Origin of the sequence: uncultured Nisaea sp., assembly GCF_963974195.1 — a bacterium.
GTDB lineage: Bacteria > Pseudomonadota > Alphaproteobacteria > Thalassobaculales > Thalassobaculaceae > Nisaea.
In genome coordinates this window covers 1-45,205 of record NZ_CAXBDC010000028.1, presented here as the reverse complement: position 1 = coordinate 45,205, position 45,205 = coordinate 1, and the positions used below count along the sequence as shown (strand labels likewise).

36 protein-coding genes and 1 tRNA gene are annotated in these 45,205 nt (G+C 62.1%); 25 read left to right on the top strand and 12 right to left on the bottom strand.

All coding sequences use genetic code 11. The features are described 5' to 3' along the window. Positions 1-78: 78 nt before the first annotated feature. The 12 genes from AAC126_RS08490 (at position 79) to AAC126_RS08435 (ending at position 12,903) form a co-directional block, all read left to right on the top strand. Positions 79-155: transfer RNA gene (locus tag AAC126_RS08490), tRNA-Met, on the top strand. Between the two features lie 343 nt (positions 156-498). Continuing rightward, entirely contained in the window at positions 499-1,365 is an 867-nt protein-coding gene (locus AAC126_RS08485) for an ABC transporter permease (protein ID WP_339852157.1), read from the top strand. Then, on the top strand, positions 1,355-2,749 hold the full coding sequence (locus AAC126_RS08480) for an ABC transporter ATP-binding protein (RefSeq protein WP_339852155.1): 1,395 nt from the start codon (positions 1,355-1,357) through the stop codon (positions 2,747-2,749). The genes AAC126_RS08485 and AAC126_RS08480 overlap by 11 nt, the downstream gene beginning before the upstream one ends. After that, on the top strand, positions 2,746-3,642 hold the full coding sequence (locus tag AAC126_RS08475; protein WP_339852154.1) for a sulfotransferase: 897 nt from the start codon (positions 2,746-2,748) through the stop codon (positions 3,640-3,642). The genes AAC126_RS08480 and AAC126_RS08475 overlap by 4 nt, the downstream gene beginning before the upstream one ends. 116 nt (positions 3,643-3,758) lie before the next feature. Continuing rightward, entirely contained in the window at positions 3,759-4,487 is a 729-nt protein-coding gene (locus tag AAC126_RS08470; protein WP_339852152.1) for a hypothetical protein, read from the top strand. A gap of 140 nt (positions 4,488-4,627) precedes the next feature. Then, on the top strand, positions 4,628-5,851 hold the full coding sequence (locus AAC126_RS08465) for a glycosyltransferase family A protein (protein WP_339852150.1): 1,224 nt from the start codon (positions 4,628-4,630) through the stop codon (positions 5,849-5,851). A 15-nt stretch (positions 5,852-5,866) separates the two neighbouring features. Next, the gene (locus tag AAC126_RS08460) at positions 5,867-6,682 is read left to right on the top strand and encodes a glycosyltransferase (RefSeq protein ID WP_339852148.1); all 816 of its coding nucleotides are present in this window, start codon (positions 5,867-5,869) and stop codon (positions 6,680-6,682) included. Between the two features lie 2 nt (positions 6,683-6,684). Further along, positions 6,685-7,641 (top strand): NAD-dependent epimerase/dehydratase family protein, encoded by a 957-nt coding sequence (locus AAC126_RS08455; protein WP_339852145.1) that lies wholly within the window; start codon positions 6,685-6,687, stop codon positions 7,639-7,641. Between the two features lie 109 nt (positions 7,642-7,750). Then, the gene (locus AAC126_RS08450; RefSeq protein ID WP_339852143.1) at positions 7,751-8,485 is read left to right on the top strand and encodes a hypothetical protein; all 735 of its coding nucleotides are present in this window, start codon (positions 7,751-7,753) and stop codon (positions 8,483-8,485) included. A 131-nt stretch (positions 8,486-8,616) separates the two neighbouring features. Continuing rightward, positions 8,617-10,059, top strand: coding sequence for a hypothetical protein (locus AAC126_RS08445; RefSeq protein ID WP_339852140.1), 1,443 nt, complete (start codon positions 8,617-8,619; stop codon positions 10,057-10,059). Continuing rightward, positions 10,049-11,146 carry a hypothetical protein gene (locus tag AAC126_RS08440; RefSeq protein ID WP_339852137.1) on the top strand — a complete coding sequence of 366 codons (1,098 nt, stop codon included), beginning with the start codon at positions 10,049-10,051 and terminating at the stop codon, positions 11,144-11,146. Before AAC126_RS08445 ends, AAC126_RS08440 begins: the two co-directional genes overlap by 11 nt. Positions 11,147-11,160: 14 nt before the next feature. Continuing rightward, a complete protein-coding gene (locus AAC126_RS08435) occupies positions 11,161-12,903 on the top strand; it encodes a glycosyltransferase family 4 protein (protein ID WP_339852135.1) in 1,743 nt (580 codons plus the stop codon). 12 nt (positions 12,904-12,915) lie between these two features. Here AAC126_RS08435 and AAC126_RS08430 read toward each other — a convergent pair whose 3' ends face one another. From AAC126_RS08430 to AAC126_RS08380, 11 genes are all read right to left on the bottom strand, one after another. Then, a complete protein-coding gene (locus tag AAC126_RS08430) occupies positions 12,916-14,625 on the bottom strand; it encodes a glycosyltransferase family 4 protein (protein ID WP_339852132.1) in 1,710 nt (569 codons plus the stop codon). Between the two features lie 127 nt (positions 14,626-14,752). Further along, positions 14,753-16,738 (bottom strand): Fe(3+)-hydroxamate ABC transporter permease FhuB, encoded by a 1,986-nt coding sequence (gene fhuB / locus AAC126_RS08425; protein WP_339852130.1) that lies wholly within the window; start codon positions 16,736-16,738, stop codon positions 14,753-14,755. Further along, positions 16,731-17,618, bottom strand: coding sequence for an ABC transporter substrate-binding protein (locus AAC126_RS08420; RefSeq protein ID WP_339852127.1), 888 nt, complete (start codon positions 17,616-17,618; stop codon positions 16,731-16,733). Before AAC126_RS08420 ends, fhuB begins: the two co-directional genes overlap by 8 nt. Continuing rightward, positions 17,608-18,390: an ABC transporter ATP-binding protein gene (locus tag AAC126_RS08415; protein ID WP_339852125.1), complete on the bottom strand. Its 783-nt coding sequence runs from the start codon at positions 18,388-18,390 to the stop codon at positions 17,608-17,610. Before AAC126_RS08415 ends, AAC126_RS08420 begins: the two co-directional genes overlap by 11 nt. Then, the gene (locus tag AAC126_RS08410; protein WP_339852122.1) at positions 18,387-19,205 is read right to left on the bottom strand and encodes an alpha/beta fold hydrolase; all 819 of its coding nucleotides are present in this window, start codon (positions 19,203-19,205) and stop codon (positions 18,387-18,389) included. Before AAC126_RS08410 ends, AAC126_RS08415 begins: the two co-directional genes overlap by 4 nt. A 104-nt stretch (positions 19,206-19,309) precedes the next feature. Further along, positions 19,310-21,781 carry a TonB-dependent siderophore receptor gene (locus AAC126_RS08405; RefSeq protein WP_339852119.1) on the bottom strand — a complete coding sequence of 824 codons (2,472 nt, stop codon included), beginning with the start codon at positions 21,779-21,781 and terminating at the stop codon, positions 19,310-19,312. A gap of 149 nt (positions 21,782-21,930) precedes the next feature. Further along, positions 21,931-23,019 carry a FecR domain-containing protein gene (locus AAC126_RS08400; protein ID WP_339852116.1) on the bottom strand — a complete coding sequence of 363 codons (1,089 nt, stop codon included), beginning with the start codon at positions 23,017-23,019 and terminating at the stop codon, positions 21,931-21,933. 15 nt (positions 23,020-23,034) lie between these two features. Beyond that, positions 23,035-23,619, bottom strand: coding sequence for a sigma-70 family RNA polymerase sigma factor (locus tag AAC126_RS08395; RefSeq protein WP_339852113.1), 585 nt, complete (start codon positions 23,617-23,619; stop codon positions 23,035-23,037). Positions 23,620-23,794: 175 nt separating this feature from the next. Continuing rightward, complete coding sequence (cynS, locus tag AAC126_RS08390; RefSeq protein ID WP_339852110.1) at positions 23,795-24,244, bottom strand: cyanase; 450 nt, start codon at positions 24,242-24,244, stop codon at positions 23,795-23,797. Positions 24,245-24,271: 27 nt separating this feature from the next. Beyond that, positions 24,272-26,011: a protein kinase gene (locus AAC126_RS08385; RefSeq protein WP_339852107.1), complete on the bottom strand. Its 1,740-nt coding sequence runs from the start codon at positions 26,009-26,011 to the stop codon at positions 24,272-24,274. A gap of 60 nt (positions 26,012-26,071) precedes the next feature. Further along, positions 26,072-26,920, bottom strand: a complete 849-nt coding sequence (locus AAC126_RS08380) for a formate/nitrite transporter family protein (RefSeq protein ID WP_339852104.1) — start codon at positions 26,918-26,920, stop codon at positions 26,072-26,074. A gap of 644 nt (positions 26,921-27,564) precedes the next feature. Here AAC126_RS08380 and AAC126_RS08375 point away from each other — a divergent pair. The 9 genes from AAC126_RS08375 (at position 27,565) to cysG (ending at position 40,884) form a co-directional block, all read left to right on the top strand. After that, on the top strand, positions 27,565-28,140 hold the full coding sequence (locus tag AAC126_RS08375; RefSeq protein WP_339852102.1) for an ANTAR domain-containing protein: 576 nt from the start codon (positions 27,565-27,567) through the stop codon (positions 28,138-28,140). Beyond that, positions 28,137-29,303 (top strand): CmpA/NrtA family ABC transporter substrate-binding protein, encoded by a 1,167-nt coding sequence (locus AAC126_RS08370; RefSeq protein ID WP_339852099.1) that lies wholly within the window; start codon positions 28,137-28,139, stop codon positions 29,301-29,303. The genes AAC126_RS08375 and AAC126_RS08370 overlap by 4 nt, the downstream gene beginning before the upstream one ends. Positions 29,304-29,607: 304 nt before the next feature. Beyond that, positions 29,608-30,990: a CmpA/NrtA family ABC transporter substrate-binding protein gene (locus AAC126_RS08365; protein WP_339852096.1), complete on the top strand. Its 1,383-nt coding sequence runs from the start codon at positions 29,608-29,610 to the stop codon at positions 30,988-30,990. Positions 30,991-31,068: 78 nt separating this feature from the next. After that, on the top strand, positions 31,069-32,163 hold the full coding sequence (locus tag AAC126_RS08360) for an ABC transporter permease (RefSeq protein ID WP_339852093.1): 1,095 nt from the start codon (positions 31,069-31,071) through the stop codon (positions 32,161-32,163). Between the two features lie 11 nt (positions 32,164-32,174). Further along, a complete protein-coding gene (locus AAC126_RS08355; RefSeq protein WP_339852090.1) occupies positions 32,175-33,917 on the top strand; it encodes an ABC transporter ATP-binding protein in 1,743 nt (580 codons plus the stop codon). A gap of 20 nt (positions 33,918-33,937) precedes the next feature. Continuing rightward, positions 33,938-36,388, top strand: a complete 2,451-nt coding sequence (gene nirB, locus AAC126_RS08350; RefSeq protein ID WP_339852087.1) for a nitrite reductase large subunit NirB — start codon at positions 33,938-33,940, stop codon at positions 36,386-36,388. Beyond that, positions 36,385-36,744 carry a nitrite reductase small subunit NirD gene (gene nirD / locus AAC126_RS08345; protein WP_339852085.1) on the top strand — a complete coding sequence of 120 codons (360 nt, stop codon included), beginning with the start codon at positions 36,385-36,387 and terminating at the stop codon, positions 36,742-36,744. The genes nirB and nirD overlap by 4 nt, the downstream gene beginning before the upstream one ends. After that, complete coding sequence (locus tag AAC126_RS08340; RefSeq protein ID WP_339852082.1) at positions 36,741-39,410, top strand: molybdopterin-dependent oxidoreductase; 2,670 nt, start codon at positions 36,741-36,743, stop codon at positions 39,408-39,410. The genes nirD and AAC126_RS08340 overlap by 4 nt, the downstream gene beginning before the upstream one ends. Continuing rightward, entirely contained in the window at positions 39,385-40,884 is a 1,500-nt protein-coding gene (cysG, locus tag AAC126_RS08335) for a siroheme synthase CysG (protein WP_339852080.1), read from the top strand. Before AAC126_RS08340 ends, cysG begins: the two co-directional genes overlap by 26 nt. On the opposite strand, the gene AAC126_RS08330 is transcribed toward cysG, so the two are convergent. Beyond that, entirely contained in the window at positions 40,868-41,470 is a 603-nt protein-coding gene (locus tag AAC126_RS08330) for a PAS domain-containing protein (protein ID WP_339852079.1), read from the bottom strand. The two genes, cysG and AAC126_RS08330, sit on opposite strands and share 17 nt — an antisense overlap. Positions 41,471-41,749: 279 nt before the next feature. Here AAC126_RS08330 and AAC126_RS08325 point away from each other — a divergent pair, with 279 nt between their 5' ends. Genes AAC126_RS08325 through AAC126_RS08310 form a run of 4 tightly spaced genes read left to right on the top strand, consistent with a single transcriptional unit; the run spans position 41,750 to position 45,083 of the window. After that, entirely contained in the window at positions 41,750-42,397 is a 648-nt protein-coding gene (locus AAC126_RS08325) for a TetR/AcrR family transcriptional regulator (RefSeq protein ID WP_339852076.1), read from the top strand. Between the two features lie 13 nt (positions 42,398-42,410). Further along, positions 42,411-43,403 (top strand): MDR family oxidoreductase, encoded by a 993-nt coding sequence (locus tag AAC126_RS08320; RefSeq protein WP_339852075.1) that lies wholly within the window; start codon positions 42,411-42,413, stop codon positions 43,401-43,403. Between the two features lie 17 nt (positions 43,404-43,420). Then, positions 43,421-44,137 (top strand): dimethylsulfonioproprionate lyase family protein, encoded by a 717-nt coding sequence (locus AAC126_RS08315; protein ID WP_339852072.1) that lies wholly within the window; start codon positions 43,421-43,423, stop codon positions 44,135-44,137. A gap of 16 nt (positions 44,138-44,153) precedes the next feature. Further along, positions 44,154-45,083 carry an alpha/beta hydrolase gene (locus AAC126_RS08310; protein ID WP_339852069.1) on the top strand — a complete coding sequence of 310 codons (930 nt, stop codon included), beginning with the start codon at positions 44,154-44,156 and terminating at the stop codon, positions 45,081-45,083. Positions 45,084-45,205: the final 122 nt, after the last annotated feature.

Sequence of the window (45,205 nt, the reverse complement as noted above, 5' to 3'; positions counted from 1 at the left end):
CCGCCAGGTCATCTACGAACAAGGCAAAACGTCGAAAAACAGCTTAACCTCCACAATGCAAAACAATCACACCCATGGCGCGGGGTGGAGCAGCCCGGTAGCTCGTCAGGCTCATAACCTGAAGGTCGCAGGTTCAAATCCTGCCCCCGCAACCAAATCAACCACGCAATATCAACGGCTTACGCATATCCAGCGTGAGCCGTTTTTGATTCCGGAATGCCTTTTTAGAACAAAAAACGTGCGCGCAGATCAGTGCTCAAACTCGCATGCTTCATGGGTAAAGGATATCTGCTGGGGGCGGGAATTTTACCCGGATCTTCACACGCATTGTCGAGGTTGACCGCTCGGGGCGAGTTCCCTATTTTTCGCGCGCGTCGTTCAGTCGGTACAGCAGCTAGATTGTAATCAGCGGGGTCCGAGGTTCGAGTGCTTTCGCGCTCAGCACGCAGTCCCAATCCCGGCTCGCCTTTTCATGAGCTAACTGCTAGATCCATGAACATGCCAGTATCTTCCGTCACAGTGAATGCCGCCGCAGTCAAGGCTCCGTCTTTTATCGGCTCTGCGCTTGGACCCTATATCGTGGTCTGGCGCAATCCGTTGCTGCTGATTCGCATGGTTGGCCGCGAGGTGGCGTCGAAATATACCGGCTCGTTCGCCGGGTTGTTCTGGGCGGTATTGACGCCCTTGCTGATGCTCGCGGTTTTCACGTTTCTGTTCGGGACGATGTTCTCGCCGAAGGCGGCAAGGATTGATGCGACGACGGACCTTACGACCTTCGCGAAGTTTCTGTTCGCTGGTCTGGTCCTGCACGGTTTTCTGGCCGAAGTGATCACCCGGGCGCCGAACGTGGTGCTGGGCAATCCCAATCTCATCAAAAAATTCGTTTTGGCGACAGAACTGCTGCCTTTGGCGTCGGTGATCAGCGCCGCGACGACGGCATCGATCGGCCTTCTGGTTATGCTCGTCGTCCATGTGGCGACATCGGGGACCCTGCCCCTGACCGCGCTGTTGGCGCCTCTGGTCCTGCTGCCCTTCGTGATCATGATGGCCGGGGTTGCATGGTTTCTTTCGGCTGTTGGCGTGTTCCTGCGTGACATCGGGCATGTGACCGGATTGATGGCAACTGTGCTGTTGTTCCTCGGGCCGGTTTTTTACAAGATCGAAACCTTACCGGAGGTGATGCGTGACGTGGTTTATCTCAATCCTTTGACCGTTCCGATTTTGGGGTTACGGCGCGTTCTGCTGGACGGAATGCCCCCGGAGTGGCTGGGTTTGACGATTTATAGTGGTGCCGCATTCATTGTTGCCTGGATCGGTTTTTACGTCTTCGTCCGGTGCAAGAGGACTTTCGCGGATGTCATCTGACGGGGCTCTTTTGCCCGACGACGTGGTGATCCGGGTCGAGGATCTCGACAAGGTTTACCGTACCTTCACGACCCCGATTGACCGGCTCAAGCAATGGGCGCTGGGCGGCAAGCGCCAGTATTATCAGGAATCATGGGCTCTCAAGGATATCTCCTTCGATATCCGGCGCGGAGAAGCCGTGGGGCTGGTGGGACGGAACGGAGCGGGAAAGTCCACGCTTCTGCAGGTTCTGGCCGGTACGTTGCGCCCCAGCAGGGGCCAGGCGCTGGTACGCGGGCGGGTTTCCGCCCTGCTGGAACTCGGCGCCGGGTTCAATGGCGACTTCAGCGGCCGTGATAATCTTTATATGAACGCCGCTATTCTCGGCCTCTCTCGCGATGAGATTGATGAGCGTATGGATGCGGTCATCGATTTTGCCGATATTGGCGATTATATCGATATGCCCGTCCGGACCTATTCAAGCGGGATGTATGTTCGCCTGGCCTTCTCTCTCGCCATCAGCGTTCAGCCTGACATCCTCATTGTGGATGAGGCACTGTCGGTCGGGGACGAGGGTTTTCAGAACAAGTGTTTCGCGCGGATACGGGACTTCCAGGAAGCCGGCGGCACCTTGTTCTTCGTCTCGCACAGCCCGCAGGCGGTGATTCAGTTTTGCCGGCGTGCGCTCCTGATTGATGACGGCGGAGTGCTGCTTGATGGCGAGCCGAAATCGGTGATCGACCAGTTTCATCGCCTGGTCTTCGCACCGGCGGAAAGCCGCCGCGAAATCATTCGCGATATCCGCTCGGGCGGCGCCTCCAGTGGCGCCATTGAAGATGATACCGGCACTGGATCAGGAATGGCGCCTGAGACCGCAGTCGGCGAAAGCCATGATGTCAATCTGACGGCCAAGGGCCGGACGGAGTTGCCGGAGAATGGTGCCCGGATCCTGAATCCCCGGATCGAAACTCTGGAAGGGGTGCCGGTCAATACCCTGATCCGGGGAAATCAGTACCGGTTTTGCTTCGATGTCGAGTTTCTCGCCGACGCCTGGCAGGTGCTGTTTCAGATGATGATCCGGACCCATGCCGGATATCCGCTGGGCGGCAGCCGGTCTGCGCGGCCGTCGGAGCTGACGCTGAGCGTGACCGAAGGGGAGCGCGCGACGGCATCCTTCACTTTTACGTGCCGTCTGTTTTCCGCATCCCACTATACGATCAGTTGTGGGGTGATGGGACGCGCGAACAGCGAATTCGGGTTCCTGCACCGCATCATCGATTCCGTCATGTTCCGCGTGCAGGCCGATCCGGACCTGATGCCCCAGGGACTGGTCGATTTTGAACTCGACCCGGATATATCCTTCTCTACAAACCGTGACGATAACCTGAGCACGAGCGAACCATGACCCGACCTAGCGCGACATTACTGCCGACCGGGATTGGCCAGACGCTTGCCTGCATGCTTGGGCGGGGCGTTATGGCGGAGCCCGTGATCATCTGTGCGACCGGGGGATCTGGAACCCGGGCAATGCGGGTTATTCTGGAACGGGCCGGAGTCTTCATGGGCGATGGTGACGCCGTCAACAATGTTGGCGACGCGATGCCTTTCGAACAGTGTCTCGATGATTACATCAACGCGGTGATGACGGAGACACGCAGTCTGGATTACCGGCTGGACTCGCTGTCTGACGGACTGCGTAAGCGGGTTGTCGGAGATTTCAGCAGCTGTGTGCGTCACTGGCTTGCCGGGCGACCGAGGGCTGCGGCGCGATGGGGCTGGAAGAACCCGCGCGCCATGTATGTGCTGCCTGTCATCCGCGCCATATTCCCAAAAATGCGCGTCATTCACATGGTGCGTGACGGCCGTGACATGGCCGTGTCCACCAACCAGTGGCAATTCATCAAGCATTACGAGGCGGTGCTTGGCAGGGAGAGGGTTGGCGACGACGACCCGATTGAATCATGCCGGCTCTGGAGCAAGGCGAACCTGGACGCCGCGCGCTGGGCGGAGCGCGAGCTTCCCGGCCGGTATCTGCGGGTACGTCTGGAAGATCTGGCGCAGCGGCCCTGGGATGTGGGCCGCGAGGTTCTGGCCTTTCTGGATCTTGACCAGAGACAGCTGGACCATGCCATCGGCGAGATCGCCGAGCCTCCGAGCCTTTTCCGCTGGCGGCGGATCATCCCCGAAGACGTGCTTGAAACCATCCAGAACGAGAACCACGCAGCGCTTGAGGCATTTGGGTATTTGGCGGATGGGATGAGCGAGCGCGCGCCCTCCAGAGTACCAGCCGCCCCATGACGGACGGAACGGCGCCGGCCCGCCGAGCCTTGATCGTGCTGGGTATGCATCGCAGTGGAACTTCCGCGCTGAGTGGGACCCTCTGGCGTCTGGGGCTGGATCTCGGATCCAATTTGATGCCGCCTGAGGAAGGCTCCAATTCACTCGGTTTCTACGAGCACAACAGTATCGTGCCGATCCATGAAATCCTGTTGCGCGCCATGGGCTCGCACTGGAGCAGCACAGATCCGTTTCCGGAAAACTGGTTGGAGAGTGCCGCGGCGGATGAGGCGCGGGCTTCTATTCGTGCTGTGCTGGACCACGACTTTCCGCGCGGAACGTCCAGCGATTGGGGGCTTAAGGACCCGCGGCTATGCCGGTTTGTTCGACTCTGGCGTCCGCTTCTGGATGACGTTGAACCCTGTTTCATTCTGGTGCGCCGGGATCCGGCTGAGGTTGCCGCGTCCCTGAACACGCGTGACGGTATGGCTCTGGAAGACGCGGCATGGCTCTGGTGGCGTTATATGTCGGAAGCGGAACGCGACACGCGTGGGGCGCATCGCATCTTCGTGGATTATGACCAGCTGCTGAGCGATTGGCGGGGGCTGATTGAACGGATAGGCGCGGCATTCATGCTGCCGGGTATGTCAGCTCTGGCTCTTGATCAGAACGGACCGGGGGCACAGGAGGTCGACCGGTATCTGGATCCGGCGGAACGGCATCACCGTGCCCGTACCATGCGCGACCACACCGGACTGCCGGAGAAGGTCGCATCCTTTGACGCGATTTTCCGGGCGGCGGTCCAGGGGAATGCCGGGGAGATGGACGAAGCCTTCGCTGAGTTGGATCACGACGCTAAAGCATAGTGACGAGCGGCCCCGTTAGCGCTGTCACTGCCCGCGAAGTGTGAGAAGGATAGGAGGTGGGGGTTGGTTGACAAAATTTTATCGTTCTGTCACTACCCGGCGGCTAACCTTCTTTTTTTATTACTTTCGTGGACCCGAGCGTGGCCCTTTCAGTAGTGATCCCGACCTATAACCCGCGTCGGTCGCTGGCCGACCTGCTCGATAAATGCATGGAGCACGCGGGAGGGATCGAGCTGGAATTCGTCGTGGTAAACGACGGCTCGACGAACGATGCCGCCGATCAGCTTGAAAAATGCGCCGAGCGTTTCGACAACCTGGTCTGGACAACGATCGAAAACAGCGGTGCCGGCGTGGCCCGGAATGTCGGTGCCGACATGGCGCGGCACGATGTTTTGTTGTTCCTGGGCGATGATATCACGCCGGTCAATGACGATTTCTTCCGCGCTCACGCCGAGTTGCACGAGCGGATGCCGGGCGACAATGTCGCGGTTCTCGGCAAGGTCGTCTGGCCGTCGCCAGATGACTTCGACGTGTCTTTCGTGATGAGCCATATCCAGGGCGGCGGCGGCGAGCAATTCGGGTATGCGCATATCCCACCCTATACCGAACTCGACTGGCGGTTTTTCTATACCGCGAACATCTCGGTCAAGAAGTCGGTCGCGAAGAGCTGGGCGAAAGACGGTTTCAGCGCTTCTTTCCAGACTTATGGGTATGAGGATATCGAGTTCGCGTACCGGCTGTTCAACCGGTCACAGGGCCTTACGATCATCTACGCGCCGCTTTCGGTGGGCACGCATCATCACAAATATGACGTCGCAGGGTTCCTGCGCCGCCAGGTCAGCGCCGGTAACGCGGCGCGGGAATTCGTGCGCATTCACCCTGACGTGGCGGCCATGGTGGCGCCCGAGCGGGTTTCACAGGCTCTGAGTGAACCGATCCTGCCGGAAGAAGATCTCAAGATCCCCGATCAACTGTTGTTGATCGAAGGGCTGAAGGCCTGGATTCGTTTGCTTGAGGGAAGCGGCCGGATGGGCAGCGAGCATTGGCATGCGGCGGCATTGTCGGCCATGTTCCGGTTGGCCTATGCGCAAGGCTATATCCTGGCCGAGACCGATCCTGAGGCCAATCTAGGCGCCGCTTATGACGTGGCGCTTACCCGGTTCCGCGATGACATGAACCGGACCGCCTTCATCGAATTCACCGGCTCACTCATTCCGCCCGGTCAGCTTTATCCGGACGGGAACTCCGGACTGCCGCAGTTGATGGGAAGAGGGCGCCTCATGTCGTCACTGCGCCTCTGGGCAACGCGCCGCCCCTTCGTGGTTTCAGTCTACCGTATGCTTCGGCGCGCGGTTGGTGGCTGAACTGGAGAGCGCGGAGTGTTTAGTGTTCTAATTCCCGTCTACAACCATCAGGACTATGTCGCTGACGCGGTTCAGTCGGCCCTGGCCAGCCCGCTGGTTCATGAGGTTTTGCTGGCGGATGACGGATCCAGTGACGAAAGCCGCTCTGTGATCGCGAGGCTCGCGGCAGAGCGCTCGGGACGGGTCAGGGATCTTACACCGCCCGAAGGCGGTAATATTGGCGCGCATGCGCGGTTGAACCAGTTGGCGGAAGCGGCCGGTCAGCCCTGGCTCGCAGTGCTTAACTCCGATGATATCTTCGTACCGGCTCGTTTCGAGGCGGTACAGATGGCGGTAAACCGGACGCGGTATGATTTCGTAACCGGGCATATCGCGCTTATGGACGATGGCGGTGCCCCTCTTGGTATCAAGCGGGGGCCGTTATCTCCGGAATTTCCGTTTCCCCGGGAGATGAAGGTTCGCGATCATCTTGCGGAACATGATCTTCTGCCAATACTGGCCAACCAGAACTTCATCGCGACCACGAGCAATATGCTGTTCAGCAAGCGGCTGTATCAAAAGATCGGCGGTTTCCGCGACTATCGCTATGTGCATGACTGGGACTTCGCGTTGCGGGCCGCATTGCTCGGCAATGTATTGTTCCTTCCGCAAATTCTGGTCCGGTACCGGACACATGCCTCCAACACGATCAAGGAGGATGGCAGTGCTGTCACCACCGAGGTCCGTCGTCTGTTCAAGAAGATCGCCGGAGAATACGCCGAGTCATTTTCGATGACGGATGTGAAGGCTGGCCTGGCCGGTAATCGTTATCTCCGTGAAGAGGGCGTGTGATCATGGCTATTCGCGCCGCGCAGCCGCTTCTGGGGAAAAGCTGTCTTGTCCTCGGGGCCGGCGGGTTTATCGGGTGGAATCTCGTTCATCGGCTTCGCGACGATGGTGCGGCTGTGATTGCGTTCGATATGCGGCCGGCGCCAGACGGATGCCCTGGAGATGTGGAGTGGGTCGAGGCGGGACTTGATGACCATGAATGCCTGTCGGCTCTGGTAAGGCGGGCGGATACGGTTTTCCATCTCGCATCATCCTCGACACCCTCCTCGGCGAACGCGGATCCCGCAGGGGATGTGGGCAATTCCATTCTGCCGGCCCTGGCCCTGCTCGATATGTTGGCCGAGTCAGATGCGCGTCTGGTTTTTGTTTCTTCGGGCGGCACTGTGTATGGCCCGGACGTTCCGGTCCCGACGCCTGAAACCGCGCCGACAGATCCGATCAACGCCTATGGCGTCAGTAAGCTCGCAATAGAAAAATACATTGCGATCAGCCGTCGTCAGCGTGGTCTGGACGCGATCATTCTCAGGGTGGCCAATCCCTATGGTCCACATCAGAATCCTTTGCGGGGACAAGGCGCTATCGCTGCATTTTTGCATCGCGCGCTGACTGGTGAGGTGATCGAGATTTGGGGGACGGGGGAGGTGATTCGCGATTATATCTATATCGGGGACCTGACCGCCGCGCTCTCCGCATCAGCGATTTACGATGGCCCGCACGGGCTTTTCAATATCGGTGGCGGCAGCGGATTGAGCCTGAACGACATCATTTCCAAAATTGAACCCCTGTTCGATACGCCGCTCCAGGTTGAACGCAAACCGGGCCGGCCTCTCGATGTCCCGGCCAGTATCCTTGATATTTCGCGTGCCCTGGAGCATCTGGGCTGGCGTCCGGAGACCCGGATCGAAACGGGCCTTTCCCAAACGCTCGACTGGTTGCGGGGGGTGATCGCCCCGCGTTCCTGAGCTCGCGCCGGGGTTTGGATCCGATGCGGTGCGGCCGGCTTCTCTCCGCTGATTTCGGTGCGCCCCGGAGTTTGATATAAACTAGGCTCAAAATGGGGGGCAGAATATCATGGCGGCTGAAGTCTTCGCGGTACACGGGGTAGCAGCAACGGAAGCCGGAACGGCAAAGGCCGATGCGCTGATAGCACTCTGTGACGATGCGATGCCGTCGGACAGGCGGTCATGGTTGGTTTTTGCAGACGGGATTGATGCCGCCGCCGTCGCGCATATCGACAAAATTATTTCATTCTCGCCATCAACCATTGCCGAAATCGGCCCGGAAAAAATCGTGACGGCGCCGCTCGATGGCCCGGCGCTGGCCCTGTTCGAGCCCCTGCCGGAAGCTCCGACGCGGGCCTTGTCCTCGGTATTGATCGATGCAACGGGGGATGAGCCCTGGATGCGGAGGCTGGTCGAGCAGTTGCTCGGGAAATACACATTGACCGCAGCCTCCCGAAACCAGGAAGACCTTGCCGGGATGCTCCGCAACGATGCTGTGTGGTCGTTGGTGGCATCGCGACGCGTGGACTGGGTTGATCTTATCAGTAGGCATGATCTCGTCATCACCGCTGATCCGTTCACGGCGGCGCTCGCGAACGGGATCCTGAAGCCTGCATTATTGATTGACCATGATCCGGTTGAGGGGCTTCCGGCCTGCTTTGCCGCGGAGTTGGACGGTATTGCGGATCAGCTCTCCCGTCTGGACATGGTGGCGGCCGGGGCAGATCTTTTGAATGCCAAACGCCGGGCTCACGGGCGCGCCCTTGATGACATGCGCGGCGCGCTTGGCGGGAGCGGCGCATGACGCCGATATTCGACCGGTTCTCCCGGCATGGAGAAGATCCGGACCCGGGAGCCATATCGGGAATTCATAGCGGAAATATCGGCGATATCATTTACGCACTGCCGACGGTTCGTGCGCTCGGCATTACCCATATGATGCTGAACGTTTGCGAGGATCCCGGTGCCGGCGGTCGAATTCTCACGGAGGCAATGGCGAAATCCCTGGTTTCCCTGTTGCTGGAGCAACCGACCATCAAAACGGTGGATATTGTCGGCGTGCCGGTCCGCTTGGGGGCGGGGTACGGGTATCAGGCGAAAGTGTCCACGCTGGTCAAGGGGCTGCCACTTGAGCACATTGCTCCTGCGACATTGGGTGTGGATTATATTCTGGACCAGTTCCGGTTGCAGCCTCTGGAGCGACGGCACCTGGTTCATGCGCACGCAATGGCTTTTGGAGCCCGCGTCGATCCTGCACGTGCCTGGATAGAGCAATCGGTGTCAGCAACACCGGGTAAGGGGATCGCGGTCTCCGTCACACCGCGTTATCGGAACCGTCCGAACGAGCGGCTTGCGGAAATCCTGGATGGCTTTGGTCCGGTGACCCTGATCGGTTTCAGCAAGGAGTTGCCAAACTATTTTGGTATCGAAGGGGAGTTGCGGGAATTCTCGGACGCCCGGGAGCTGTCCACTTTTCTCGCTGGCTGTTCAGCTTTCGTGGGCGTCCCCTCGTTTCCCGCCGCGATCGCGGAAGCGATGAAAATACCGCGGCTGATCGATCTTGCCGATGATCTCGTCAATGTGTTCCCCGTTGGTCCGAACGGATGGGCGATGCCGGAGGCGACGGAAGGTGCACGCCACCTGCTTGCCGGTCTTTTGCGCGAACCGGAAACGATCGCCAATCGGGTTAAGCCCGCCGTCCAAATTGCTCCCCCTGAGCCCAGGACATCCTGCCGGTTCACGCTGGAGTGGGAACAGGCGGGGGCGGTGATCGGCGGCACGCATCGGGTGAGAGCTGAGGCTACATTGGGCCGGGCGCCGGTCCGCGTCCATATCGAGGTGCCGCGTCTGGTTGATACTCCCGCTGCTTTTGAGCTGGTGATGGAGGCGCGCGCCGGCGCGCTTGAGATTTCCAATCTCAGATGCGTGGAAAGGGGGGCTACATTGTGGACCGCGCGGGAGGCGGGCGCCATGACCATGGTCGATGACAACAACGTGTCGGCGCCGCCCGGAATCTTGCGCTGGCTACGGGAGAATGACAGCCCGAACCGCGTTCGGATAAATGTGCCTGAGACCATTCGGGATCGGGTCAGGGAGGGGCATGTTAGTTTCGTATTCGATTTCCGGATGCCGCAGATATCTGAGGCTGGGCAATGGGCCGCGCGCACGATCGTCGGGTTGAGAGACGCCCTGTCGCGGGAACGGGCCGGAACTGAGCGTCTGCAGAAAGAGTTGTCGTCCGCCCGGCAGGAGCTGTCGGATTCCGACGACAGGCTGGCAAATGTCTATCGATCGACCTCATGGAAAGTAACAGCTCCGCTCCGCAGGGTGACGGGGTTATTGAAGCCGAAACAGGGCAAAGTGCGTCATGACAAATAAAACGGCGGCCGGGCTGAACCGCACGGCGGTCTTCACCAGCATTGTCGCGAATTATTTACCCAAAGCGCGCGTTCTCGCCAAATCGGTCAAGCGCCAGCACCCTGAATGCTGGTTTGTCGCCGTGGTCTCGGAGCCATGGCCGGATGATTTGGATCTTTCGGAAGAGCCTTTCGATGAGGTTATTGGTCCTGCGGAGCTCATGGAGTCCGGGCTGGCCCCGGGACGGTTCGAAGCCTGGGTGTTCTCACACTCGATTGTCGAGGCGTCGACGGCGGTGAAGGGAACGGCTCTGAAGCGCCTTCTCGCCGATCCGCGCCATGACAAGGTCATCTTCCTTGATCCCGATGTTGCTGTATTTGGAGATCTCTCTCCTATCGCGGCGCGCCTGGAAGAGCGACCGATCCTGTTAACGCCGCATGACCTGACGCCAATCCGCACCGGAGACAGCGGGGGTGATTATCTTCAGGCGATCCGCGATCACGAAATCATCCTGCTGCGCCATGGCGTCTATAATTTTGGTTTCTTTGCCGTCGCCGACCAGCCGGAGGGGCGCCGCTTTGCTGAATGGTGGGCCGACCGGCTGACCCATTTCTGTATCGACGAGGTTTCCGAAGGGCTTTTTACGGATCAGCGGTGGGGCGATCTTGTTCCCGTGTTCTTCCCCGATACCGAAATACTGACGGACCCGGGCTACAACGTGGCTGCCTGGAACCTGATCCACCGTAAAGTGTCCGGTTCCGTGGAGAATGGCCTCGAGGTGAATGGAACCCCCTTGCGGTTTTATCACTTCACCGGTTTTGACTCTGGGGCGCACACGACCGTCAACAAGGCCTATGGCTCGAGCCAAACTGCGGTTGCTCCCTTGCTGGACTGGTACGAGGAGGCTTGCAGGGCTGAAGGACAGGAAACCGAAGGCCGCCGAGTCTGGGCCTATGCCTGCTATCTGGACGGAACGCCGATCACCATGGCCGAGCGCCGTTTCTTCAGACATCATCCCGATGTCGAAGCGACCTTCCAAAATCCGTTCCAGGTTGCTCCCGATCCGTCCTTCAAGGACTGGTATCGGGATCATGTCGGCGCGCCGTGAGTGCAGGAATTATGATGTTCAAACGGCTTATTGCCAGGATTTTGCTGTCACTGCCGGGCGGTGATCGCATGCTTTCGACATTGCGGGCGCTGGTGCGCGGAGCGCCAATGACACCGGCTCCAACCGATCATGACGAGCAGGTCCCCTTCGCCGTTGTCCTGCCCGGATCAACCGATCCAACGGGCGATTATGACGGTTTCACGATTATCGATGAAGCTGCACTCGTCACCTTCTCGGGGGGGCTGGTTTATGCGCCGGACCCGAATGCACCACGCCTCGGTGCGGCTCATCTCAGAAACATGACGCTCGCGGCGGAAGTGAACGGCCTTGATATCGTGCTTGCGTCTCACGGGCTGGAGGAGCCGCCCGCGATGCGGTGCCTTTCCGGGCCTAATCATTCGCTGCGCCGGTATGGAGCCACACCCGGTCCGATGACGGGGCGAGTCTTGCGCTTGTTGCCCGAGCCGGGCGAGGGGGTGGGGAGCACGACCCTCGACGCATTGTTCCCGGAACAAGCGGTGACGCATCCGGCCGGGACAATCGCAGAATTTCGTGTCGGCAATGCTTCGCCGAAAGCAGCCTATTCGGGTGCCTGGAGTCCGACGCCGCTGACAGACGATCGTCCTGTCGTGCTTGTCCTGCCGATCTTTCTCGCGGTCGGCGGCGTTGAGCGCAATACAATCGAGATCATCCGCGCGCTTCGCGACAAGTATCATTTCGTGGTCGTGACCACCGAACGTCTGCACAAGGATCAAGGCAGTCTGCATCATCAGATGTCGACGGTTGCCGAGGTGATCTACGATCTCGCCGAGATTGCGGAAAACCATCACCATATGCAGCTGCTACAAAAGCTGAAGGAGGGTTACCGGCCCGATCTCGTCTGGATCTGTAACGGCTCGCCATGGCTTGCCGACAATGCCAGGACGCTGCGTGCGCTGTTCAGTGACGTGCCCATCGTCGACCAGCAGGTTTATGACACGAATGAAGGCTGGATCCAGCGATACGGTGAAGCGGGCATCCAGTCCTTCGATCGCTTTATCGCGATCAACAGCCGTATTCGCGATGTCTTTACCGACAGACTGGGCATGGCGGCCGGGAGTATCGATCTTATCTACTCGGCAATCGATGCGCCGCGCTTCGACAGACCGGAGCCAAGCGCGGAGGAGAGAGCGGCACTCGCTGGGGCACACGGTCTTCCCGCCGACCGTCCGTGCTTTGCTTTCATTGGCCGGCTTGTGGAGCAGAAGAACCCGCTTGCGTTTCTTACGCTCGCGGCAGAGTCCGCCAAAGCTGGAAAGAGTGATCATTTCGTTCTTGTGGGCGACGGCGTGCTTGGGCCGGACTGCGATGCCTTCATTCGTGAGAAGGGCCTCGCGAACGTGACGCGCATCCCGTTCTGTGACGATCTGACCCGTCTCTATCCCGTCCTTGCCGGCCTCATCGTGAGTTCACACTATGAGGGATTACCGATCGCGATGCTGGAAGCTATGGCGATGGGGGTGCCGGTCTACGCGACGGATGTCGGTGATATCGGCCCGGTTCTTGACGATTATCACACTGGCTTCGTATCGAGCGATATCGCCGGTGGTGCGGAATTTGGTGCCGGATTTCTGAAATGGCGTGACCAGCTCCCGGCGTTCACCGTGGCGGCACGCGATGCCGCACCACGCATGCGCGCAAGGTTCGGCGTTGCCGCAATCGCCAGAAACTACGAGGAGTGCTGGGAAAGCGCCTGGCGCGAACGGCGGCAGGGGTAGGACCAGCGAGCCTTACCGGTCCGGCACGTCGATTTCCACGGGCTCAGTGGTTGCCCAATCAAGCAGGCCGACCTTGCACATCCATACAAGATGCCGGGCCAGGAACTCATGCGGCACCTGGCCGACGGCCGCGACCAGCTCCATCAAGGATATCTCGCCGCGTTCGGTGACCAGAGTGCGGATACGGTCGGTGGCTTCGGGGGGCAAGCGCCAGATACCGGTGAGGTTGTTCAGCGCTGTATTGTGATGCGCCAGACTCTCCGTTACCGCAGCCGGCGGTGCCGGGCGGAACAGGATATCTCCGTCCAACCGGGTACTGGCGAAGCTGGCGAACGCGCCGAACGGGTCGTTTCGGACCGGGTTGGCCCGGGGGGCGCCGTCGGCCTCGTAGGCTGACGCAGACTGGCGGATGGCTCTCAGCTCTTCGAACAATGCCGCATACTGGGCAATCACCACCGGCCAGTCGAAGGTCTGGCGCGCGTGCACGGCTGCAGCCGCGCCCATTCGTGCAGCCAGTGCCGTGTCCGTCGCCAGGGCGGTCAGGGCATCCGCGGCTGCCCGGACATTGACCGCCACATGGGCGGCAACCTGGGCGACGTAGATCTGGTAGTTGTCCATGCCGAGAGCATGGCGTTGCGCCATCTGTCTGCCGGTCCCGCCCGGCGCCATCATGGTGGGGATGCGGAAGCCGGTGACGCCGTGACGTACCGTTGCCCGGTAGCCGTCCCAGTCGCTGACGACCACTGGCAGGCCGGCGGCCATCGCCTCGATCGGGGTGATCCCGAACGTCTCCTGGATATTGTCGACCAGCGAGACGAAGACATCCGACGCTGCCCAGATCCGTTCGAGCACGCCGCTGTCGTTTCCGTCGAGGAAACGCACTTTTACTGATGGGGCATACAGAGTTGCCGCAGCCTCCCAGTGACCGCGTCCCTGGTCGCCATCGGGGAACCATCCTGCCATCAGGAATTCAACGGCCCGGCCAGTGCGCCGCGCGGTCTCCTCGGCGGCGGCGAACATGGCTTGGGGATAAGCCTTTTCAAAGAACGAGAGGCGTCCGACCCAAAGCAGGGCGAAGGCGTCTTCGGCGACGCCAAAATACTCCCGCGCCTCGCGGCGCCGGCTTGCTTCGCCGCGAGCGGCGAAGGCAGCGGCGTCTATCCCCAGCGGGATCACGGGCAGGTGTGGCAGTGGCAATTGTCGCTGCGCACCGGGGCCGGCGAAGCGCGCCGTCATATAGTCGCTTGTTTCTTCCAGCAGTGTGCGTAGGTGACGTTCAACCGCCGGTGATGTGCATATCAGGGCATCCCATGGCTCTACCGGGCTTGTCACGGCTTCGGCCGTATAGGCCCGCATTGCCTGGGGCGCGAGAGAATGGACCAGCCCAACAAGGCTGTAGGCCCGTTCGTTGGTCTGACGCCGCTGCCACGCCAGGTCCCCGATTTTTGCCTGGCCACGGAACAAGGTGCCGCGAGCAGAGATCGCCCGGTGATTCAGAATGGAGGTCGAAAGGATCGGTTTTGGCGCCGGCCCACCGTCAAACAGGTTTGACGCCAGTTTCACATCGTCGATTTTGTTGTGCACAAGGAACAGCTGATCGTCCCACGGGCCATGCTCTGCAAATGCCCTGAACAGTCCGCGATTTGCGATATCCTTGCCGAATGGATTGGTCTGTTGCCGCATCGGGTTGTCGCCGATGTAGATGGCGCAGCCGCCCGCCATAAGCTGTTTCCCGGTTTTTGTAGATGCAGGGCGAAGAAGGTTAGGTGTTTGATATAGTTCCCTAACGCTGGTCCGTAAAGCGTGGCCGGTCTCGATGGAATAGCAGACCGGGAACAAAATACGGCCCTTACGCTCTCTTCTTGCAGAGCAGCACGATCATCAATATCGGCCCGCCAATCAGTGCGCTCAAAAGCCCGGCGGGGAGTTGCCAGGGGAAATAGATGGTTCGGCCGAGGAAATCCGCCGCCACCATTAGCGTTGAGCCGATCAGTGCCGCGCCGATGATTTGTGGCAGGCATCGTTGCAAGCCTGCCTGCCGGGCGATCTGCGGGGCGATGAGGCCGATGAAGCTGAGGGCGCCGACGCCGAGAGACGCGACCGCTGTCAGCAGTCCGGCGAGTGTGAGTGCGAGGAGCTGAATGCGTTCCACCCTTGCACCGGTCGCGCGCGCGAGGACGCTGCCCACGGAAAGCAGCTCCAGCTGGCGGGCCAGTAGCGGCAGAAAGGGCAGTGTCAGCACAGCCGCCCCCACCAGCGCGGCGGCACTCGTCATATCGGCTTTGTAGGTGGATCCCGCCATCCAGCCGAGCAGGATGAGCGCGCGCGGATCGCCTGTCGCGGTCACAACCGAGAGCAGTGCGAACAGGAAAGTGGCAAGCGCCACGCCCGCCATGAGGGCCCTGTTGCCCGACAGCGCGGACTTGCGGATGCTGAAAATCAGCAGGCCGAGGGCCGAGAGGGCACCGATCGCGGCGCCGGAGGTGAGCGCGAGATGGCCGGGCGCGGCGGCACAGAGCAGAACGACAAGCAGCCCCATGCCAGCGCCAGCATTAACACCGAGAACTTCCGGGCTGGCCATCGGGTTGCGCAGCAGTCTTTGCAGAATGACACCGGCAATGGCCAGCAATGCGCCCGCGGTGCCGGCGGCAACCGAACGCGGCAGGCGCCAGATCAGCAACCGGTCCAGCATTTCCCCGGTATCCAGCACCCACTGTCCGCTCCCGTCCCGCCCGATGACTGTTGCGCCCAGGAACAGGCCGAGCAGCAGAATGCTGACGGGAACCACGACACGGAGGAGAGGGCGCCGGGCCAGGGTGAGGGCTGTTGCGCCCATAACCGATGCCGGCGCGGCCGGCAGCTTCCGGATCAGCAGGAAAAGCACGGGTGCCCCGAGCACGGCGGTCACGGCGCCTGCGGGAAGGAACATTCCCGTGGCCTTGCTCGGGAGCTGGAGGGATTGGTCTGTTGTCGTCAGCAGGCAGGCGCCGACCAGGGGGGCCAGGAACAGACGGCTGCGGAATGTCCGGGCTCCGATGGCCCGGGCGATGGCCGGTGCCGCGAGGCCGAGGAAGCCGATCACGCCAACCGCACTGACGGTGAAGGCAGTGAGGATGACCGCGAGAGCGAGCGCCGCCGCGCGGATCGTCGCAATGCGCAGGCCGAGGCCGCGCGCCGTCTCGTCCAGTTGCAAGGCCGTCATCGGCCGGACAAGCAGGCCCGCCGCAACCGCGCACATCGCGATGCGGGGGAGCAGATCCCAGAAGGGGCGCCAGTCCTGCTGGCTGAGAGAGCCGCTTCCCCAGATGAACAGACCGGAGAGCTGGTAATCGTTCAGCAGGATGAACGTGGACGACAAGGCGCTGAGGTAGAAGCCGACGATCAGGCCGGAAAGGACCACGGCGAGGGGACGGAAGGCGAATTTCCGCGACAGGAAGAAGACAATGCCCGAGGCAAAACCGGCGCCTGTCAGGGACACCAGATCCCGGCTCCAGCCGAGTAATGCGGGCATGAACAGGATGGCCAGCGCGATGGCCAGCCCGGCCCCGGCCTCAACGCCCAGGGTCGAGGGCGAGGCCAGAGGATTGCGCAGGACTTGCTGGAAGAGGGCGCCCGCCATGCCGAGTGCAATCCCGCAGAGGGGTGCCATTGCCAGACGCGGCAGCAGGCTGAATCGCATCAGCAGCGCGTCGATATCCCGCAGATCGGGCGTTCCCGTCAGGCGAACAAGGCCGAGATCCATCAGGCCCGGGCCAAGATTGATCGTGGCGGCGAATGCCGCCAGTGCCGCGAACAGCACGGCCCAGAGCATGGTCTGGCGGGACGTACTAGGCATGATCGCGCTCAAGCTTCAGGAGAAGCCGGGTCATGCGGGTTGCCGCGGGCAGGGTGCCGAAAGCCAGCACGTTCGGAAAGCGCCGCACCCTGCCTGCCTGGACGAAAGGAAGGTTCTGCCAGAGCGGGTTACCCGCGAGCAGGGCTTCGACATCCGGCGGCACGGGATCGAAGACCAGAACCCAGGCGTCGCCGATATCGACCAGACTCTCGATCCCGGCGGTGGCGAAACCCCAGCCGTTGATCGATCCCGGCCAGCCGTTCCGCAGATCGAGCCGGTCGAGCACATCCTGAATGATGCAGTTCGGACCATAGATCCGGACATGCCTTGTATCGATGAAATGCAGGAAAACCAGCGGATGCTTCCTCAGCCGCGAGAGCTTCGGACGTGTTGTCTCGAACAGATGTTCCGTCCCGGCGATCAGCTCTTCGGCGGCGGCTTCCCGTCCGGACAGCGCGCCCAGCCTGCGCGTCGCGGCCAGAATGTTGGGATAGGGCGAGGTGCCGAGCGCGTGGATCGGGAAGGACAGGACCGGTGCAATGCGTTCGAGCTGATGCCGGACACCCTCGAGGTAGGGAGTGGAGACAATGAGATTCGGTTGCAGCCGTTGCAGCAGCTCGAGATTCATTTCCCGCGCCGTGCCGAGATTGACCACGTCCGGCGGCAGAGCAGGCTCGATGGTCCAGACATTCCAGTTCGGGATCTGGGCGATTCCGGCGAGATCCGCCCCGATCGAGATCAGGGTCTGGGCAAGGCCATGATCCGGCGTGACAAATCGCGGCTCGTGGTCAGATGCACGGGCATGGAAGGGCGCGAACGCTCCTGCCAGGGCGAGGCCGGTGAAGGCGCGGCGGGAGATCGCCCGGGATTTACCGGACATAGCTGATGGCCTGCCCGGTATCCGGATGCGGGAAGATACCAAGCGGTACACCGAACAGCGCCTGGAGCCGGTCCGGCTGCATCAGGTCGACGGGTGTCTCGAACGCGGTCAGGTTTCCGCTGGAGAGCACGATGATGCGGTCGCAATAGCGGGCGGCGATGTTGAGATCGTGCAGAATGACAATCACGGAGCGGCCATGATTGCGGCTCAGACCGGAGACGAGATCCATGAGCTCGTATTGTTGTGAAATATCGAGCGCGGAGATCGGCTCGTCGAGCAGCAGGCAGCGCGCATCCTGGGCAACGAGCATGGCGAGGAATGCTCTCTGCCGCTCCCCGCCGGAAAGACTGTCGACGAAGCGATCGGCAAAGCGCGCCGTATCGGTTGCCACCAGTGCCTTCTCGCAGATTGCCTCATCCGCCTGGCTCGTGCGTCCGAACGGCCCGTGCCAGGGATAGCGGCCGAGCGCGACCAGTTCCCGGACTGTCAGACCATCCGTGTCCGCGTTCTGTTGCGGCAGATAGGAAAGCCGGCGGGCGAGCTCCCGTGGTGCGTAATCACCAAGGGGGCGTCCCTCGAACTGGGCATGCCCGGTGCCCGGAGATATCTGCCGCGCCAGGATTTTCATCAGGGTCGACTTGCCGGATCCGTTATGCCCCAGCAGGCCGATCACGCAACCGGCGGGCAGATCCAGCGTCAGCGGGTGCAGGACAGGCTGGCCGTCATAGGCACAGCCGACGTGCTCGAGGGAGAAGAGTGGAGAGGAGGTCATGTGGTGCTTTTTCCGGCGGCCCAGTCGAAAGCGGTCTGCACGGCCCGGTTCACGGCGACCGGTAATACCGACATGTGGTTCTCCCCGGCGAAGAGCTCGAACGAGGCGGCATCCTTGCGCCCGGTCCGCTCCACGATTTCGGCGGCAAGCTCCTCCGCAAGGCCGACCGTCCGGATTTTGCGGCGATGGGAGAGACGTTGCTCCTCGTCTTCCCGTCCAACCTCGAAGGGTGCGGGCACGTCGTTTTCATATTCCCCGGCGGAAAGCAGCACTCGACCGGTGAGCTTGCTCCAGTCCGCTTCCGTCATCCGGTCCAGGCAGGTGCGGACAATCGCGTCTTCCCAGTAAATCGCCGGGCTGGCCGCGACCCAGTTCCGGAATGCGTCCGGATGTTGAGACAGCGCATAGAGCGCGAAAAGGCCGCCGAAAGAGTGGCCGAACAAGGTCTGCTTCGTCCGGTCGATGGGATAATGGCGCTCCAGCGAGGGGCGCAGGGTCCGCAGCAGGAAGTCGAGAAATTCTTCGGCCCCGCCGGTCCGCACGATCGGTGTGTTCTCGAAGAAGGGCGGGTATTCGGCGCCGGGGGGCGGGCCGAGATCCCAGGACCGCCGGAGGGGGTCGTAGGCGTCGTCCGTCGGGTATCCGATCGCGACGATCATGCCCTTGCAGACGTTGGTGCCCTTGGGATAGCCCGCCTGCGCGCGCAGGGCGTCGGCGGCGGTGGCGATGACGGCATTGCCATCGGTCATGTAGAGCACGGGCCAGCCATCCGCCGGTGGCTCACCATCGGGGACATGGACGAAGATCCGGTACAAATCGCCGCTGCCGCGGAAATCAGTGCACGGGACGTCAAAATAGCAGGTGCCCGGCTGTGAGGCCGGGCACCCATTCGTCAGATCAAACGTCAAGTTTCAGCCGCCTACCAACGGTAGTTCAGGCTGGCGATGACGGTACGGCCGCGGCCAATATAGCAATAGCCGCTTTCGCACATCACCTGGTCTTCATCCCCGAGATTGGTGCCGTTGACCGCGAAGGTCGCGCCCGGGGCGAACTTGTCGAGGCTGTAGCTGATACGGGCATCGAACAGGAGACAGGCGTCATTCTTCGCCGTGTTGGCGGTGTTCGCGAAATTTTCGCCGGTATAGCGGGCGCCAAGGCCGAGTTCGAGCCCGTCGAAAGTCGGGTCGGTGAAGCTGTAATTGCCCCAGACGGAGGCCAGATGCTCCGGCACGCCAACCGGCACATTGCCTTCATTGCCATCGTTGCTCTTGGTGACTTCCATGTCCGTGTAGGAATAGTTGGCCACCAGTTCGAGGCCTTGGAGGATTTCCGTTTTGCCTTCCAGCTCGATCCCGCGGGAACGGACTTCGCCGGTCTGGATGGTGTTGGTCGGATCATCCGGGTCGGAGGTCTTGGCGTTTTTCTGGACGAGATTGAAGGCGCTGATCGTGAAGAGGCTGCGGCTGCCCGGAGGCTGATATTTCAAGCCGAACTCGACCTGCTCACCTTCAGTCGGATCGAGATAGGCACCGGCCTTGTTGGTTCCGAGTTCCGGAATGAAGGAGGTGGAGTAGCTCACATAAGGCGCGAAGCCGTTATCGAAGAGATAGAGCAGGCCGGCGCTGCCGGTGGTCGCACCGTCTTCCTGTGAGGTCTTCGTGTCCGTCAGCAGATTGTTCTTGGTGGTTTCCGCCTCGTCGTGACGCAGGCCGAGATTGAGCCGCCAGTTCTCGTAGGCGATCTGGTTCTGGGCGTAGAAGCCGATCTGGTGTGCTTCGGTGTTCTGCCAGCTGATCTTGTTCGTCGGCCGGTTGATGTCCTGGTCGTAGTCCGGATAGCGCATGTCGAGGTCCGGCGCGCTGCCATAGGTGTATTCGACATTGCCGTCGATATGCAGGTAATCGACACCAGCGATCAGCGTATGCTCGAAGGCGCCCGTGTTGAAGCGGGCCTGACCGGACGTGTCGACGGTGATGTGCTGGCTGTCCTCGTAGATGCCGTAAGCGGTGCGCGAGAAGGTATACCCATCGCTCTGCAGCGTTTTGCTGACATACTGATTGATCGTGTTGAGGTCTGTGTAACGCAGGTTCTGTCGTAGCGAGAAAGTCTCGTTGATCTCGTATTTTGCTTCGTAGCCGCCTGAATATTGCTGCTGCTTCAGCTTGTCGAAATCCTCATCCCCGGTCCAGAAGGTGGTGATCTTTCCGTTCGCATCCTGATAGGGGCGCGGTGAGCCGGCGGTCTCGTATTCCTGCGCGCTGCCGAGCAGGGTGATTTCCAGCTTCTCCGTCGGCTGCCAGCTGACGGACGGAGCGAAATATTTCACGTTATTGACCACGCCCACGATGTTGGACTCGCTGTCGCGGGCAACACCGACGACGCGATACTGGACGTCGTCGCGGTCGAGGACCGGGCCGCTGAGATCGAATTGTCCCTGGGCATATTCGTCGGTACCGCGCTGGATTTCGACCTCGTGGTGGGCTTCTTTTGTCGGACGCTTGGTGACACGGTTGACGAGGCCGCCCGGGCTTACCTGACCGTAGAGTACCGAGTTGGGGCCTTTCACCACATCAAGGCGCTCGAGCCCGTAGGCTTCGGTATGCGGATAGGACAGCCAGCCGATATTCGGCTGACGCATGCCGTCGAGGAAGTCGGCGGTGGTGACGAGGTTAAAGCCGCGGGAGCGGATCTGGTCGAAGCGCATGTCGTTGCCATAGGCATCGACCTGCACGCCAACCGTATAGCGCAGTGCTTCCTCGACGCTCTGGACCTTGCGGTCGGCGATTTCGTCGGCGGTCACGACGGAGATCGCGCGCGGTGTTTCGATCAGCGGCGTGTCCGTCTTGGTGCCGCTGGCGCTACGGGTGGCGACATAGCCTTCGACCGGCCCGGTCGCCGTCTGCTCGGTGGCTTCGACCGTCAGCTTGCGCAGCGTGACCGTGCCATCACTGCTTTGCCCCAGCTTGCTGATGGTGACATTGGAGGCACCGGTGAAATCGTGCTGCAGGGGAAGGCCCGCCAGCATGATGCGGAGCGCGTCTTCAGCATTGTAGCTGCCGGATACTGCGCTGGAGGTCAGACCCTCGGCAATGGACGGCTCGAACGCGACCTGCAAATTGGCTTGCTGTCCGAAGGTGATCAGCGCTTCCGCCAGGGGTTGGGACGGAATGTTGAAATCGTGCGCTTCGGTTGCCTGGGCCAGTTCGCGCGCCGCACCCGGCGCTTCGGCCTGCTGCGGCGTGACGGCTTCGGCGAGCGCGTGCGAGCCGGTCAATACGACGACGCCCAGCGCCAGTGCGCTTGTTGTTGCAAGCAATCCCCTGCGGTCGCGCCGGATTTCCGGCGCGTTACCACGGGATGTGGCGCGCGTGCGTGCCTTTCGGACAATCATTATTCAGTATCCCCTTTACGGATGCGCCAGACGGCGCAAATGCAATCCCCATGCGAATGAGAACAATTCGCAAAAGACCAGACGGATGGGGGCTTCGTTTTTTAAGGGGCGGGGACGAATTTTTTTTCGGTGGTCTGATCCGGCACCGGTCAACCCGGTGTGACCACGGCGAGAAGAGAGGGGATTTCATGCACGGAGGCACCGTGCGGATGCAGGGCGGCCCGCAGCGCTTCGATGGGGTTACTCAGATCGAACACACCGCTGACCCGCTTGTCAGCCACCCCGCCGGGGGCGAGGAAAATGCGTCCCGGATAATAAGGCTCAATCCGTTCCACGAGGTCGCGGATACTTTCCTTGTCGGCAATCAGAAGCCCGCGGCGCCAGGCTGCGATATGCGAGACGGGAACCTCTGTCCGCATAGCCTCGCCTGTTCCGCGCTCAAGGAAAAGCCGGTCTCCCCGAGTGAGCGTCGCAACCGGCTTTTTCTGGCTGGCCGCCCCGGAAGCAACCTTGACCCGTCCGCCTTCCACCTCGACCGTGACGGTCTTGTCGGCGAGGCGGGTTCCGAATTCCGTGCCCGTGACGGTCACCACGGTGTCGCCCGCCACGACCCTGAAGGGGCGCTTCGGGTCGGACTGGACGGCAAAGTATGCTTCCCCGGCCAGTATGGTGACCTGCCGCATCTGTTCGGTGAGCGTTGTTTTCAGGGCACTGCCGGCATTGAGCGTGACCTGGCTCCCGTCGGAGAGATCATACTGCGCAACTTCGGCGACACCGCTGGAAAGGTCCGCGTCGGCATAGTCCGGCGGCGCGGCGGCGATGAACACGATCAGGGCGATACAGGCGGCGAGAGCACCTGCAAACACCGCACGCCGGACAGGATGGCCCCGATGTGGCCTGAGGGGGGTGACGGTGGCGGCCGGGGTTGTGCTCCCGGCCGTGTCCGCATGGTTTTCCCAAAGCCCGGAGAAGGCGGGTGTGGCCGCTCCGCTGACCTGCCAGACCTTTTCGGCCCGCCGGAATGCGGCGCCATGCAATTCGGACGCTGTGAGCCAGCGCGTGAAAGCCTTATGCAAACCGGCGTCATCGGGCGAGGCGCGCAGTTGAAGCAGCCAGTCCGTGGCGGCATCAAGGGCGGCATCAAGCCGGTCTTCACCATGCCCGGAAGAAGTCTCTTCCGGGTCCCGTTTTCCCGTGCCTCGATGGGCGCGGCGGGGCGCGTCTTCGTTCTGTTGCATCGGCTCTCCTCAATACTAGACGCGTGAACCGCGCTTTTTTTCAGGGGCATTTTCGCGCACGGATGTGTCGTGCTCGTTATGCTCCAGTTTTTCCAGATGCAGGGCGCATTTCATCAGCACCTGCTTGATCATTTGATGCACACGCGTGACCGAGATTTCGAGATGGTCGGCGACTTCCTGCATGGTTTTCCCGCCGAGCCTGTGCATCTCGAAGGCCATACGGGTGCGCTCGGGCAGGCTGTCGATAACGGACTGAACGGCAGCAAGCTCCTGCCGCCACATGGCATCCATTTCCGGCGATGCATCCTGGGACGGATAGGTGGCGAGGATTTCGCTGCTGACAGTGCTGGTCAGCGTGCGCGCGGGGCGCCGGTGCCAGTCAAAGGCAAGATTCCGGACGATGCGGTAGAGATAGCCGACCGGCTCGGAGATCTGCTCCGGCCTGTCGTCACCCGCGCCGGCATGGGCCCAGTATTTCAGATAGGCTTCCTGAACCACGTCTTCCGCGGTCGAATGGCTGCCGACAATGCGGCGCGCATAGCTGATCAGCTCGCTTCGATGCGTCAGGACCAGGTCCATTGCCGTTGGGGGCGCGGGCATGGGTGCTCATCGAGCTCCGGAAAATAATGCCATCGTCCGTATGACGTGATCGGCGCTTCAGGCGGGAATGCCCAAGCTGTATATGAGAATGATAATCATTTCCATATTGTTGTTTGCAGAGGCACCGCCAGACAATCTGGCGGTGTGTCAGACCGTCTGAACGACTGATGCTCCCTTACCAGGAATTATAGCCGAGATATTTTCCTGACATCTCGATCTTCACCCGGTCACCCTTCGGGTTTTCGACGCGGGTGACCGACATGTCGAAATCGATGGCGGACATGATGCCGTCGCCGAACTTTTCGTGGATCAGCGCCTTGATGGTCGGGCCGTACACGCCGACGATCTCATACAGCCGGTAGATGCAGGGATCGGTCGGGATCGCCTGTTCCCAGATCTTGGTCGGGCTTTCCTCAAGCAGCAGGGTGGCTTCCTGCGGCAGGCCGAGGGTACGGACCAGCGCCTCGGCTTTTTCCTTCGGCATGGCATTCATTCCCATGCAGGCCGAGTGGGTCCAGACCGGGCTCATGCCGATCTTTCCGGCGATCTCTTCCCAGGTCATGCCGGTCTGCCGCTTGGCGGACAGGATCAGGGCGGTGACGTCTTCCTTGCTCTGCAATGTCATCGATATTCCTCTTTCCTTGCTTGGGTTTCAGAGTGCTCCGGCGCCTCGGACGAGGAGCAGGACAACGAGAATGGCCAGGATCAGCGAGATGATTTTCCAGAACCGGACCGGGTCGCGCTCGGCGAAGGGGCGGCGTTTCCGGGCGCGCCATCCGGCCCCCGGTTGGCGCAGTTCCAGGTCGAATTCGGAAAGGGCCTGCTGGCGCTGTTCAGGATGCGGATGCACGGCGCGGCGCAGGGCCTCGTCCATCCAGTCCGGCACTCCGTTTTTCTCGTCACAGGCGCTGCGATAGGCGAGCCGGCCGAGATCGCGGCGGCTGCGCACCCTGGAGACGGCGGTGCCGTATGGCAGGCGGCCGGTGAGCATTTCGTAGGTGATGATCCCGAGGGAGAACAGGTCCGCTGTCCATGTCACCGGATCGCCGTTGAAATATTCGGGCGCGGCATATTGCAGGGTCCCGAGAATGTCGCGCTGTTCCGGCTCGGCCTCGTCGACACCGGCGATGTAGGTCGAGCCGAGATCGATGATCTTCACCGTGCCGTTCCCGTCGATCATGATGTTCTCGGGGCGGAGATCCTGATGCAGCATCTCCTGGCGGTGGAAGGCGCGCAGGCCCTGTGCGATCTGCCGGACGATATCCCGGACCAGATCGAGATCGGGGTTCGGGTTGTCGGCCATCCATTGCCGCAGGGTGCGGCCTTCAACGAACTCGGAGAGCGTATAGAGCACACTCTTCGCTTCCGGCGCGGGCACGGCGGCCACGATATGCGGGCTGGCGAGACGCCGGGCGACCCATTCCTCCATCAGGAAGCGGCGCAGATAGGCCGGGTCCTCGCGCATGTCCATGGACGGGATTTTCAGGGCAACGCGGGAGCCGTCCGGCGCTGCGGCGAGAAAGATGTGGCTGCGATGGCTGGCGTGAATGGGGCGCAGGATCGTGTAGCCGTCGATCTCGGCGCCGGTTTCCGGCAGGGGCGGTGGGAGCAGATGTCCGCCCTCGACGGAGGGCACGGCCAGCGCGCTTTCGGGGAGCCCGTCGATACGCACGATCTGGATCGTCAGATTGTCCGGACTGCCAAGGGCGGTGGCCTCTTCCGCGATGGCTTGGGCGGCGGCATCGAGATCAGGGGCTATGCGCAGGGCGGCGGCGATGGCGCGGGCCGGAACGTGGTCGTGAATACCGTCGGTGGTCAGCAGGAAGATGTCGCCGATTTCGAGATCGACCGCGTGATAGTCGATTTCGAGATCGGCGGCGGCGCCCATGGCCCGGCTGAGGCAGAACTCCCCCGCGGACAGCGCGACATGATGCGCGCGGGTCAGCGGCTCCAGACTCTCTCCGGAGAGGCGGCTGATCCGGCTGTCGCCGACATGGAACAGATGCGCCGTCCGGTGTTTCAGGATCATGGCGGAGAGGGTGCAGACCCAGCCGAGATCGATGGTCTCGAGATGGGCCCGCCGGCTCTGGGCATGCAGCCAGGAATTGGTCGCGGTCATCACGCGGGTGGCGGCGGTTTTGGCCGTCCAGCTATCCGTGGTGCAGTAATAGTCGGTCAGCAGGGCCTTGACGCAGGTTTCGGCGGCCTCCCGGCTGACCGGACTTGTGCTGATGCCGTCGGCCACCGCCAGCACGATGCCTTTCAGGCGCAGGCTCCTGCCTTCGGGCAGCATGGCGCCGTGGAAATCCTGGTTTACGCGTTTGCGGCCTGCGGCCGAATAACTTCCGACGCTGACCGTGAGGCCTGGTGCCGGGCTCATGTCGTTGGGCATTGTGAGTTTCCGGTTGTGGAAGAGCCCGGCCATCCGGCCGGGCTCCCGCGCGCTTGTGGATTACTCGGCCGGGACGCTGGCGGATTTGGCCGGAGTGACCGCCGGGCCCCGTTTCGGTGAGGTCTTGTAGTGGGTGGCGTAGATCGTGGCGCCGACGAAGGTCAGGCCGCCGACCAGATTGCCGACCACTGTCGGGATTTCATTCCAGAACAGGTAGTCCATCACGGTGAAGTCGCCACCAAGCAGCAGTCCGGACGGGAACAGGAACATGTTCACGATGGAATGCTCGAAGCCGAGATAGAAGAAGATCAGGATCGGCATCCACATGGCGATGACCTTGCCGGAGACCGAGGTGGACAGCATCGCCGCGACGACACCCGTCGAGACCATCCAGTTGCACATCACGGCGCGGACGAAGAGCGTGAGCATGCCGGCGAAGCCATGCTCGGCATAACCGACTGTCCGGGACTCACCGATCACGCCGATCTTCTGACCGACCGCATTCGGCGCTTCGGAGAACCCGGTGGTGAAGATGATGGCCATGAACACGGCGACGGTGAAGGCGCCGGCGAAATTACCGACGAAGACCAGTCCCCAGTTCCGCAACACGCCGTTCACAGTCACGCCGGGCCGCTTGTCGAGGAGTGCCAGCGGGCAGAGCGTGAACACACCCGTCAGCAGATCGAAGCCGAGCAGATAGAGGGTGCAGAAGCCAACCGGGAAGAGCAGGGCGCCGACCAGGAACTGGCCGGTATTCACGGCAACGGTGACGGCGAAAGCCGCGGCAAGCGCAAGGATGGCACCGGCCATATAGGCGCGGATCAGGGTATCCTTCGTCGACATGAAGACCTTCGACTCACCTGCGTCGATCATCTTCGCGGCGAACTCAGAAGGATTTATGTAAGCCATATCTGGGTCCTTTCATCGGGAGGAAAGCCGGGAGCCGAAAACTTTCGGAGCCCCGGCCGTAGCGGAAGCAAGGCCGACAGGCAGGTGTCCGCATTCATGGGAAAAGGAATGCGTGCGGGGCAAGACGAGCGCCGGGCGGAACGATTCCCGCAGCGTTCTTTGGGTAGTGATGGAGAAGGACTCCGGCATCTTGTCTCCGCTCTGACCTGGAAGACGCCGGAACTCCGGCGTCGCACGGTATTCGGTCCGGGAATGCGGAGAGGAATGAACGCCGCACACCCACGCCTCGCCCGGAAATCGGGAGAGTCGAAGTTGCAGCGTCATTGCTGCTGGCCTCACAGGAGGCCGCTTGACAGAGATACCGCGTCGTTGCGGCGGAGACTTGGCTCTCGCTTCCGTGAGAACCAGTCATGCGTGTAGGTTAGCGAAAAGATTTTTTGTTTTGCAAGTGCGAAATATTTGAGCGGCCGGAAAGTTCTGTTTCGGCGGCGTGACTGATTCCGGATTTTTTCAGGAAAAGCGCGGCTGCGAGCCAGTTTCATCTTGCGGGTGGAAAAGAATGGCCTGAGCGATGCGGGCGTGTTGGTGGCGTGTTTTTTGCATTGCGGTATGACGGTTCACCGCTGCTGGATAGCTGACTTTCCATGAAAATCGTTGTCATAGACCTGCAGAACGAGCGTGCCGGCTTGATCAAGGAGGCGCTTGCGGAGGCTGGCTTTCCGGATGTCGTGGTTGTCGCCGAGACGGACCGGTTGCTGGAGCGGCTGGCTGAGCTCGATCCCGATGCGGTGCTGATCGATCTCGAGGCGCCGAGCCGGGACATGCTGGAGCAGATGTTCGAGGTCTCGCGTCAGGTCAAACGGCCTGTTGCCATGTTCGTCGACGATAGTGGCGAGAGCTCGATCGCGGCGGCGGTCGAGGCCGGGGTCGGCGCCTATGTCGTGAACGGTCTTGCCAAGGTGCGGATCAAGCCGATCCTGGATCTGGCCATCAGCCGCTACAACGCCTTTACCCGCCTGCAGACAGAGCTGGACACCGCCAAGGCCGCGCTTGCCGAGCGCAAGCTGATCGACCGGGCGAAAGGCATCCTGATGAAGATGCGCGGGATCGAGGAGGAGGACGCCTACAAGCTGCTGCGCAAAACGGCGATGAATCAGAACCGGAAGATCGCGGAGATCGCGGAAAGTATCGTCACGACCGCGGAGCTGTTTCACCAATGACCGCGATCCGGATTGGTTTCATTCCCCTGGTCGACGTGGCGCCGCTGGTTGCCCTGAAGGAGATCGGGTTCGCCCGCGAAGAGGGCATCGAGGTCTCGCTTCATCGCGAAATCTCCTGGTCCAATATCCGCGACAAGCTGGCGGTCGGGCTCTATGACGGCTCCCACCTGCTGGCCCCTATGGCGCTGGCGACCAACCTCGGTCTGGCGGGGCCGCCTGCCGATCTGATCGTGCCCTATGTGCTTAATCTCAATGGCGATGTTCTTTGCGCCACCTCTGCTTTTCTCGAGGCGGTGGGGTTGCCGCCCGATGCCGGTGCTGCGGATATCGCGGCCCGTATCCGCGCGGGTGCTCTGGGCCGGGCAGTGAGATTCGGGGTGCCGTTTTTCTTCTCCACACACCATTTCCTGCTGCGCTACTGGCTGGCGTCCGAGGGCATAGATCCTGACCGGGATGTCAGGATCGAGATTGTCCCGCCGCCGCTGATGCCCGAGGCCATTGGCAACGGCGTCATTGACGGGATGATGGTCGGAGAGCCCTGGGGCTCTGTCGCGGTCGATCGGGGAGTCGCGTCGATTTTCCTGTCCGCGACCGAGATCTGGGCCGGAACGCCGGAAAAGGTTTTCGGCATGCGCCGGAGTTGGGCGGAAGCGAATGAGGGGGCCGTGCAGGGTCTGCTGCGCGCGCTCTATCGCGCCTCAACCTGGGTGCAGGACCCGAGTAACAGGGTGACGCTCTCCGAGCTGCTGGCCAGAGAAGCCTATCTCGATGTCTCGGCGGAAGTCATCGAGAGGGCGCTCTCCGGCGATCTCACCAGGACCCCGCAGGGATTGCAGGGGAAAATAGACCGCTTTGTGGTGTTTCAGGACGGGGCATCGAGCTTTCCGTGGCTGTCCCAGGCGCTTTGGCTGCTAACGCAGATGGAGCGCTGGGGCTTTGTCTCCGCGACGCCGGAATTGCAGCGGGTCGTCCGCAATACCATGGCGCCGAACCTCTATCGCGAGGCCCTGACACCACTCGGCATCGCGATCCCGAGCGCCAATTCGAAAGTCGAGGGGGCGCTGCATGAAGCAACGCCGGCGGCCTCTGCCCTTGGCCGCCTGTTTCTCGGCCCGGACGCTTTCTGTGACGGGGCCGTTTTCGATCCGGCGCCGAATGAATGAACGCAGCTAAATTAAGCAAACGAGTAAAAAATAGGCAAAAAATCTATTTGATCAAATTTTCATCTTTTCGTTCTTGTGCAACTCCGAAATAGGTTTATGCTGCAACGCGAGATACGGACAGGCCCAAAGGCGGGCCGTCTGCACATAAAGCCCCGATGACGGGGCGATAGCCGGGCAAAGCCGCTCGACCCAGGGTACCGCGTTTCGCGGACTTCGGGGTCGGCGGCTTTTTTTTATGCCCTCGGACAATTCCCGGCCAGTGGATGCGAAAAGCGTCGCGCAAGGCCGAAGTCGGAGAGACAAGATGCAACTCGTTCATGGATTGAGACTGCTATCGGCCGCGTTGGTTTGCGCCGCCGCCCTGACCGGACCGGCCGGCGCCGAAATGCTCGATGTGGAAAAAGACGAGCTGAAGTTCGGCTTCATCAAACTGACGGACATGGCCCCGCTCGCGATTGCCTATGAGAAGGGGTATTTCGAGGATGAAGGCCTGTTCGTCACCCTTGAGCCCCAGGCGAACTGGAAGGTGCTGCTGGACCGGGTGATCACCGGCGAGCTGGACGGCGCCCACATGCTGGCGGGACAGCCGCTTGCGGCGACCATCGGCTTCGGCACCGAAGCCCACATCATCACGCCTTTCTCCATGGATCTGAACGGCAACGGCATCACCGTTTCCAATGAGATCTGGGAGCAGATGCTGCCGCACATTCCGAAAGATGCGGACGGCAAGCCGGTCCACCCGATCAAGGCGGATTCCCTGAAGCCGGTGGTCGAGAAATACAAGGCCGAGGGCAAGCCCTTCAACATGGGCATGGTGTTCCCGGTCTCGACCCATAATTACGAGCTGCGCTACTGGCTCGCGGCGGGCGGCATTCATCCGGGCTATTACAGCAAGGAGAACATCTCCGGCCAGATCATGGGCGATGCGCTGCTCTCCGTGACGCCGCCGCCACAGATGCCGGCGACCCTCGAAGCCGGGACCATCTACGGCTATTGCGTGGGTGAGCCGTGGAACCAGCAGGCTGTGTTCAAGGGCATCGGCGTGCCGGTGATTACCGACTTCGAAATCTGGAAGAACAATCCGGAGAAGGTCTTCGGCATCACCGCCGGGTTCGCCGAGAAATATCCGAACACCACGCTGGCCATGACCAAGGCGCTGATCCGCGCGGCCAAGTGGCTGGATGAGAACGACAATGCCAACCGCATGGAAGCGGTCGAGATCCTGTCCCGCTCTGAATATGTGGGCGCGGACAAGGAAGTCATCGCCAACTCCATGACCGGCACCTTCGAATACGAGAAGGGCGACAAGCGCTCGGTCCCGGATTTCAACGTCTTCTACCGCTACTTCGCCACCTACCCCTATTACTCCGACGCGGTCTGGTATCTGACCCAGATGCGCCGCTGGGGCCAGATAACGGAAGCCAGGACCGACGCCTGGTATGACGAGGTCGCGCGCAAGGTCTACCGCCCGGATCTCTATCTGAAGGCCGCGAAGATGCTGGTCGAGGAAGGGCATGTGGCGAAGGCGGACTTCCCCTGGGAGACAGACGGATACCGCGCCCCGCAGTCCGAGTTCATCGACGAGAAGACCTTCGATGGCCGTACGCCCAACGCCTATCTGGAGCAGTTCCCGATTGGCCTGAAAGGCAAGGAAATCGTCACCGGCAACAAGGTCGCCGGCGGCTGACCGGAGCCGGGCCGGTGCACCCTGCCGCCGGCCCGCGCCCCGTCCCTGCTTGATCCAAATACGACCGAGGATGCAGATATGACTGCTACCGATGCGATGCATCTCCCCGATGAAGCCACGGAGAAAGCCCGTGCGGTCCGTCGTGACCGGCTCTTCTCGCGGATTTCCCGTCTGGACCCCTATCTCAATCTCGTCGCGCTTGGCTGGGTTTCGCCACTGCTGAAGATCGTGGCCGGAGACAATCCGTCCGTGCAGCTTGGAGAGCTCTGGCGCAGCCTTGGGCTGCCGGCGCTGGGTATCTCCCTGTTCCTCGCGCTTTGGGCGCTGACGGCGCCGATGGTGCAGACCTCCCTCGGCACGGTGCCGGGCCCGGCGGGTGTCTGGGAGCAGGTGGAAAGCCTCTATGCCGACCATGTGCGTGAGCGGGAGAAGGAAGAGGCCTTCTATCTGCGCCAGGACAAACGCAACGAGAAGCTGGTGGCCGCCGGCAAGGCGGACAAGGTCAAGCATCGCAGTTACACGGGCCAGCCGACCTATCTTGACCAGATCGGCACCTCGCTTGTGACAGTCGCCCTCGGGTTCGGCATTGCCACCCTGTTTGCCGTGCCCATCGGGATCATCTGCGGCCTGTCGCGCTCGGCGACGGCGGCACTCAATCCGCTGATCCAGATCTTCAAGCCGGTCAGCCCGCTCGCCTGGCTGCCGATTGTCACGATGATCGTCTCGGCCCTGTCGACGACGAACAGCGAGATGTTCCCCAAAAGCTTCATCATCTCCGCCGTCACGGTCACGCTGTGCTCTCTGTGGCCGACGCTGATCAACACAGCGCTCGGGGTCGCCAGCATCGAGAAGGATCTGATCAATGTTGGCCGGGTGCTGAACCTTTCCTGGTCGGTCAAGGTCGTCAAACTGGTGCTGCCGTCCGCCATGCCGCTGATCTTCACCGGGCTGCGTCTTTCGCTCGGCGTTGGCTGGATGGTGCTGATCGCGGCCGAGATGCTGGCCCAGAATCCGGGGCTCGGAAAGTTCGTCTGGGATGAGTTCCAGAACGGCTCCTCCCAGTCGCTCGCCAAGATCATGGTCGCGGTTTTCACCATCGGCATCATCGGCTTCCTGCTCGACCGGGTGATGATGGCGCTGCAGACGATGTTCTCCTTCGCGGAAACCCGGTGAGGAGAGGTCTGATGGCATTTCTCGAACTCAGAAACGTCTCCAAGTCCCACGGGATCGGCAACAGCCGGACACCGGTTCTGGAGAATGTGAACCTGACGGTGGAGGAGGGCGAGTTCGTCGCCATCCTCGGCTTCTCCGGTTCCGGAAAGACGACGCTGATTTCCGCGATTGCAGGGCTGATCGAGGCGGACAAGGGCGAGATCCTGCTCAAGGGCGCCCCGGTCACGGGGCCGGGGCCTGACCGTGGGGTGGTGTTCCAGAGCTATTCGCTGATGCCCTGGCTTACCGTTCAGGGAAATATCGCGCTTGCCGTGGACGAGATATTCTCCGGCGAGAGCAAGACCCAGCGGCGCCAGCGCGTCGCGGCGGCGATTGCCATGGTTGGCCTCAGCCATGCGGCCGAGCGGCGCCCGGCGGAACTGTCCGGCGGGATGCGTCAGCGCGTGGCGGTGGCACGGGCTCTGGCGACGAGCCCGGAGATTCTGCTGCTGGATGAGCCGCTTTCCGCGCTTGATGCCCTGACACGGGCAAAGCTGCAGGACGAGATCGAGCAGATCTGGAGCCGGGACCGGAAGACGGTGATCCTGATCACCAACGATGTGGATGAAGCCCTGTTGCTCGCGGACCGGGTGATCCCGCTGACGACCGGTCCGGGCGCCACGCTCGGCCAGGATTTCAGGGTGGACATTCCCCGCCCGCGCGATCGCTCGGCAATGAACGACAATGAAAGCTTCAAACGGCTGCGGGCGGAGATCACCCAGTATCTGATGGATATCGGCGCGACCGCTGCTGCTGCCGCGGACGAGAGCGTGGCCTTGCCGCAAGTGGTGCCGATCACCCGGAAAGATCCCCCGCCGAAGGTCTATCAGGACAGCGCGAAATCCCCGATCAGCGACGGCTATGTGGAGTTTTCGGGCGTCCGCAAGGTCTACCCGACCCCGAAAGGGCCGCTGACGGTCGTCGACGGGTTCGATATCAAGCTGAAGCAGGGAGAGTTCATTTCGCTGATCGGTCATTCCGGCTGCGGAAAATCCACGGTGCTGTCGATGGTGGCCGGTCTGACCGGCATCAGCGGTGGCGGGATCATTCTCGACGGTCATGAAGTTTCCGGCGCGGGACCTGATCGCGGTGTGGTGTTTCAGGCGCCCTCGCTGATGCCATGGCTGACGGCGCGTCAGAATGTCGAGCTCGGGGTCGAGCGGGTCTACCCGCATGCCACCGAAAGAGACCGCCGGGATATCGTCGAATATTACCTGACCCGCGTCGGCCTCGCCGATGCCATGGACCGGTCGGCGAAGGACCTTTCCAACGGCATGAAGCAGCGCGTCGGTATCGCCCGGGCATTTGCCCTGTCACCCAAGCTGCTGCTGCTGGACGAGCCGTTCGGCATGCTGGACAGCCTGACGCGCTGGGATCTCCAGGAAGTCCTGATGGAGGTCTGGAGCCGTACCCAGGTGACCTCGATCTGCGTCACCCACGATGTCGATGAAGCCATCCTGCTGGCTGACAAGGTGGTGATGATGACGAACGGGCCGAATGCCCGCATCGGCGAGATCATGGAAGTCGACCTGCCGCGCCCGCGCAGCCGCCGCGCGCTGCTGGAACATCCCGATTACTACCGCTACCGCCAGCAAGTTCTGCAGTTCCTCGCGGATTACGAAGGCGGAGCGACCCCGAAGAAAAAGGAAACGCCCATTACGGCGCCGGACCCGGTGACGGCAACAAAGGCGAAGGCCGAGGATGAAGCGGCCTGAGAGCCGGAACGGAGAGAACCATGACAACGCAAAAACTGGTTGTAATCGGTAACGGTATGGCGCCCGGACGGGCGCTGGAGCGGCTGCTGGAAAAGGCCCCGGACGCTTACGAGATCACCATTTTCAATGCGGAGCCCCGGGTTAATTACGACCGGATCATGCTTTCGCCCGTGCTGTCCGGCGAGAAAAGCTACGAGGACATCCTGATCCATGACGATGCCTGGTACGCCGAGCACGGCCTGACCCTGAAGAAGGGCTGCAAGGCAACCGCCATCGACCGGGAGAAGAAGCAGGTCACCGGCGCCGACGGCAGTGTCGTGGATTACGACAAACTGCTGATCGCGACCGGCTCCTCGCCCTTCATCATTCCCATTCCGGGCAAGGATCTTGAAGGCGTGTTGACCTATCGGGACCTCGATGATGTCGACGCCATGCTGGACGCCGCCAAATCTGGCGGCTCGGCGGTCGTCATCGGCGGCGGCCTGCTCGGCCTTGAAGCGGCGGCGGGGCTGAAGGAGCGCGGCATGGACGTTACCGTTCTGCACCTGATGCCGACCCTGATGGAGCGCCAGCTCGACACGGCGGCGGGCTACCTTCTTGAGCGGGCAATCGAGGCGCGCGGCATCAAGGTCCGCACAGCGGCGAACACGCACGAGATCATCGGTGAGGATCGTGTCGAGGGTGTGCGTCTTGATGACGGCACCGAACTTCCGGCGAGCATCGTGGTGATGGCGGTGGGGATCCGCCCGAACGGGGATCTGGCCCGCGAGGCCGGTCTTGAGGTCAATCGCGGCATTGTCGTCGACGATGCCATGCAGACCTCCGACCCGGACATTCTCGCGGTTGGCGAATGCGTCGAGCATCGCGGCACGGCCTACGGGCTGGTCGCGCCGCTTTACGAGATGGCCGCCGTTGTGGCGGACCGGCTGCAGGATGGCAGTGCGACTTATACCGGCTCGGTCACCTCGACGCGCCTCAAGGTCACCGGCATCGACCTGTTCTCCGCCGGTGATTTCGCCGAGGGCAAAGACCGCGAGGAGATTGTCCTGCGGGACGCGGCGAACGGCGTTTACAAACGTCTGGTCATCCAGGAAGACAAACTCATCGGCATCGTGCTCTACGGCGACACGAAGGACGGAGCCTGGTTCTTCCAGCTCATGCGCGAGGGCGCATCCATCGAGGAGATGCGCGAGACGCTGATCTTCGGTCAGAATTATGCCGGAGGGTCCCCGCTGGACCCTACGGCGGCCGTTGCAGCCTTGCCGGATGATGCGGAAATCTGTGGCTGTAACGGCGTTTGCAAATCGAAAATCGTGGGCGCGATCACGGAGAACGGCCTGACATCTCTTGATGAGGTGCGGGCACGGACCAAGGCGTCCGCCTCCTGCGGCTCCTGCACGGGGCTGGTCGAGCAATTGATGGCCTTCACGCTCGGCGACGGGTTCGTTCCGGACGCGGTGCAACCGATGTGCGGCTGCACGGATCTCAGCCATGACGATGTGCGACGTCTGATCGTCGCCAAGGAGCTCAAGTCGATCCCGGCAGTGATGCAGGAGCTGGAATGGAAGACCTCCTGCGGTTGCGCGAAATGCCGCCCGGCGCTGAATTTCTATCTCGTGGCGGACTGGCCGGGCGAGTACGAGGACGATTACCAGTCCCGCTTCATCAACGAGCGGGTGCACGCGAACATCCAGAAAGACGGAACCTATTCCGTCGTGCCGCGTATGTGGGGCGGGATGACCAGCTCCCAGGAGCTGCGCGCCATCGCCGATGTGGTGGACAAGTTCGGCATTCCGTCCGTGAAGGTCACGGGCGGTCAGCGGATCGATCTGCTCGGCGTGCCGAAGGAAAACCTCCCGGCCGTGTGGGCGGATCTGAATGCCGCCGGGATGGTCTCCGGCCACGCTTATGCCAAGGGGTTGCGCACGGTGAAGACCTGCGTCGGCACCGACTGGTGCCGGTTTGGCACACAGGATTCGACCGGTCTCGGCGTGAAGATCGAGAAAATGATGTGGGGCTCCTGGACGCCGCACAAGGTGAAGATGGCGGTCTCCGGCTGCCCCCGGAACTGTGCCGAGGCGACCTGCAAGGACTTTGGCGTGATCTGTGTCGATTCCGGCTACGAGCTGCATATCGGCGGCGCGGCGGGCATGCATATCAAGGGCACCGAGGTGATGTGCAGCGTGGAGACGGAAGCCGAGGCGCTGGAATATTGCGCCGCCGTCGTCCAGCTCTACCGCGAACAGGGCCGCTATCTCGAACGCATCTACAAATGGATGGACCGGGTCGGCCTCGACGCGATCCGCGAACAGGTCGTCGAGGACGAGGCGAAGCGGACAGCCTTGTTCGAAAAGTTCCTCTACTCGCAGCGCTTTGCCCAGAGAGACCCATGGGCCGAACGGGTCGCGGGCAAGGACGCCCATGAATTCGCGCCGATGAACCGGATCGCCATGCGGGAGGCCGCGGAATGAACGAGATGAGCACTCCGGACACGCAGCACTGGTTCACCATTGGCCGGCTGTCGGATATCCCACGCCGGGGGGCGCGTCAGGTGGTGCTGCCGCGCGGCCCGATCGCCGTGTTCCGGACGCAGACGGACGAGGTCTACGCCATCGACGATAAATGCCCGCACAAGGGTGGGCCGCTCAGTCAGGGCATCGTGCATGATGGGGCTGTCACCTGCCCGCTGCATAATTGGGTGATCGATCTGCAAACCGGGGGCGCCATGGGCGCGGACCAGGGCTGCGTGCGGACCTATGAGGTGCGCAAGGACGCGGACGGTCTGGTTTCCGTCGCGCTGTCGGACAGGTCCGGGAAGGCGCAATGACGGAGCTGTCCGCGCCGGTCTGCACAACCTGCCCCTATTGCGGGGTCGGCTGCGGTGTCCTCGCCGAAACGGCGGTGGACGGCTCAGTGCGGATATCGGGCGATCCGGATCATCCGGCGAATTTCGGCAGGCTTTGTTCCAAGGGCAGCGCCCTCGCGGAGACGGTCGATCTGGAGGGGCGCCTGCTGCGTCCGAAGATCGGCGGCATGGATGCCGGGTGGGACGGTGCGCTTGATCTGGTGGCGTCCCGTTTTTCGGAGACCATCGCCGAGCATGGCCCGGACTCTGTCGCCTTCTATGTTTCGGGCCAATTGCTGACCGAGGATTACTACGTCGCCAACAAGCTGATGAAGGGCTTCATCGGTTCCGCCAATATCGATACCAATTCCCGGCTCTGCATGGCCTCCTCCGTCGCCGGGCACAAGCGGGCCTTTGGCGAGGATATCGTCCCCGGCACCTACGAGGATCTGGAGCAGGCCGATCTGCTGATCCTGGTCGGCTCCAATCTCGCCTGGTGCCATCCGGTGCTGTTCCAGCGTGTCGTGGCGGCGCGGGAGAACCGGCCGGAGATGCGGATCGTGGCCATCGATCCCCGCCGCACGGTGACGGCCGATGCCGCCGACAGCCATCTGCCGGTGGAGGCGGACGGGGACGCGGCCCTGTTCAACGGGTTGCTGCGCCATCTGTCCGAGACCGGGACGCTCGACCGTTCCTACATCGCGGAGCACACTTCGGGATTTGACGAAGCGGTTGCAGCGGCGGCGGAATGGACGGTGGAGCGGGTCTCCGAAGCGACCGGTCTCTCAGACGGAACGATCCAGGCTTTTTACGCGGCCTATGCCGGGGCGGAACGTGTCGTCACGGTCTATAGCCAGGGCGTGAACCAGTCGGCCTCCGGGACCGACAAGGTGAACGCGATCATCAATTGCCATCTGGCGACGGGCAGGATCGGTCGGCCTGGAATGGGGCCTTTCTCTGTCACCGGGCAGCCGAACGCGATGGGCGGACGGGAAGTCGGCGGGCTTGCCAACCAGCTTGCAGCTCACATGGACCTCGGCGATCCGGCGGCGCGCGATGTCGTCGGCGGCTTTTGGAACAGTGACAGACTGCCGCACGGCCAGGGTCTCAAGGCCGTCGATCTGTTCGATGCGGTAGCCGACGGACGGGTCAAGGCTCTCTGGGTCATGGCGACCAACCCGGCCGACAGCCTGCCGAATGCCGATCTGGTCACGCGGGCGCTGGAGGCTTGCCCGTTCGTGGTGGTCAGCGATGTGATCGAGAAAACCGATACGACCTTGCATGCCGATGTGCTGCTTCCGGCGACGGCCTGGGGCGAGAAGGACGGTACCGTCACCAATTCGGAGCGCCGGGTCTCTCGCCAGCGCGCTTTTCTGAACGCGCCGGGTGAGGCAAAGGCCGACTGGTGGATCATCTCCGAAATTGCCCGCCGCATGGGGTTCGCGGAGGCTTTCCCCTATCGGTCTCCGGTGGACATCTATCGGGAACATGCCCGGCTTTCCGGCTACCGGAACGACGGCGCCCGGCTCTTCTCTCTGGCCGCGCATGCCGATATTGACGCGGCCGCATTTGACGGGATGACACCGTTCCAGTGGCCGCTTGCAGGCGAGGAAAAGCGGCAGGGCGAGAAGCGGCTATTCACCGATGGCGGATTTCCTACGTCAGATGGCCGGGCGAGGCTCATACCGGTCACGCCACCTGCCAAACGGGCGCGGGAGCCGGGTCTTTTCAGGCTGAATACCGGCCGGGTCCGCGATCACTGGCACACCATGACGCGCACCGGAAAGTCCGCCCGGTTGTCGCAGCATATCGCCGAGCCCTTCCTTGAGATTCACCCCCGGGATGCAGATGCACTCGGTCTGGACGCAGCCGGGCTTGCCCGTGTGGAATCCGGTTTTGGAACGGCGACCCTCCGGGTTCTGCACTCTGGCCGGGTGGCGCCGGGGACGGTTTTCGTGCCGATGCACTGGACGGCCCAGTTTTCGAGCGCGGGCCGGATTGGCGCCGTGATCAAGCCGGACACGGACCCGGTATCGGGCCAGCCCGCGCTGAAAGGCACGTTTGCGCGCATCTCCGCCGTGGCTCCCGAATGGTTTGGTTTCGCTGTGCTGCGGGAGCGTCCGCAGGCGGTTCCGGACAGCTATTGGGCGCTGGCGACGGCGCCGGGTGGATGGCGTCTGGAGGCGGCGGGCGAAAGCAACCCTGAAGACTGGCCTGCCTATGCCCGTGCCCTGTTCGGCATGGAGGCGGATCAGGAGCTGCTTTCGTTCCTGGATGAACGCAGCGGGCATCACCGGTTCGCGGCATTCGAGAATGACAGACTGATCGGTGCGCTGTTTGTCGGCCCGGAGCCGGTTGCCGCCTCCCGCAATTGGGCGGCGGGTCTTCTCGCGGCGGATTTCCGCCGTCCGCAGGACCGGCTTTTGACGCTGGCCGGACGGCCCGCTGCCGGGGAGGTCGAGGAGGGATCGATCATCTGTTCCTGCTTCAGCGTTGGCATCAACCGGATCGCGGGCGCTGTTGCTGACGGGCGGGCGGTGACCGTCGATCAGGTCGGCGACGTGCTTTCCGCCGGTAGCAATTGCGGCTCCTGCCGCGGTGAAATCCAGAGGATCATAGACAATGCGCGGCATCAAAAAACCGGCTGAGCGGCGTCCGGCACGGCTGGAGCCCCTCGCAGTCCTTCCTGTCTTCTGCACCCTTGATCGCAAGCCGGTGCTGGTCGCGGGCGGCACGGATGCCGCCGCCTGGAAAGCGGAGTTGCTCGCGGCGGCGGGGGCGCATGTCGTCGTGTTTGCCGAAGATATCTCCGAAGAGATGCAGGAGTTGCTGGATAATGGCGCGAGCGCGGGCCGCATTGTCCGGATGGCGCGTGACTGGCGTGCGCCAGATCTCGACGGCATGGCCTTCGCTATCTGTGATGCCGTGTCCTATGAAGAGGCCGTGCGCTTCCATGCGGCGGCACGGGCCGCCGGTGTCATCGTCAATGTGATCGACAAGCCAGAATTTTGTCAGGTTCAGTTCGGCTCCATCGTCAATCGCTCGCCGGTGGTGGTCGGCATTTCGACCAGCGGAGCGGCGCCGATCCTCGGCCAGGCCGTGCGCCGCCGGATTGAAACGGTTCTGCCGCGTGCATTGGCTGCCTGGGCCGGGCTTGCAGAACGTGTCCGCGAGGAGGTGATGGAGCGGTGCATGCCGGGCGCCGGGCGCCGCGCTTTCTGGGAGCGGTTTGTCGATCTTGCATTTACCGGGGCGGAGCCGGACAGGACGTCCGGCAATGCATCCGGGTTCATCTCCCGCCTGATCGGTGCCGATAAAGAGGCACGTCAGGGCAAGGTCACACTGGTCGGCGCCGGACCCGGCGCGGCCGATCTGATGACCGTCAAGGCAGTCCGCGTCCTGCAGTCGGCGGATGTCATCCTGTTCGATGATCTGGTGTCGGACGAGGTGCTGGAACTGGCTCGGCGCGAGGCCAAGCGCATGCTGGTCGGCAAGCGTGGCGGGCGTGAGTCCTGCCGCCAGGAAGATATCAACGCGTTGATGGTGAAGCTGGCGGGGCAGGGCAAGCACGTGGTGCGGCTGAAATCCGGTGATCCGATGGTTTTCGGGCGTGCGGGCGAGGAAATCGCGGAGCTGGAGAATGCGGGCATTCCGGTGACGGTGGTGCCGGGAATTACTGCAGGTGCCGCCATGGCCTCGGCGTTCGGTACGTCATTGACACACCGGGACCGGGCGCAATCGGTTCGCTTTGTCACCGGGCATTCGCGGGATGGCGGTCTGCCGGAAACGCTCGACTGGAAGGGCCTCGCCGACCCGGCGACAACGACGCTGTTTTACATGGGGGGCCGTATGGGCGGGCGAATCTCGGCCCGTCTCCTCGATGCCGGTCTGCCGGGGGAGACGCCGGTCGCTGTGGCGCGGGATATCAGCCGGTCTGGTGAGCGTTGCTGGTTTGGTACCCTGTCGGCGCTTGGTGACGGGATAGACGAGATCGGATTTGACCGGCCGGTGCTGATCGGTGTGGGGGCCGTCTTTGCCGATGCGGCGGTACGCGCGGCCGCGCCTGCCGAGAGTGATGAAGGGGCCAGGCTGTTTGCGGGCGGGTTCAGTCGAATGGTGTGACCTGACAGTCCGGCGCTATCGAGCTGAAACTGTCGTCGATATCTATCCTGAGATGAGCGGACAGCACCCGGGTTAATGTGCCGTCCCCGTCCGACAGCGGAAGATCCAGGCCGATCACCTTGATGTGGTCGCGCTTGTGCTGTGTGAGAAGGCCGCCGGCAATGCCGATGAAAGGCGCCTTTGTCATGGCTTCGAAATAGCGCCGTTCCGTGGCCCAGCTCTCGGGACTTTCCGACTGTTTGCCGAGGGTTTCCCCGGTGTAGTCGACGCCCCACCAGTCAGCGAGCGTGGTACCCCAGAGCGTGAAGCGGATGTCGATCGGATCCCGCTCGATCTTGGCGATGAAGACCCGCCCGAGCCAGGCTTCGAAGTCATTGATCTCGAATGCCCTGCGCGGCGGTAAACCGCCCCCGTCCGGTTGCCGTTGCTGCCAGGTCTCAACCAGATTGGCGAATGGTCCGAAACTCTTCGCGGAAGCATCGAGTGGGCAGCATCCGTAAGACCAGTCGGAAGCAATCGCGGGCGCCTGCGACCATCGGCCGAGCGGTGGTGTCGCTCTGAATTGAAAGGTGCCCTGAATTACCAAAGATCGTCCTTGCGGTTGATCCCGTCGTCCGGTCGACGAGACGGTCTCCAGAATATCACTCGATGATGAAGTCTAATCAGAAAAGGGCTCTCTCGTCTGCATCGAGCTTTATTCCGTGGTGAAGAGCGGCGGTTTTTCGCTTTCGCGCGGCGTTACCATTAGGCGCTCATCACATGAAGGAAGGAAGCAACGCTGCCATTTATGCTGCCGGAATTAGGCCAGAACTCACAAATAATATAATGCTTTTATTTAATAGACGAATAAGTTTAAGAATTAGCCATGAGCCAGGTCAACGCACAGTCCGGAAGTGAGCAGCCGCGCCGGCGCGGGCGCCCGCCTGTTGCCCCGGCCGATCAGGCTGCACGCAAGGCATTGATGCGGGCTGGCCTCGTCCACCTGACGGAGCGTGGCTATTCGTCGGTCGGTGTGGATGAGATCCTGCGCACATCCGGGGTGGCAAAGGGCAGTTTCTATTATCATTTCGGCTCCAAGGCCGCGTTCGGCAGCGCCCTGATCGATGCCTATCACGCCTATTTCGCGGTCAAGCTGGCTGCCTGGTTTGAACGGCCCGACCTCGCGCCGCTCGACCGGTTACGTGGCTTCATTGCCGATGCCGAGCTTGGCATGGCGCAGCATGGCTTCCGGCGCGGCTGCCTGATCGGCAATCTGGGACAGGAGATGGCTTCACTTCCGCCGGAATTCAGCGATCGCCTGATCGCGGTTCTGGAGGACTGGCAGCACCGCACCGCTGCTTGTCTGCGGCTGGCACAGGAGGCCGGGCAGATCCCGGCACACCATGCCCCGGATGAGCTGGCCGCCTTTTTCTGGATTGGATGGGAAGGCGCGGTTCTGCGCGCCAAGTTAGAACGCAAGGCAGAGCCGTTGCGGCAGTTCGCCGACGGGTTTCTGCGCCTGGTTACACATTAGAGGAGGAAAATAAATGTTCGACGCGATCCTGATTGAAAAGGACGAAGACGAACGGCGCGTTGCCCTTGGGCAAGTCGAATTCGGGGCGCTCGATGAGGGCGACGTCGCAGTCGATGTCGCTTGGTCGACGCTGAACTACAAGGATGCGCTGGCAATCACCGGCAGCTCCCCTGTCGTGCGCAGCTTCCCGATGGTGCCGGGGATCGACTTTGCCGGCATCGTGACGGAAAGCCGCCATGCGGAATACAAGCCCGGCGACCGGGTTGTCCTGAACGGCTGGGGCGTTGGCGAGAAGCACTGGGGCGGGTTGTCGAAGCGCGCGCAGGTGAAGGGCGACTGGCTGGTGCCGTTGCCGGACGGTATTTCCATGCGCCAGGCCATGGCCATCGGCACGGCCGGCTATACGGCGATGCTTTGCGTCATCGCTCTGGAAGAGGCGGGTCTGACACCGGATATGGGCGAGGTGGTTGTCACCGGCGCGTCCGGCGGTGTCGGCAGCGTGGCGACGACCCTTCTTGCCGCGAAGGGCTACAGGGTTGCAGCCGTCACCGGCCGCCTGAACGAAGCCGGGTATCTCAAGGATCTCGGCGCCGCGAGCATCGTCAATCGGGCGGAGCTTTCGGATGCGGCCCGGCCGCTGAACAAGGAGCGCTGGGCGGGTGCCGTCGATGTCGCCGGGGGCATGGTGCTGGCGAACGTTCTGTCCATGATGAAGTATCGCGGCGTGGTCGCGGCCTGCGGCCTTGCCGCCAGCATGGACCTGCCGACAAGCGTGGCGCCGTTCATTCTGCGCGGGATAACGCTCAGGGGCGTGGACAGCGTGATGTGTCCGAAGCCGGAGCGGATTGCCGCCTGGGGCCGCCTCGCGACGGATCTCGATATGCGAAAGCTTGAATCGATGGTCGCGGAAGTTCCGATGAAGGACGTAATCGAGACAGCGCCGCGCTTCCTGAAGGGAGATGTTCGTGGCCGTGTCATCGTACCGGTCTCCCCAGATCTGAGCTGACAAGAAAGGTTCCGGAGATGCTCGATCCTCAACTTGTTACCGAGCCGCCAGGCGAAGAGCGGGCAATCCAGCGTCTTCGGGACTGTCCCAACTGGGGCTATCTGCTGCATGAATTTGAAATTCTCTACCGCCATGGCTCGGCGGGAGGGAGCAAGGCGATCCGGAGCCACCGGAAGCGCGTCCGCGAGACCTTGTCGGCGGTCATCGATTCAAACCCGGAAGTGATCGAGCGGGTGCCCGAGCAAAAGCCCGTCACGGCGCATCTGCCGCGCGCTTTCGACCTCGGCGCCCGCAATGTTCTTGGCAGTCTGAGCCGGTCTCTGGAACGGGTCTCGGATTATCTGACATGGGAATATGGTTATGCCAAGGTCCCGAGGCCGCTGGCCCAGAAATACGGCTTTTGCCATATCCTGGGGCCGCAGGGGCCGGTCAAATCCGAGCGGTTGATCCTTGGCTTCGTCCTGTTCGCGCCGAACACGACCTACCCGCAGCACAGCCATCGCGATATCGAGGAAAGCTATATTTCCGTCGCCGGTGCCTGGTCGGAGAATGAGCAGGCGGTCTATGCGCCGGGATCGCTGATCCTGAACAAGCCGGGGCAGGAGCACCGGATCACCACCGGGCAATTCGATCCGTGCCTGCTGGCCTGGGCCTGGATCGGTCCGGGGGAACGTCTTGCGGAGCCGGGCATGAAATTCTCCAAAAGCCGCAAGCGGGTTGAGCACGGGATCTGATTGGGCGGTTTCAGATATGGATTACCGCAACTATCTGGATGCGGAGGTGCTTGGTTTCATCGATCGGATGAACGGGTTCTATCCGCCGGAATCCCTTGACCTTCCCATGGCGGAGAACCGCAGGATCTACGATCATATGTCCGCGGTTTTCCGGGAGGCGCCGCCGGAGACTGTGACCGCGCACACCCTGTCGCTGGAAAGCCCGGCAGGACCGGTGCCGGTCCGGCTATACCAGCGGGAAGTCCCGGATAATCGGGCGGCCATTCTCTATTTCCATGGCGGCGGCTTTGTCCTCGGCGGCCTGGAAAGTCACGACGATATCTGCGCGGAAACCTGCGCCCGCACAGGCTTTCAGGTCGTGGCGGTGGATTACCGGCTTGCCCCCGAACATACGCATCCGGCCGCGTTCGAGGATGCCTGCCATGCTTTCGAGTGGCTGAGCGGCACCGTGGGTAAACCAATCGTGCTGATGGGGGAGTCCGCCGGCGGTAATCTGGCTGCCTGCCTTGCCCATCACGCCCGCAACATGCCGTCTCCGCCGATCGGGCAGGTGCTTGTCTATCCTTCCCTGTGCGGTCCCGGAAAAGGGGGCAGCCACATCACGCATGCCGATGCACCGCTGCTGGCCGAGAAGGATCTGGATGTCTATCTTCGGCTGCGTACCAACGACAGCCCGGACTATGCCGACCCGCGCCTCATCCCCTATGCCGACCCTGACTTTTCCGGGTTGCCACCGACTGTCGTCTTCACGGCGGAATGCGATCCTCTGTCGTCGGACGGTGATCTCTATTGCGCGCGGGTTCGGGCCGAAGGCGGGCAGGCTGTATGGATTGAGGAAAAAGGTCTCGTTCACGGATACTTCCGCGGCCGGACGCAATCCTCCCGGGCCCGCGCTTCGTTCGAGCGGGTGATGCTGGCGATCCTCGGCATGCTGCCGGACGTTTGAGCCTGAAGGCCATGCCCCGCTAAGGGGGCAAATTCCATCTTGAGTGAATCACTTGGCATTGCCGGGCAGATGGGGATTTGTATAGTGTTTGGAATTACGAAACGTAAACCTACAGAGGAAGC

Coding starts and splice junctions, on each gene's coding strand:
- AAC126_RS08485 (WP_339852157.1), top strand. CDS start 499: ATGCCAGTATCTTCCGTCACAGTGAATGCCGCCGCAGTCAAGGCTCCG.
- AAC126_RS08480 (WP_339852155.1), top strand. CDS start 1,355: ATGTCATCTGACGGGGCTCTTTTGCCCGACGACGTGGTGATCCGGGTC.
- AAC126_RS08475 (WP_339852154.1), top strand. CDS start 2,746: ATGACCCGACCTAGCGCGACATTACTGCCGACCGGGATTGGCCAGACG.
- AAC126_RS08470 (WP_339852152.1), top strand. CDS start 3,759: ATGCCGCCTGAGGAAGGCTCCAATTCACTCGGTTTCTACGAGCACAAC.
- AAC126_RS08455 (WP_339852145.1), top strand. CDS start 6,685: ATGGCTATTCGCGCCGCGCAGCCGCTTCTGGGGAAAAGCTGTCTTGTC.
- AAC126_RS08450 (WP_339852143.1), top strand. CDS start 7,751: ATGGCGGCTGAAGTCTTCGCGGTACACGGGGTAGCAGCAACGGAAGCC.
- AAC126_RS08445 (WP_339852140.1), top strand. CDS start 8,617: ATGATGCTGAACGTTTGCGAGGATCCCGGTGCCGGCGGTCGAATTCTC.
- AAC126_RS08440 (WP_339852137.1), top strand. CDS start 10,049: ATGACAAATAAAACGGCGGCCGGGCTGAACCGCACGGCGGTCTTCACC.
- AAC126_RS08435 (WP_339852135.1), top strand. CDS start 11,161: ATGTTCAAACGGCTTATTGCCAGGATTTTGCTGTCACTGCCGGGCGGT.
- AAC126_RS08430 (WP_339852132.1), bottom strand. CDS start 14,625: ATGGCGGGCGGCTGCGCCATCTACATCGGCGACAACCCGATGCGGCAA.
- fhuB (WP_339852130.1), bottom strand. CDS start 16,738: ATGCCTAGTACGTCCCGCCAGACCATGCTCTGGGCCGTGCTGTTCGCG.
- AAC126_RS08420 (WP_339852127.1), bottom strand. CDS start 17,618: ATGTCCGGTAAATCCCGGGCGATCTCCCGCCGCGCCTTCACCGGCCTC.
- AAC126_RS08415 (WP_339852125.1), bottom strand. CDS start 18,390: ATGACCTCCTCTCCACTCTTCTCCCTCGAGCACGTCGGCTGTGCCTAT.
- AAC126_RS08405 (WP_339852119.1), bottom strand. CDS start 21,781: ATGATTGTCCGAAAGGCACGCACGCGCGCCACATCCCGTGGTAACGCG.
- AAC126_RS08400 (WP_339852116.1), bottom strand. CDS start 23,019: ATGCAACAGAACGAAGACGCGCCCCGCCGCGCCCATCGAGGCACGGGA.
- AAC126_RS08395 (WP_339852113.1), bottom strand. CDS start 23,619: ATGCCCGCGCCCCCAACGGCAATGGACCTGGTCCTGACGCATCGAAGC.
- cynS (WP_339852110.1), bottom strand. CDS start 24,244: ATGACATTGCAGAGCAAGGAAGACGTCACCGCCCTGATCCTGTCCGCC.
- AAC126_RS08385 (WP_339852107.1), bottom strand. CDS start 26,011: ATGCCCAACGACATGAGCCCGGCACCAGGCCTCACGGTCAGCGTCGGA.
- AAC126_RS08380 (WP_339852104.1), bottom strand. CDS start 26,920: ATGGCTTACATAAATCCTTCTGAGTTCGCCGCGAAGATGATCGACGCA.
- AAC126_RS08375 (WP_339852102.1), top strand. CDS start 27,565: ATGAAAATCGTTGTCATAGACCTGCAGAACGAGCGTGCCGGCTTGATC.
- AAC126_RS08370 (WP_339852099.1), top strand. CDS start 28,137: ATGACCGCGATCCGGATTGGTTTCATTCCCCTGGTCGACGTGGCGCCG.
- AAC126_RS08365 (WP_339852096.1), top strand. CDS start 29,608: ATGCAACTCGTTCATGGATTGAGACTGCTATCGGCCGCGTTGGTTTGC.
- AAC126_RS08360 (WP_339852093.1), top strand. CDS start 31,069: ATGACTGCTACCGATGCGATGCATCTCCCCGATGAAGCCACGGAGAAA.
- AAC126_RS08355 (WP_339852090.1), top strand. CDS start 32,175: ATGGCATTTCTCGAACTCAGAAACGTCTCCAAGTCCCACGGGATCGGC.
- nirB (WP_339852087.1), top strand. CDS start 33,938: ATGACAACGCAAAAACTGGTTGTAATCGGTAACGGTATGGCGCCCGGA.
- nirD (WP_339852085.1), top strand. CDS start 36,385: ATGAACGAGATGAGCACTCCGGACACGCAGCACTGGTTCACCATTGGC.
- AAC126_RS08340 (WP_339852082.1), top strand. CDS start 36,741: ATGACGGAGCTGTCCGCGCCGGTCTGCACAACCTGCCCCTATTGCGGG.
- cysG (WP_339852080.1), top strand. CDS start 39,385: ATGCGCGGCATCAAAAAACCGGCTGAGCGGCGTCCGGCACGGCTGGAG.
- AAC126_RS08325 (WP_339852076.1), top strand. CDS start 41,750: ATGAGCCAGGTCAACGCACAGTCCGGAAGTGAGCAGCCGCGCCGGCGC.
- AAC126_RS08320 (WP_339852075.1), top strand. CDS start 42,411: ATGTTCGACGCGATCCTGATTGAAAAGGACGAAGACGAACGGCGCGTT.
- AAC126_RS08315 (WP_339852072.1), top strand. CDS start 43,421: ATGCTCGATCCTCAACTTGTTACCGAGCCGCCAGGCGAAGAGCGGGCA.
- AAC126_RS08310 (WP_339852069.1), top strand. CDS start 44,154: ATGGATTACCGCAACTATCTGGATGCGGAGGTGCTTGGTTTCATCGAT.